Raw genomic sequence first — 50,694 nt, 5'->3', positions numbered from 1 at the left:
TGGGTGGTGCATGGTGCTCGCGCTCCGGGGAACTGTACTTATCGACAGTATATCGCGGGGTCCCGCGCCTGAGCCGCCTTGCGGCGAACTCGAGCGGGAGCGAAGGCTCGAGGCCGGGCTAGTGGAGCTGACAGAGCGACAGGGGGGCTGATCCGCCCCGGCTTCCATTACGCTTCGAGGGACGGGCCCGACGGTGTGTGCCACGCCAGAGCAGAAAGTGATGGGTGGGTGTGCTGGCCTGAATCCCCTTCAGATCGGGTCTAGGTTCGGATGCAAGATCGTCGGCAAATGGGAGACGAGATCGCGGTCTTAATCCCCTTCAGATCGGGTCGAACCGTAGATCAGCGACCTCATGATCCGCATCAATTCTGGCCCATCCTTCTGAACCTGGTCTTGCAAACACTTGATCAGAGACTGACGGCGTTCCAGCATCTGCTCAGGGGCCACATCGATGTGCCCCATGGCCCAGTCCCCGAAGATTCTCTTCTGTAGCGGGTTGATGCCGATCAACAGACAATCTGTATGGCGCGGATCATCGAGAATGCACAAATAGCTTTTCAGCACCTCCTTTTGCGGGCCTTCCAGAACCTGGATGAAGTGGCCACCACCAGAGCAAAGCACACCGGTAATATTGCATCGCTGATTATTGATCCGGGAGACTTGCAATATATTGTTGACGTCATCTTCGGTGAGTGACTCGGAAGCCGAGCTCAGGTACAGCAATGCGATGAGGTCGATCATGCGGGCTCGTTCTTCAGCGTCGAGTGCCTGACAAGATGGTTCGAGTCTAAGCCCTAGTCTTTTAGACGTGCCAGAGTCATGACAACAATCACTGCTTTGGCGCAATCAAATAGTGTTCGGATGCGCGCTCACGAGCCAGGCACAGGAGGTGCCGATTTGGGCAGGGAGCCTGCCGCGAGGAGGTGGCCCGGAGGCGGCGGTTGCGAGCACGGTGGAGCGGAGTCCCGGAGTTTTTTCTGGAGCGGAGGTTTGGCGCCTGTGGAGCGGAAGCGGCCCGATATCTAAACGGTCTGCGCTGGGCGCGGCCCTTGCCCCCGGAGCGCGGTGCGAACCATTGGGATCAACCACCCGCACGGCGCGCAGGGGACCCGAGCAAGGGCCGTGACCGGCGCAGCACAGCCGGGCCGGTGGAGTCGGAGCAGGTGCCGGGCCGGAGCGGAAGAAACAAAAACGGAGGGCGTAGCGGAGCCGCGCGCAGCAGTCGCGGCCGGAGGGTTGCCGACGAGCGGCGTTGCGGCCTCTCAGCTTGCGATGAGGCAACGCAGTGCCGGGGCCGGCGGAGCGTGCGGGGTTGGGCCAACACCGGACGCGGAGCCGAGTCCCCGGCGCGGAGCGGCCAGGATGAACACCGAGCGTGCGTTATGCACCGAGCCGCGACGAAGCCGCCTGGAGCCGATGCCCGGAGCTTGCGGAGGGCATGGACGGAAGGTGGCTGAGGAGTGGCTTCTACTGCCGATCAGGCAACGCTGAGGCGAGCGAAGTGGCGGCGCCGGACCAGTGTGCGGGTTGGGACAACACGCGCGCTGGGCCGAGCGTCCGGCGCGAGCGGCAAGGTCGAAGACGCGCGATCGGACAGCGCCCTGGCGATCAGGCGGCAATGGGCGACCAGAACAAAGACGCGCATCCAGCAGGCGACGCAGCCGGGCAGTCTAAGTTGACGCTAGCGACGTGCTGGGTGCCAGACCGGCGCCGGGACCGGGACGGTTCCCGGGGCCAGGGCTGAGCGCCCGGCGCGAGCGGGACCGAGCGAAGCGCCGTGCTGGAGCCGGCGCTGCTGAGGCGCTGGGCCAGCGACCGAGCCGCGGCGAGCCTCCAGCGCGAGTGAGCGGATCGTGACGAGCGATCAGGCAACGCGGCGACCTCTCAGAATCCATTGCGGTGAGCGATGTGCGTGCCGGCACCGCCATTCAACTCTTCTCGTGCCGCTGGGCCAGCGGCCAACAATAGCGAGGCAGGAGCCGAGCCCGGCGTTGCTTGCCGGGAGCAAGCCGCTCCGTACCCGCGTAGCGGCCCGCTGGCAGGGAGCCTGCGGCTCTTCTGGCTGGGAGCCGCGCTGCCGGGAGCAGCATGCACAGCCGGCAGACGTGCCGAAGGAGCGACCGGAGCCGAGAGTGGAGCTTGCGGAACGAAGGCGGAGCGAGTGACTGAGGTGCGACTGCGGGCGTGCGTTTCGCCAAGGAGGGCAGGCTCGCCAGTGTCGCGCGCGATGCCGGTGCCAGAAGCCGACAGGCTTTTGGCATCCGGCGAGGATGCGCGATCAAGCTGGGCAAGGATGCCGGGCGATCTTCGGCAGGGAGCCGCGAGGCAGGAGCCGAGCTCGCGGAGCGCCGCCGAGCGTCAGCGATGGTCGGGGCGGAGCCTCCAGGGATGGGCTCTTCTACGGCCTAGTGCGCGCCTGGAGCGCGCCGATTGCCAGGACGGCACAGCGTTTCAGGAACAAGACGAGCGGGAATCAAGGGCGCGGCAGCGGGTTGGCGCTCCCCTACTGTTTAATGCAGGTGACGGGATGGACGGTCAACAGCCGCGATCCTGTCTCCGTCATCCTCTGCTTTGTGATGACCTTCGAGGGTTCGGTGAAGCTCAAATTCGAGCAGTGCGTCGTCGAGATCGGTGGTCGGGAGCCGGCTGTAGTAGTGGCGCCAGGCACGTCGGAAGCCGTCGCACCAGGCATCGCGCGCTTCGGGATCATCCGGCGGTGGTAGACAGCCGCGCTCGGGGCCGGAATAGAAGGCGATGCGACCGAGGCGGCGCCAGGTGGCGAGGGAATGCCGGGGGTAGGTGTCCATCAAGCGTCCTTGCACAATCGGAATGAGAAGGAGCATAGCGCGACAGTCAACTTGGTGTCGAGGTTGACCGACGGTAGTTACGGCCGAGCGAAGGCGCGGCCCTTGCACGAGCCGTGAGCCCGATGCAAGGGCCGTGACTGAGCGGACAACGAGAGCTGATGGGTGGTGGCTGGCGACGAGGTTGGGGCTAGGACCACTCAGCGTGCGGACGGGAACTCAGGTTTTGGTGGGTACGGTGTAGCGCTGCGCGCACCTTGCTACTGCCGGGAGCAGCACGCAAGGGGCGTGACGGGCGGTCGGTCGAGTGCCGACGACGCTAGCCGGGATGGCAAGTACCTAGCGATCCTTTGGAGCTCGCGAGGAGTCCTTGAGCGGCTGATCAGCAGATGCAGATCCGACGCCCAAGTGAACCATGATGATCAGGACTATACCGATCAGCATGACGAAACCGCCGCCATAGATATCGATCAGCATCAACGGCGGGGCCAGAAGGCAGAGGATAACGCCAACGGACGCTTCGCTCTGCAACAAGGTCGCCAGGCGTTTGGTGAATCGGTGTGTCACGGTTGGTGGTCAATAGCAGCGGGTTCAGCAAGGTTGATGATGCCGCCTGTTGGTAATGATGAACGCTAGACCTGTATCCGATCAATGGCTACACCTGCCCAACAGCACATTCAACCACCGCTCATCATCGCGCCCAGGGCGCCGATCAGCCGTGGTCCAGGTCTCGATCAGCGCCAGTTCCGGAACCTCCACCAGCAGATCCTGCAGCCCCGCCTCATTTATATCGGTGAAGCGACGCCCTCCCCGCTCGCGCTCCCCCTGACCGTACTTGAACGAGGCGTACAAGAGACCACCCGGCCGCAGTGCTCGAGCCAAGCGCCCCATTACCTCCGGCAACTCAGCCAGCGACACATGCAGCAGACTCGCGCAGGCCCAGATGCCATCGAAGCGCTCAGACCAGTCGAGATCCTGGAAGCGCAGAATCTCAACGGGCTGACCGCAGTGCGCCTCGGCCAACGCCGCCAAGGCCGGTGATGGTTCCATCGCGGTGATCGCATAACCGAACTCTCGGAACGCCCGTGCATCGCGCCCGGACCCACAGCCGGCATCGAGGATGGCTGCCCCAGGCTCCAGCCTACTCAGGAATGGCATGTAAAGTGGGGTCATATCGACCGCCACCGTGGCGGCGAAAAAAGCCTGTGCTTCACTCTCGTAGAATGCCAAGGTTGGATCGGGACAGCGACGGGGTTTAGACAAACAGGGCTCCCTTTGGCGGCGGCCTCAAGTGTGGGGATGGGTGATCGGCGAAAGGCCTTTATACTGACAAGATGCGCGACTTTGGGTGAGCCGTGTTTGGGGCAAGCAACAGGGGAACAACAGCATGACGCACGAGCAGGCCGGGAGCCAACGCGACTGGCGCGCCACGCTACGCCTGGCGGTGAGCATGGGAGATGAGATCGGTGTGGCGAGCGTGTTCAGCGCGCTAGTCTGGAAAGATGGGCAGCAGATCGCGCAGCGAGCCCGAGCGTTCCTGGAAGAATTCGCGCCATTCTACTTTGCCGAGGAAGGCCCGGGCACGGCGACGCTCGAGCACCGGTTGCGCATGGATCTATTCCGCGAGAGCGTGCTCGCGTACCTGGAGGGCAAAGAGGCGGATGTCGAGCAGGCGATCGAGCACGACATCGAGAACTGGATCGAGGCGAATGCGCCGGCGATGGCCAGCGCCAACTTGAGCCTCATGGAGCGCGAACTCGGCGAGCCGGGCGCGGAGACGCACCGCGATGTGGTCAAGCTGCACCAACTGGTCGAGCTCGAGACGTATGAACGGATACAGCAACGCGCGATCGAGCGGCTCTGGGCGGACATCGAGGCGACCCTGGCCGAACTGCTTGCGGCGGCGGAACGGTGAAGGTGCGCACCAGCGGATGCGCTGATCCTGACCGAGCATGATGGACGCCGATACCCCTGCGCTACCCGAGTCCGATGGTCTGAACATCGCCGCGCTGAGCGGCCTGTTCCGCAACACCACCAACTCCTACAAGTTCGTCTTCTTCCTCGCGCTGCTGGAACTGCTCAAGCGCCACGGCTTCGATGCTGAGCGGCCCTACTCTTACACCGAGATCACCATCGAGATGCTGAGCGCGGTCTGGTTCGCGCACACCTTCTTCAAGCTTTCGTTCGGCACTCAGGACACCATCACCCAGAAGCTCGATGCGCTCGGGCTCGATTTTAAAGCCTCCGAAAGCCTCCACGCCCGCGAGCAGTCAGCGCTGAGGCGCACGCTCGCGCACTGCGAGCTAAAGGATGCACTCAGGCTGATGGACTTCGTGCCCTACCGGCTGCAGATTCCGTTCCTCGAGCCGCAACTGCGCGAGATCGACAAGGGCGCCTGGATGGTCTTCGAGCGCGCCATGCCGGCGATCGTGAACCGCCATTTCGAGAGCGCCAGGCCGCTGTTTCACTACGACAGCGACGATTGGAAACACTGCTCGGCCATCCACTGGCATCCGGATTGGGTCCGCTACCTGGAGCGCCATTACACGATCATCCACGGCTGGGCCTCCTGGCATTGGCTGGCCTACATGCAGCGGCGCAACCCCAATACGCCGGGCCTGCCGAACAAGCTGTTCCCACCGACCAAGCGCGCGTCGCTGAGCAAGCAAAGCCAATACTGGCGTCAGATCCTGACCGGCGCCGGCGACAAGCCGCTAACTTGTATCTACACCGGCGCGCCATTGAGCGCTGACAACTTTGCGCTCGATCACTACCTGCCCTGGTCGTTCGTCGTCCATGATCAGCTCTGGAACCTGATACCGGCACCGCCGGCGGTGAATGCTTCCAAGTCCAACCATCTGCCAAGCGGAGACCATCTGCGTGACCTCGTGGATCTTCAGTATGATGGTCTGCGAATCGCCCAACGCATCTTCAGCACACGGACGTTCGAGCGCTTCACCGAGGATTACATCACCGATCTGCATCTGCCCTCGACCGATGCGCTGTTGAACTATGGCGAGCTGTTCAACGCCTATGCACGCACCGTCGAGCCTCTGGTGACGCTCGCCGTCAACCAGGGTTTTACGCCGGGCTGGGCCTATGGCTCAGACAGCCAGCGACTGTCATGGCACTGAACGACGCCCCTCAAGAACCGCATCAGCGATGTGCTCGAAAACGTCATCAGCGATAGCGCCTAAGCCAAGCTCCAACTCTTTTATACTCATGCGCTGGCTGCCCGCTTGGGGCGTCCAGCCGCATCCAGCGAGACTGGATCAATTTGGCCGCGCAGAGCAGACCTGAACCTGGGAGGGAACGACGATGCCGACTCCGCACACAACCGCCGAACAACCGTGGACCAAAGCGCTCCGCACGGCGCTCGCCACGAGTAATCAGGAACGCCTGCAAAACGTCCTCGGTCTGGTGGTCTGGGCTGACGTCGAGCAGATCACGGTGAGGGCGAAGGCGTTTCTCGCCGAGTTCGCGCCCAACTACCTGGCCGATGAGACACTGCATCCTGACAACCTCCTCGATCAGTTGCGCATGGATCTGTTCAACGCCAGCGTGATCGACTACCTGGAAGGCCGCGGCGTCGATGTGGAGCTCTCGGTCGAGCACGACATCGCCACCTGGATCGAGGCCAACACCCCAGCCATGGTCAGCGCCAACCTGCGGCTGATGGAACAACAGCTCGGCGCGCCTGGGGTCGAGACGCACCTCGAGGTGGTCAAGCTGCACCAGTTGCTCAAGATGAATGTCTTTGAAGGCGTGCAGCAGCGCGCGATTGAGGAGTGCTGGGCGACGCTCGAGGCCCTGCTGGTGACACTGACCCAGGAAGCGACGGACTGACGACCAAGTGGAGTCTGTGGATGGCTTTGAACGACGACCCCGAGATTTGGAAACTGCCGCATCCGGTGCGTGTCGATGCCGCTGCTGGTGAGTCCGTGGACCGGCTCATGTTCGATTCCCTGGGTGTCTTGCCCCGGCTGGAGCCCTTTCTGACCGATGCCGAGGCGACCACCGAATGGATCATCAACAACGTGCCGGGGATGTTCGAGATCGGCCAGGCGCATTTCGGGCTGCTCGGTGGGCAGAACATGGGCAGCTTCATCCTGACCCTGGTGCGCACCCGTCTTCGTGCTCACGGCGACAAGATCCTGCAGCTCACCGCGCCATTGCAGGCGATGCTGGCCGAAACGGACTTGGTGACCGGGCTACCGGCGGGGTTCTTTCGCTGCCCCTATCCGCTGGCCTACATCGCCTTCAGTCGTCCGAATCCGCTGCGGGTGAGTAATCACATCAGCGGCCTGCATGAGTGCGAGGGGGCATATTTGGGGATCTACCAACTGCCCGCGGGACATGAGGTGTTTCATGCCGAGGCGCGCAATCGGGCGCTCAAACTTGATCCGAGCAAGCCGGTTCGCGCGGTGGAGGTGGTGATCACCGGGTCACCGATCGGCAAGAGCAGCGTGGTCGATGATGCGTCCCGGGATCTGCTGCTGCTGATCCAGGACGAGGACGAATGCCTGCAGGCGCTGCTGGATCGGCACATCGCTTGGTTCAACGACCCCACTGCCTATTCCAACCCCGGCATGTCTTCGGTGAAACCCGATGAGGTCGCGCTGACGCGCCCGGTGGTGAACCTGCTGGCCAAGGCATTGCTGTATCTGAACCTGGGCGATGCGGAGAAGCGCAAGGTCAGCGAGCGCAGTGACCTCGAGCGCAAGACCAAGGGGCTCGGCTACAAGAAGAAGGTCCGGCTACAGCGGAAACTGGCGACTGCCTACGATCGCATCCTGATCGGGCCGGAGACCTTCCCCGAAGCCGAGGAGCCTGCTGAACGCGATACGGGCGAGGCCCAGCGTGGTGTCAGGACGCATTGGCGTCGTGGTCATTTCCGCACCATCCTCTACGGCGAGCAGCGAAGCAAGCAGCGCCTGGGCTGGATCAAGCCGGTATTGGTCAATGCCGGTCAGGCGTTCGATGTGGTGAAGACCAAGCCGTATGTGGTGCGCTGAAAAGCTGACCCTATAACCTCAGGTCTCGGTACTTGCTGCGGCGCGCTCTTCGCGCGCTGCCGCTCTTCCCAGGGCCTTAACGTCTCAGATCTGGCTGGATAGCCACAGGGCGCGTTGTGACAACGCGCCCTGTGGCGTCTGCCTCGGACGATCGGTGGGCGACCGGTCGATGCGCACAGCAGGGGCTGCGGGCGACACACTGGAACAAGCGCCCTTCCCTGGGCGGCGGCGCCTAATACCCCAGCGCCGTGATGAGCTGCTCTATGACCGGATCTGTAACGAACACCCACCGCTCATCACCCGCGCCATGAACGACCAAGCAAAGCCAGACGACGTATTGACCAGACATGACCAAGCCTCCGATGCACCAGGACGGCCCACCCGCCCCGTGTGTCTCTCGCCCCGAACAGGTGTAGCGGGCCGGCTCAAGGGAGGGGACCCGGCCACCTGGCTGCCTGATGTCGCTGGCACAGTGATGGTCTTGATGGGACGGACGTGGTTTAAAACGGCACTAGGCTTGAGCAGCCAGGTGGTTGGGGAGGTGCCCTTGAACCGGCCCGCTGCCTGTTAGACTTTGGAGACACGCGGGGAGGTGGGCCAACTAACCAGGCACAGGGACCGTGCCGATTTGGGCAGGGAGCCCAGCGACGATTCAGCATCCAACTCTTTAAGTCGTGGCATCGCCTGCCGGGAGCAGGCGCGGCGCCTGATGACGGGATCATGCGGCGCCGTCTTCATGCGATGGGCGATCAGTGACTGCTGCCAAAAAAGGGGCCGAAGCCCCCAAGACTAATAATAAGAGCGCCAATTCTGCTCACGCTCTATCCAAGCGCGCCATTCCTCATGCTGTTCCAACACGTCCTGCATGATGTCCTGGGCACGATCAAGACCAACGATGTTGTCATCAACGCAGAGTTCTTCACCCGTTTCTTGCATAACCATGACGCGATAAGTGATGAGCTGGTTGCGATTGCTTTTCATGTTGCCTCCCGGGCATTGAGACAGAACGGACCGCCCGCCCTGCTGATCCTTTTTCAACGCCGGGAGCCCCGCGCCTGTCACCCGAAGGGCCGCAACGCAGTGGAGGAGTCGGCACGCTGTTTGTGCCGACTTGACAGGTGTGGGGTGGCGTTATGCTGGAAGGAACACAGGGCGGCGGTCCGACTAATCAGGCACAGGGACCGTGCCGATTTGGGCAGGGAGCCCAGCGACGAATTAGCATCTAAATCTTCAGCCCTGGCATCGCCTGCCGGGAGCAGGCGCGGCGTCCTAATGTCTGGAACATTCGGCGCCGTCTTCGTGCGTCGAGTAGGCAGTCAACCTCGGTATCGCAGCTAAAAAAGGGGCCGAAGCCCCCGCGACTAAGCGCAGACAAGACAGCCTTCATGGACGTCTTCAACCAGCGCGCCACAGTCATCACAGAACCATTCCGTGGCCCCGAACTGATCGCCTTGATCCGCCTCCGCGATCTGATACCGGCTCAACCCGCGCGACGATTCCAGATGCTCCGGATCTTCACTGAGCGATTCAATATTGGGCACGGATAGATCAATGGTGACGCTGGACAACTTGGACATGATGCACCTCCCGATGCGTGACACAGAACGGACCGCCCGTCCTGCTGATCCTTGTTCAACGCCGGGAGCCCCGCGCCTGTCACCCGAAGGGCCGCAACGCAGTGGAGGAGTCGGCGCGTCGTTTGCGCCGACTTGACAGGTGTGGGGTGGCGTTATGCTGGAAGGAACACAGGGCGGCGGTCCCACTAGCCAGGCACAGGGATCGTGCCGATTCGGGCAGGGAGCCCGTGGACGACTCGGCATCCAATTCTTCAGCCCCGGCAACGCCTGTCTGGAACAGGCGCGGCGCCCTAATGTCTGGAACATTCGGCGCCGTCTTCGGCAGAGCGGCGCTGCGACGAAAAAAAGTGTGCCGCTGCTTAGGAACTGACCGTTCTGAACGGGTGGTCACATAACCTTAACAAAACGAGGGCACCGCGATCTGTTGGCGGTGCGCTATGCACAGGGTTATCCACAGGGTCGGTGGATAACCGGGGCTTGACAGGTGGCGCTCGAGCGTTGCTGATCAGGCGGCGAGCTTGATCAGGTGCTGGTCCTTGAACTGTTGGCGTTGCTCGGCATCGTCCGGGTCGAAGCCGTTGGCGGCCATCTTCTCGGTGAGCCAATTCGGCATGCGGCCACGGATGTAGACGTTCTCCGGGTTGTCCGGATCGGCGTAGCGAATGTAGTTGGCGGTGCTGTCATTGGCGGCTCGCTGACGGCGGCGCTTGCGCCCGGTTGAGCGTCCAACAATGAGTTCGATGATCTGTTCAAGCTCATGCCCGCGTTCGCTGATCAGCGCTTTGATCTCGGCGGCGAGTTCGGCCTTTTCCGCCTCGCGGCGGTGGATCAATGCGGCATGCAGGGCTTCGCGCTCGGCGGTGAGGGCCTCGAGCTGGGCGTTCAATTCATCGGCGCTGAGGTGGTGCATGTCGTCCATCAGTGGCTCCATGACTATGCTTGGATTTGAATGGGCGCCAGCCGCGCACGCATTGGCGCGGCTGGATGGTGCCAATGATTTGGCTTTCGTGATGAAAATGCAAGCGCTATGAGAATCGAAAGGCTGAGTCCTTGGCGCAAGGCCACAGGAATTGACCATTCTTCTTCAAAACGCCATCAGGAGCGCAGTGATGACGCCCTGCAGGCTCGATTGAGCGCTGGCTTTTCAGTCATGTTTGGCGTGGATCAGGATGAGTGGCTCGGTTTGCCTTGGGCAGCGCCATTGATGATCAGGCGCTCATTGCCTTCTTGATTGCCCTAGCGCACGGGCACCTGTCCCCAGTCGGGATCTTCGATGGCGTCGAGCCGGGTGGCGCGGCAGTGCGGGATCAGCAGGGCCGGTCCCTCAAGCCCTGAGGCTGAATCGGTCATCCAGGGGCGCCTGATGGTGGCTCGCCCGAAAACACCGATTCGAGCAGCTGCGCGACCTCCTCAGCAATGCGTTGGTTCATCGACTCCGGCAGCCCGAGGCGCTCATAGAGTGCGTTCTGGCGCAGAAACAGGAGCAGCAACTGCTTGCGCACCTCCTCCAGATCCTCGAAGGCCCAGCCGACCAGGCCCGGGGCGATGGTCTCGCGATGGCCCAGGCAGAGCAGCCCGAGCACCCGTGGTAGGGTACCGCCGACCTTCTCGATGAAGTGCAGCCAATAGGGCCAGGCCTCGGTGAGGTTGGTGAAGTAGCGCCGAACCGCGGGGATCTCGACGACCTCGCGCGGATCATCGTCCCAGCCCTCGAAGACGAAGCCGAGCCGGCCCTCCCAGCGCTCGGCCAGTTCGCGGGTCTCGGTCATGAACTCGAGCTGCTGCAGCACCGGGGCGATGTCGCCGGCCTCGACCTCGTCGCGGTGGATGACGAGGATCATCAGCTCGTCCTTGGCCGGTGAGAGACGGGCGCGCGGATAGCGGATCGGTCGGCCGGGTCGAGAAGCGTCGGAGTGGCTCATCGGGATCAGCATAACAGCCGACGGACGCTTGGACCGGCGCAGGGTTCTCAATCGGCGCGCAGCATTCGTGTCGAACAACCGCCAGGCACCATCCGCACTCGATAGAACGCGGCTGCGCGTCAGCGTGCTGAGCCGGGTGACTCAGCCGAGCACATGCTCATAGGCCAAGCGCAGCAGCTTCAGTTCGATCGGCGGCTGACCGCGGGCCTGCACCAGATCAACGAACCGGGCGCCGCAGGCAGTGACCTGATCGATGGGCGGATCGATGCCGGCGAACTGACCCAGATGCACCTGCTCTTCGTGCGAGCCGATCCGCAGGCCGCAGCGAAAGCTCGCATTCGGCATCAGTCCATCATCCGGTAGCCCCAGGTTCATCGCGGCCGCGCGCAAGACCAGCAGCGGATGCGTGCAGAGTGTTGGGGGCGGTGTCAGGTCGGCCTCCGGGGGCAGCGGACCGCAGTCGCAGATGCCACCATGGGCGAAGCGCAGGAACCGCGTGCGGGCGCTGGTGGGATGCTTGTGATAGAGGATGAGCATGGTGAGTCGATGGCGCTTGGCGCGGTGCGGTGACGTCGATCGCGTCAAGGCGTGATCAGGGCTGCTGGAGCAAGCGCAGCTCGGCCTGGATCGCGGCGCGGTTTGCCGTCTGGGTCAGGGGCGGGTCTTCGGGGCTGCCGATCGCAGACAGGCCCCAGGCTTCGACGGCCTCCACGAACCAGCGTGGATCATGCGGATGTGCGCGCAGGATGTCGTGCTCGGCAAAGCAGTGTCCGCTGGCGTGCCAGACCAGCATGCCCAGGCGATGACCCTGGTCGTTGAACCATTCACCGGTGAGGCTTTCGGTGCCATCGGCACGGTCGTGCTGGAGGCGATACAGGGCCGCCGTGGGCGCGCTGATCATCACTGGCTCGCGCGGGAACAGGGTCGCCGCTTCGCGCCTCATCGCCTGGCAAAGCGCGTCCAACACCGGGCGTGCGCGAAGTATGCGTTGTTCGAGTGTGTTCATTGCAGGAGGAACGAAGCAAGGCATAGGCCAACCGGCGAAACCCTGCCGTGCAAGCCGCGACGCGGCGCGATCAGCGCTCCCCATGGCGGCAGGGGGTGAACCTGTCATAGGGATAACGATTCCTGTGGATGGTTTGCGACAAGCCGATGCTTGCGTTGCCGCCGGCCAAGCGGCTGAGGCAGAGGCGCGATCAAGCCGGGCAAGGATGCCGGGCGCTCTTCGGCAGGAGCCAGGGCGGAAGCTGAGCGCGCTGTGTGCGCTGAGCGAGCCCAGCCGCCACGAAGCCACCTGGAGCCGATGCCCGGAGCCTGCGGAGGGCATGGGCGGAGGGTGGCTGAGGAGTGGCTTCGACGGCCGATCAGCCTGTGATGCGGCGAGCGAAGTGCCAGGGCCGGACCGGCGGGCGGGTTGGGACAACAGGCGCGACGGGCCGAGCACTGGCGCGAGCGGGGTTGTCTGGCGTCGACATGTCAGCTCACGCCGCGGCCTGTCGGGCAGCGATGAGTGTAGCTATGTGCTGGCCCCGGCGCCGCTGCCTGAGCCGGGACGGCGATGGGTGCGGAGCCGAGGGCCAGCGCGAGCGGGATTAAGCGCGCGCAGTGCCGGGGCCGGCTGGGCTGGCGGGCTGGGCCAGCACGCGAGCCCAAGCCAGGCGCCCGGCGCGGAGCAAGCGTTTGCGATCTGCGTGCCGACACCGCCATCCAACTCTTCTCGTGCCGCTGGGCCAGCGGCCAACCGCAGCGAGGCAAGGAGCCGAGCCCGGCGTTGCTTGCCGGGAGCAAGCCGCGCCGGCCCCGCGTAGCGGCCCGCTGGCAGGGAGCCGGCGGCTCTTCTGGCCGGGAGCCGCGAGGCAGGAGCCGAGCTTGCGGAGCGCTGGCGAGCGTCAGCGAGGCCAGGGCGGAGCCTCCAGGGATGGGCTCTTTGACGGCCGAGTGCGTGCCGGGAGCACGCTGATTGCCAGGACGGCACACCGCATCAGGAACACGACGAGCGTGAATCTAGCACGCGGCAGCATCGTGCAGCAGGCTCAAGTGCTGATTGGCTGGCGACGAGCGTGCCGCCAAGCTGAGCGGATCGACCATAAATCTGTAGCAGATGGATCAATGCCTGGGGTGGCGATAGCGGTTGCGTTCGAGGTGCCGGAGTCAGCGCAGCAGCAGGAAGCAGAGCAGCAGCAGGACGGTGAAAGAGCGCTGGATACAGAACAGCAGCAGGAGCAGCAGGACGGGGATCGAGATCAGGAGGTACCAAGTCCAGGGGAGGCGTTAGAGCAGGAGCAGCAAGCCAGACATCGAGAGTCAGTGCCAGTGCAGGAGGCGGGGGATGAGCAGCAGCGGTGAGGGCGAGCGCGGACGGCGATGGTCTGCGGCAGAGCGACGGCGCGGCTCTTGCTGCCGCCGGGAGCGGCAAGCAAGAGCCGTGACGGAGCGGGAGGCTGGCGATGACGGTTGTTGGCTGGCGTCGAGGGTGAGGGCTGGGACCACTCAGCGTACGGACGGGAACGCTGGTGTTGGTGGGCACGGCGTAGCCCGGCGCGACCCTTGCTGCTGCCGGGAGCAGCGGGCAAGGGGCGTGACGGGCGGGAAGACATGTCGGCAACGGTCCCGAGTGGAGCAATGATTGCAGCGACCACAGTATCCTTGTCCCTTCCACAGCCTGAGCATCCCCAGGCTTGGGGATGGCTGAAACGGCAATACACTCTGAGAGCTGATCTTCCTATGGGAGTCTCTAGCATGCGGATCGCGTTCTTCGCGAGTGTGACAGCCCTGTCTGCACTCTTGATGTGCACCGCAGGGCTTGCGCAAGCGTCTTGTCGCCAGATTACCGATCATCAAGCGGATATTGACGTCGCCGCGCAGCAGCAAATTCATGCTGCCATGCCAGGCCTGCTTGACCACTACCAGGTTCCGGGTGCGGCAGTGGCTTTGGTTCACAACGGTGTTCCAGACTGGAGCCAAGGCTATGGCTTGGAGATTCCGGACCAGAGGATAGCAGTCGACCCCTCACGCACCCTGTTTCAGGCCGCCTCCATCTCAAAGACGGTGACCGCCTTGACGGTGCTGACGTTGGTGCAGCAGGGGCGCGTCACGCTTGATCAAGCCATCATGCCGCAATTGCAGGATGGCGCTGGATCTTGGCAGCTTCCCGCCACGCCCTACGACCGCACCGCCGTGACGGTGGCGCGGGTGTTGAGCCATACGGCCGGGCTTTCCGTGCCCGGCTATGGCGGTTTCCCACCTGGAACGCCCGCGCAATCGTTGCTCGCATCGCTCAAGGGAGCGGCAGATGCAGACGACACACCGCTCAAGGTGATAAAACCGCCAGGTCAGGGATTTGACTACTCTGGTGGTGGCTACAGCCTGCTGCAACTGCTGATTCGCACGCAGGCGAACGAGCCCTTTGCCAACGCCGCGGCGCAGCGCATCCTGCAACCGTTGTCGATGACGAACAGTCGTTTTCCGACCATGCCGGCGGCTTCACCGCCTCTGGCCGAGACCTTCGACGATCAGGGGAAGCGCGCACCCGCCCGGCATTTCACGGCCTTGGCCGCTGCCGGTCTGCAAACCACCGCAACCGATCTGGCGAAGCTGCTCACCCTACTGATGCCTGGTCCCTGCGGGGAGGAACCCGGTCGAGGGGTGCTGGAGCCAGCACTCATTGAGCGCATGCTCACCGCCATGCCAAACTCTGACAACGACTTGGTCCTCAAGGGTTCGCGGTATGGTCTGGGCATGGCGCTCTACCCACTCGCCAGCGGTCGGCAGTTGGCCTATCACCCTGGCGACAACCTGCCCAACTGGCACAATCTGATTGCGACCATTCCGGAGCGTGGTGTCGGGCTTGTGGTGATGACCAATGCCGCCGGTGGTCGGGCGCTGCGCAAGGATCTGCTGTGCCTGTGGCTGGATGCACTCGGTGAATCTCACCACGGGGACAGCATGGGTGGCGATTGCGCTCTGGATGCTGACATCTATCACACATCGCCATGATGGCTATCCATCTGGGTGATAGATTCCCAAATCTATGATGTACGCAGTGGGAAGCTGAACGAGGTGCCAGAGGCAACCGCGGTCGGTACGGTCTCGGTCTGATCGGGCCTTCCTCGGGCAGGGATGCCCGTGGCTCAGTGCAGGCGCTGGCTGCTGGTGGTCAACGATCCGTGTGCGCGTAGTTGATGCAGCAGATCCACCCTACCCTGCAAGGCCTCATTCAGGGCCTTATCCACATCGCCGAGATTCAACAGATCGCCATTAACCAGTCTGTCTTGGGGCATCTCGAATGGTGCAGCTTCCCAAGCCGCACCGAATCCCCCGAGCCACCAACGCTGCGCCTCCATGTCGTTCAGCGGCGGGTAGTCGCCATCCTGGCGTGCTCCTTTGTAGACATCCCAGCCTCGATCGAACCAAACATCGAGTGCTGCGTCTTCATCCATCTGGATCAGCTCTCGTAGAGTTCTTTTGCCCTCTTCTCGATCATGGGGATCAGCAGGCGCATCAGCACCTTGTGCTGGCTGATGTCCTCCTTTTCCGCGATGTAGCGCAGCATGGCAAAGTATCGATCGTTGAGACGCAGTGTGGTGTTGGTCTTGGCCTTCCCATCCTTGGGGTAGGCATCCCAGGGTGGTGGCTCTTTGGATGTGCGGTGATCTTTGGCTCCCTCGGCGAATTGACGGAGTGCGTCGGGATCGACATCTGGCACCAGTTCGACGGGTGTGGGCTTTGCAGCGCCAGACAGATTGAAGCGGCTCATCGGTTACCTCCATAAATTTCTGCGGCTAATGCTTCGATTTCCGCCTTGGCTTTGTCATTGTTCATCTCAACGACCCCCCTGCCCTCGATCATCGAGTCTCGGTACACCTTACGGTCGCCGATCGTCACCGGAGAGAGCTCGAATTCGGGCAGGTCGACCAGGATCTCGCGGGCCTCGGCAGCTTCATGGATGACGGGGTTGGTTGGCCCCATCGAGATCAGCAGCTTCGCTTCGAGCGAAGGGTTCAATCCTCTGGCGAGCTTGACCAGTTCGTTCATGTGCATCGATGTCTCGATGTCTGGCTGGCTGGCCTTGAGCGGGCAGTAGATCATCTGCGCGGCCACCATGGCGGTACGTAGCTCTTCCGAGTCACGGCCGCCGGCATCGACGATGACTTGCTCGTAGCGCTTGGCCAAGTCACGCACGGTGTCGAAGACGCTGCCGTGCTTCTCTGAACAGTGGACTTTGGGCAGATCGGCGATCTGGTTGCGCCGATCGATGAAATGGCTTGCGGTCCGCTGCAGGTCGGTGTCGACCAAGACGACATCCGCGCCCTCTTTCGCGAGCCAGACGGCCAGGTTGACGGCGACGGTGGATTTTCCAGTGCCGCCCTTCTCGCCTCCCAGTAGCAGGATCATCAATATCTCGGGTATCGCGTGGGATGCGCCCGATTATAGCGTCAGTGACTTGAATCAGGTCAACTCAGAACGACGCAAAACAACTCGTTCCGAAACGGAACAGAACATATCAGATCGACTTGAGTCAAGTTGACTCAGAACGACTCAAGTTGGTTTTCGTCCGTTCAGCGCGGGTCAGGTTAAAGTTGTCTCACGGTGCCTTGGTGCGCTTGGGGGCGCCATCGGCAGGCTGAGCGTTTCCAAGGCGCAGGAGAACGAAGCGGATTACCTCGCCGCTTACTTCCTCGCCCAGGGCGGCTACGATCTCGCGAAGGCTCGTGGGATTTGGAGCACTCTCGCCCGTGCTGGCAAAACCGAACGTGGCGAGCGTCATTCGGTGAATACGCATCCCGTTCCAGCGGAAGGTCTCGCGCGTTGGGATGTGACGACACGGGAGGTACGGGAAAATGGGGAGAGCCTGCCGATACCGGGGGCGGGCTAACGGATGCGCGTTCCCGGGCTGACGGATGCTCACTACGCACAGACCGACACAGGATGCCGACTGTGATCGATATGTGATCGAGTCGAGTCAGATTAGAACGAGTCGTTTCGAGTCATTCTAAGTCGACCTAGAACGGTCCAGGTCGACTGAACTTGACCCAGAACGCCTCGGTTCATCTAGGGGCGTCATCCTCGATGAAGGGGCTGCGGCGGCTTCTGAAGACTCAGTATGTCGGTCGGGGATGGTGGCTGGCAGCACCCTGATGTTACGGGAGCCGAGTGTCAGGGATCGATCCATGTAACGGAAAATCTTGCACGCTGGACAGACTGTGTCTTAACAATCCAGAACGAGTCATTTCGTTTCGGTGCGTTCTGACTTGTTCTGAGTCGTTCTGAGTCGTTCTGACTTGGGTCGGGAAAATTTCGTATCGCGTGTCCGTCAGTCGTCCTGTGCGGTGGGTCGTCCGTCCTCTGTTGGTTGCCGGTTCCTGGTCGACGGTCCTGTGCGTCGTGGTCGGGGGTCGGTGTTAAATTTTGTGTGCGTTTGAATCGTTCCTTAATACCCATGCACGAAGGATCATGTCATTTCAGAACGACTTGACTTGACTCAGACTGCTACAGGCCCGCCATTCAACCCCCCAGCATGCCTCTCTGAGTCCATCATGATCGTGACCGCCCGTCTCAAATCGTTGAGCTTCGTGCTGCTCGGCCTCCTCGCGCTACTCGCTGGCTTCTGGTGGAGCGCGTCCAATCCGCAGCAAGAAGCCGGGGCAAGCCTGCCGCTGACCGATGGTGTTGGTCTGATCGGACCACCGCGCAGCTTCTCGCCGACCGAAGCCGCGACGATGTTCGCCGACAGCCGCAAGGCTTGTGAGGGTCCCTGTGTCACGCCCTTTGGTACGGTGCTGGGTGTCGCTGATGGAGCCGAGGCTCGATCGAATTGCACCTCGCGCTGTGTACTGCCCAAGCGTGGCTTCCTGGATCTGGAGAGCGGGGCTTATTCGGTGTTGGAGGAGGCGCCGGAGGATACGGGCCTCGTCTACGTCGGCATCACCTATCAGTGCGTGGGTTATGCGCGCTACTGGTGGATGATGAATCTGTCGCTGACCTTCGGCGATGTCGATGACGCGCACCAGATCCTCTATCTGACCGAGGCGACTAATCCCCGCACTGGCGAGACCGTCGCGCTCGGGCGCTCAGTGAACGGCTCAGCCGAGCGTCCACCACAGCGGGGGGATCTTCTGGTGTATGCCGCCGATCGGGATGATCCCGAGTGGCGCTTTGGCCATGTGGCGGTGATCGTCGGGGTGGACCCAGAGCGGGGCCTGGTCTCGGTGGCGGAGGAAAACTACGACAACCGGCCCTGGTGGAACCCGGAGGCCTTTGCTAGGCAGATTCGCCTCTTTGAGATCAACGGCCGCTACACACTGCTCGATTTGAGCGAGGGCGAGACCCGCAATCCCGATGGTGGCCAGATCGCCGGCTGGATCTATCCGGTGCGCTGATCAGCAGCGTCCGGTTCAGGTTTCCTGTGCCACGATGCCGCTTCGAACAAGCCTCTGAGCGACATGACTCAAAGTGACTCATTCTGACTTACTTTGAGTCGTTCTGACTTGACTCGTTTTGTGTCGGTCTAGATCGTTCTGAGTTGCTCCCAGTTGTCTTAGCGATTCGCCTGCCGATAGTTCCAAGGTGTTTGATGCAGACCTGGCTGTGCCCAGATCCCAAGCCCCTGCGCCTTCGCCTGGCTCTGCAAGTTGAAGTATGTATTGTCGGAACAGTAGCGTGGATAGACCGCCGCCTGACCATCCGCAACCATCTGCTGGTTCAGGTTCGCCCCCTCAGCGGTCAGCACTTCACCGACCTTGCGGCCATAGCGGTCGGTATCGCGGATACGTAGGCCGATCAGCTGGGGAGTGATACGCCGTAGATGGTCACGACTTTCGTGACCCCAGGGGCGTTGCGCATTCTCGGGAGCGTCGATGCAGTACAAGCGGACTTTGAGGCGCTCGCCCTCGCAGAATGCACGCAACGTATCGCCATCATGGATGGATGAAACGCTGCAGGAACGTGAGACACCATTACCAACAAACGACGGGCGCCACTCGAGACCAGCAACCAGCCAGGGCACCACCAAGCCAACACCGCAGAGTATCCAGAACAGCAGCAGCCGCCGATGCGCGAGATCCACCATGCTTGGAGCATTCATTGCAGCCACCGCTGCAGCCGAGCATCGATCCGAGCGGAGGAAACACCGATGAGTCCAGCACGCCCAGGATCAACATCGGGATCATGCCGCGCCTGAACGGTCAGGTTGACGTCGGCGAGCACGCGCCCCTGCCAAGCTTCGAGCAATTCAGGCTCGGCATAGAACAGGGTCACTTGGTCCCCGGAGACCATCACGGTAGGCGGTACCGCCTTCGACTCAGGCGCCGTGAAGCTGCCAAGCAGGTAGATCTCCTCGGCAACGATTGGCTTGATCGCCGCCTTCAGCGTCTCGGCTGTTGCCGTTGCCACTGTCAGCGGAAACGAGGTTGTCTGCTGTTCTGCTCCGCGCGAGAGATCCGCATGATCTGCGTACCAGTCACAGGCGGTACTCCGACAGGTCGAGCGCGGACCTGCGTCGGTCGCGATCAGAAAGCCAGAGTCTTTCCAGGGACCAATCACCGGGTAGGTCCCCGAGATGTCGGCGTAGGTGGTGTTGTCCCTACCTCTGAGCTTCAGATCAAAAGCCAGTCGTCCTTTGTCTGCATCAAAATCCTGTCGGGCAGTGGCTGCGTCCCCGATCGCTGAGCGGATCAGTCCGGTGGTGCCCTCCGCACGCTGGGCCAGTGGCATCATCACCAGTCCAACCGCGGCGAGCGTGACCAGAAACCACAGTTCACCACGCCCTGACACCTCCATCCGGTAGCTCGGATTGCCCGGTAGCACACATCGCGAGAGCGAGGGCCAGAACCAGCAGACTCCGGATTTGGTCATCATGTCGCCAAAGACATGCGAGACCCATCCGGCCACCAGTGCGATGAAGAAACCGGCAGGCAGCAGGAACCAGGCGACGACGAAGACAGTCACCTGTGCAACCAGCGAGTGCGTCAGGGTGCGATGTCCAAAGCGGTTGCCGATCCAGGTCGAAAGAGGAGGGACCAACCGACCGACATAGGATTGGCGCGAATCGATATCCGGGATCAGCGCCCCCAAGAGGGCAACAGCAGCCTGCGCCGGATAAGGGGGATTACCGGTGACCACACAGGCGATCAGATAGGTACTCTGCGCTGCGACGAGATGTGTAGGAGTCAACATGCATACGTCCTGTCATCGACCTTGAGCGGACATCCGCCGCGCAAAGAACAGCATGAGTGAGAACATTGAGGTACCAACGCCGGCGAGTACCATCAATTCCTGAACCCCAACCCCACGCGAGATATAGCGCAGCGCCATCAACGACACGGCCGCGATCAGCAGCATGGGCGTCATGTCGATGTAGCTGATTGCCGAGTCATGATGAAACCCATGCAGGGAGCGACGCGTGACCTCGCGCTCGTTCGCTGCCGTGGCCAGCATGCCGGTGATCGCCTCGGGGATACCCCGCGACTCACGCACGATGCGGGTGATGAAGGCATCGCGAACTTTCTCGGTCTCGAACTCGATCGAACTCCTTTCAAGATGACGGAGGACCATCTCCCGACTCTCGGAGCCGATGAGAGGCTTCAGGTCGATCGTGACCTGGAAACGCCAGAGCAGCCGCATGACCTTGTTGCGGCGATTACTCTCCTCGATCCCCGCAGCGACTTGGCAATGTTCGGCGAGCTGATGGAGCATGTCCGCCTGACTCGGCGGTACATCCAACGACTCGACGAACAGCACCACATCGCTTCGGCCCTCCAGGGAATTCATCACCAGATGGATGATCTCCTGTGCCGGCTGCCGCACCAGAGTCCGGTGGATATGTTTCCACTGGATACGCCCGGTGCGCTCCGCCACGGCACGAAAGCGCGGGGGCACCAGCCGCTCCGGGACCGATAACCCAATGCTGTGATGCACCTGCTCGGCAAGCTCGGCGACAAACTGCTTGGGGGTCGCCAGTGTTGGCCACAGGCAAATCCGATTCTGCGAGAGCTGTCGATGGACCTCGCGCAACAGCGAGCGTTTACCGATCCCGGGCTGCCCCTTGATCAGGATGCTGTGGCCGATGCGCAATGCTGGAAGCGCTTGGTTGATCTCATCGGCACGGCCGACGAAGATCGGTGACGATGAGCCTGTGCTCAGTTCGTCATCGCGATCAGCAGTGCTTGAAGTCGTTGCCATTCGCTACCTCCATAACGACGTGCCAGCGTCAAACGCAGGGCCTGGAGCTTGCCGGATTCACGCTGCCAGTCGTGCTGAGCGCGTTGCATCGATTCGGCTTCGCGCCAAAGGCTTTCAGCAGACTCGAGTCCCTGGTTGACCCGCTCTTGCCGGTACTCGAGCCGGTCACGGGTGAAAGCGCGCAATGTATTCAGCGCGCTGACCTGACTGGAGAGCTCGCACAGGCTTTGAATATCGTTGAGCAGGGCAGTGCGAGTGCTGTCTTGCTGGCTTACCAGCGCCGCTTCGGCTTCGGCCTTCGCTAGATCAGTGCGGCGGTCCCAGAGCGGGATCTCGACACGCAACGCGGCACGCGCACCCGCATCGCCAGTCTCGAACGTGGTGTTGGTGTCGTAGCCAAGATTCAGCACCGCTTTCCAATCGCGCTGTCGTTGGGCTTCCGTGTGCGCTCGATTGACCGCCCGCAGCACCGGGTTGGCGAGTGAAACGACAGTCAGCGCTTCCTCCAGCCGCCCATTGCCCGGACACTCAGCCAGCGCCAGCACTGGCAGGGCAAAGAGCAAGAGTCCGCAGATCCGGCGGCTCACCAGGTACGCTCCAGCCCAAGGGCAAGGATGTTGCTTCGTGCACTGTAGTTGACCGGTGGATGTTCTCCTTGGCTATTGGCAAACCAGAGATGGGCATAGCTTGTTGAGAAAATCCAGGGGCCGGTCGCGTAACTCAGTCCAGCGGCGAGCCAGGTGCGGTCACTGTCTGGCAGCCGCGGTGTGCGATAGGAATCATCACGGATCGGCGCCTGATCCCAGGCGGTACCAAGCCGGAAGGTCCAGGGTCCGCGCTCATATTCACCGCCAAGATCGAGTCGCCAGGTATCGCGCCAGCGGTGCTGCTCGCTAAGCATCAGACCGTTGCCAAGTTGGATATCCAGCGATTGAAGACGGCTCCAACGTGTCCAACTAGCCCCGGCGAGCAAGGAGAGCGCCGGGCGCGCCCTCCAGCGCAGCCCGGCGCGGATGACCTCGGGCGTTGTCAGCGGGACCGATGCGTCCTGCTTGCCAAGCGGTGAGGTAGCGGTACCGCTCAAGCGGTGATCAACTTTTGAGGCGAATGACAGCCCCAGATCAAGTTGCTCGGATGGTGACCAGAGTGCGCCCAGCGACCAGCCAAAGCCAGTGTCATCACCCTCGACCTTGAAGCGACCGTCACCGAAGGGTGTGGGCACCGCATTGGTCAGCTCGGCCTCGAAGTACTGCAAAAAAACGCCTGCGCCGAGACGCAGGGAATCGGTGACGGACCAAGAACTCGTCAACTGTACACGAGCGGCGTTGATGCCGCTGTACAGGGCTTGGTAGCGACCTTCCCAATCCTCCGGGTAATCTGTCGCGAGCCCGAAGGCGCCATAGACCCCAAGGCCGATGTTGCGATGAGTGCCATAGAGCGAAGGCACCGTCGCCTGAGTACCCGCATCCTCGGGATTGACCTGGTTCCAGAGTTGCGCAAGATTGCCACTGAGCGCCGTTGTTTCAGGAATTGCAGCGGGATTGAAAGCGACTGCCGCCGGGCTGACCACCGCGGCCTGTCCGGCATAGGCGCGGCCGAGTCCAGCAGCATCACGCTCCAGCAACGAAAACCCAGAGGCAGCCGCATTCCCACTCATGATCAGCATGGCCAAATAGGGACAGGAGCCAAAACGTGACACCACACCACCCCCTGCATTCAAGATGGAATTGCTGACTGAGCGATGCTGATCAGGCGGCCTCTTCCTCAGCGTGGCCTTCCCACCAACGCCGATCGATTGGCTTGCCCTGCAAGCGCCGGGCGAGCTGACAAAGACGCTGATCAGCGCCATCAGCGAGGTGAGCAAGCGCCACGGCCTGTAGCTCGTCGATGTTCTCGCAGTCATCCAAGGGTGCCAGCCGTCCAGCGATACTGGTCTGGAATCGCCAATAGTTATGCGCTGGCAACATGGTGCGCGCAGTGACGTGATCGGTACCGGTCGCACCTGACATCAGTGCCTGCATGATCAAAGAGCTGTGACCAAAGATCGTCTTCGGCGCCTGCCGATGTCCCTCGGGCGGTGCTCCCGTGCCAAAGCTGGCAACAACCACATTGTCGAGGGGTATCGCCTTACCGGTTCCCTTGGCATGGCTGACAGATTCCGAGATCGCCAGAATCACCGGATTGTTCGCCGTGATCCCGCCATCGACCATGGGATGCTTGGAGCCGCTTTCATCAAGCGCCATCAGGTAGGGGTCCCAGAACAGCGGGGCGGCAGTGGATGCTCGGCAGACTTCCCACACTGGCAATCGCTTGTGTTCCTCTTTCGCGGAGCTGAACACATGCACTTGCAGACTTTGCAGATCATAGGAAAGTGCCAGCGTCGGCGGGGTCAGGTCGCCCATGCGGCAATCATGGAAGATCGACCGTAAGAGTTCCTCGAGACCCGCGCTCTCGTATTTGGACATCAGTCCCGCGCGCGCCGCAAGCCGACGTCCACGCTCTTTGAAGGTTCGCGGTTTCGAGAACGCGACATGCGCGCCGTTGATCCACATCTCCCGAGCCTGGGCCGCGTTCATGCCCATCGCCCAACCGCAGCCGAGGATGGCGCCAACCGAGGTGCCGGCAATGAGATCGAAATGGGTGTGGACCGAACTACCGAGATACTTTTCCAAGCGCTCGATCCACATGACGGGGATGATGCCACGCACGCCACCCCCATCAATGGTCAAGATTCGATAAGGACGAGGGCGCAGACCCAGTGATTCAGCGAGCGACATAGTCACCTCCCGCCGGCCGTAGCCGGCCGGGATGGGTTCGAGGGGGATGGTTAATCGGCCGGTGAATTACTGAAGCTGATCAGCTGAGCAAGCCGTGCCTTCGATGGTCAGCATGACTTCGCCCTGCTGAATGGTGATCAAATCACGCACCCGCTCGAGGGCCTCGTTGTCGGTCGCCGTGGCATCAATGGCCATGGTCAATTTGCCTTCGTCCGTGCAGGTGATCTTCTTCACGCGGCACAGCAGCCCGGCAACCTGCATCGTGGACATGAAAGCCGTGTTGGCCTCGGTACCACCATCAGTACGGAATGTGCGTTCTTCGAGCATGAGGTGTCTCCTGGTGGGTTGTGATAGGCAGCGGGTGGCCGCCTCTTCGGCGCTCTCTGTCGAGCCGACACCTCAGAAATAGCACAATAAGTATTATTTAGAACCTTTTTGTTTTGATAAAAGTCAATTGGATTGCCTTTTGGCGAGCAAATACCTGCAACTCACTCTTAACTGTTAGGCAGCCCCTAGCAATCCGCGCCAGTGAGCTCCTGATGCGTTGCTTGCTTGTCCAAGAGCAGGTCTGAAACAGGAATTGACATCACTTCTGCCAGTGTTTGCAAGGTCTCTATGGTTGGGTTGGCGTTACCGGATTCGAGGCGGCTGATCCAGGTCTGGGATAAGCCAGTGCGGGCGGCAAGGCAAGCTTGAGACAGGCCAGCCGCATTACGACGCAGACGGATGTTCTGAGCGAGCAACTGTTTCATGGCAACTCCAGAAGATACAGGGAGTTCTGAATAACACATTTTGTACTACCTTGAGTCAAGGCGTGTTTAACACTGCTGGTACTAAACTAGGGGACCAAGAACCATGAAGAGTATCCATGAACGGCGACAGATTGCGCGAGGCACGGCAGCGAGCCGGGCTTACCCAGACCGATCTCGGCGAGCGTGTTGGTGTGAGTCAGAGCATGATCGGTGCCCTCGAGCACGGTCGTCGTTCGGCAAGCCGCGAGCTCGAGCAAGCGTTGGCCGAAGAGCTAGGAGTCGCGGCGGACAGCCTGACCGACAGCGCCAGCACCATCCCGGATACACCCGAGAGCTTACTCAAGAACCCGCGCACCGCAGAGGGATTATGCGCGTTGGCAAGGGACCGGGTATTGGCTGCCAGTCTCGATATTCAACCCGAGGAGTGGCGGGCACTCCGCTCACTCATGCTGCCAGCGCCAGCCACCAAGGATGGCTATGTCGCGCTGCTGATGACGATTCGACTGGTCACCGGGGGTCGGGGAACACCCACGGCGGGAGCAGGGCAGGGTGCCGCAACAGCATCCGAAACGAGCGATTCATCAGGGACCGTCCATCCTTCCTGAAATTACTATTTCAGGCAGAGAGGCTGAAAAACAGAGACTTAAAAGTCAATCCAGGTCAAGTTGAGTCAGACTAAGTCAAGTCGTTCTGAGTCGTTCTGAGTCAACTCAGGTTAGAACACCCTAACCCGTCCAACAGGTGGATGCCGTGAACGAACATGCCGATTTCTGGATCGCCCGGAAGGATTTTCTCGACAACCTGCGCTACATCCGGGGTGCAGCGATTGGTACCTGTGTCGGCTACCGATCAGATCTCGGACTCTGGGGGCACTGGCTCACCGAGGCCGAGCGCGACTGGCGCGACTGTTCCCACAGACAGGTCGAGCAGTGGATCAGCTGGCAGATGCGCGAGCGGGGCGTCAGTCCGGCGATGATCGCCCGGCGTGTCTCCTGTCTGTCCTCATTCTACAAGTGGGCCAAGAAGCACGGGCTGAGTGATTCCGATCCGGTCTATCTGGCGGACAAGCCGAAACGCTCGCAGCGCATGCCGATCTGGCTCGAACGCGATGAGCAGGCACGTCTGCAGCGCGCGTCTGAGGACATCGAGGATATGGCCGAATCCATCACCGGGCGCAAACGCGAGCAGGTGCTCCAGGCCCGGCGGCGCTATGACTGTCTGTTTGGATTGATCCAGAACTCGGGATTGAGGATCTCGGAAGCGCTGGCCGTGCAGGTGCAGGATGTGAAGATGGTCAATGGCGTTGCCCGCTCGGTGCGCGTCATCGGCAAGGGCAACAAGGAGCGTTGTGTACCGCTGCCCCAGAGCTTCGGCCCCTCGCTCGCCACCTGGATCAGCGAACAGCCCACCGACGATGGCTATATCTTCGCCAAGGCACCCGGCGATCGACCACCGAGCGCCCGCGCGGCCCGACTCTACCTGCGCCAGCTGGTCGAGCGCGCCGAGATCAGCAAGCCGGTCACGCCGCACAAACTGCGCCACACCTATGCAACCCGGTTGCTCGAGTCCGGCGCCCAGTTGGTCGACATTCAGGCGCTGCTCGGCCATAGCAATATCGCCACCACCCAGATCTATACCCACGTCGCTGATAGCCGGATGGCTGATGTCGTTTCAAGACTTTGAAGAACCCCTGACGCATCGCTGGATCAACCGGGAGAATCAACGCTACTACAGCGTCCGCCTCGTCCAAGACCTTTTCGGCGACTGGACCCTGGTCATCTGCTGGGGTGGAGCGAACTCCAAACGCGGCGGGATGCGGGTGACCCCCGTCGAGAGCCAAGAGGAAGGGGAGGAAGAGATCCGCAAGATGTCCAAGCGCCGACGCCAACACGGTTATGCAGTGCTTGTAGAATCCGCTTCACCCAACGAGCTTCCAGCCGATGATGATTAACGGAGCCCACCGATGCGGAAGATCCTCTTAGCCAGTTTGCTCATCGTCAGCCTGAACACCCAGGCCGACGAACAGTTCTACACCCAGCGGTACTCAACCTGCCTGGATCAAGCAGGCGGCGTGACCTACTCGATGTTGGACTGTATCTCGGAAGAACTCACGACTCAGGATGCCCGGCTCAACGGGGCCTATCAGAAGCTGCAAAAGTCACTCTCGGCGGAACGTAAGCAAGCGCTGCTCACCGCGCAACGCCTCTGGATCAAGTACCGTGACGCCAACTGTGCGTTCTATAACGATCCTGAGGGCGGCAGCTACCAGCGGGTGATGGCGAATGAGTGCATGCTCCGTGAAACCGCCGAGCGCGCCAAGGAACTCGAGACGCTGAGCGAGCCATAGGCCTAGCGCTCAGCGGGCCAGAAGCAGGGTGGCCTTCTCAAAGCTGCCGATACTCAGATACATAGCGGTTTTCGATTTTCTGCAGCTTCGCAATCCGTTTGTTGCGTTCGATCTCCCAGTCATCCGGTGGATCGAGATTATTCCAAGCCCGATACAGTTGCTGATCCTGGCGGCTCAACCTGAAGCCGTAGGTATCGGCCATGTAGAGCATGGTGCGGGCGATGTCCCCTCGTAGATGATCCGGCGGTTGCACCCGGCGGATGCTTGAGTCGATCCGGATGTCGCAGTCGCCATACACATCCCCGCCCGGAACCATGCCCCAGTTGTAGTCTGATCTTCGCCCATTGACCAGACCAACCGCAGGGATCAGGTTGTGCAGATCGTTGTGCGCTGCCGTGAAAGTCATATCGACCCGCTGACAGCAGTCACGCCCCGAGAGCGCCTTGCCGCTTGAGGTGAAGCAATCATCGAAGGATTCCGGCTCGCGCCAGCACTTGCGGAAGTTGCCGAACTGGGAGGCCGGAAACACATGCTCAGCTTCCACCCTGTCAGCCCGCGTATCCCCAGCATACTGGGACATCCCACAGCTCCCGAGATCCGTTCGTCGACGACTGTCATAGCGGCAGCCGCAATAGGCCGTCACGCGCTGGCCACGATAGATGTTGTCGTACAGCAGATCCTTTGCTCGCGAGAAGCTCCCAGCCACCTGCGGCAGTTCACCCCGCTCGGCTGGTGTTGGCGGTTCCGGGTGGGGCAGGGCATTCGGGTCAGAACGCAGATCCCCGAGATCAGGCAGCCACTGATCGAGGTTTCCAGTCCAGGAGGCCAGATCTGGCCATTGAAATTCGGTGCTGACATCGGTGAACAGGTTGTTGCCGATCGCCAGCAACTGGTTTCCGACATCAAGCACGACATCGACGACGAGCGTGCGTATATCGCCAGCGACCGCAACCGCCTTCTGCCCGTTCTGACCCCAGTTGTCAGTCACCGAGGGTGGAACGAACGACAGCGCCGAGATCAAAGCGAAGCCAATCGCGAGATCACGCAGCTTGGAACGGAAGAGACGTAGCCAGGAGCGGACGTCTGAGGGAAGCTGAGGAAGGAACGACTTTCTGGAGGAACTGGAGCGTTTAGAACGTGTTTTGGAAGATGTACGGCGAGGCATCAGAACTCAAGGCAGAGGACAACAAAGCGGAGCAAGCCTACCACGACAGCCGTGCTAGGCTTGGCTTGATGCCACACCAAGACGATGAGCAGCGAGATGCAACCTGATACTGCCCGGTTCATGAGCGAGCGAGAAAGGCGCAGGCAAGAACGGGTTCGCTATGCCGATCCCGTGCAGGTAAAACTGATCGAAGATGGGCATCAACGGCCGCATGCACTCCTTGCGGAAGACGTCAGCGAAAGTGGTCTGGCGTTGACTGCGCCAGACATGGTTGGCGTCGGCTCCACGATACTGATGGACTTTGAAGTTGCCACGGCAACGATCATCCGGCTGATCGGCAGGGTGGTCTGGGTCGCACGCGCTGGCTACCAGGAACGCTACCGACTCGGAGTGGAGTTCGAGGCGCTGAGCGCCGAAGCTCGAGCGGAATTGCGTCGGTTGGTCCGTCGACGGCGTTTGGTCTGATGGCTTGGCCCGTCACGCTGTTGCTGGGTCTTTGCATTTTGATGTCGGCACTCTCCGCTCAGGCCGATCCTGATGCAATCCGTTCATCGGCCATGTCAGAAACCAGGCCAAGCTACCAGGTCCAACCCATCGGCTGGATACGCAAACGCGATGGGCGCACCTTCATCGAGTTCTATGAGGACTATCGGCCGGCGCTGCTTGGGGTCGATCAGCTCGACAGTCTCTGGGTGCTCTACTGGTTCGATCGCAACGATACGCCGGAGCAGCGCTCGATCCTCCAGGTCCATCCGCGCGGCAATCCCGCGAATCCGCTGCGTGGGGTCTTCGCGACCCGTGCCCCGATGCGCCCGAACTTGATCGCGATGAGCCGCTGTCGTGTGCTTGGGGTTGAGGGTACGGTGATCGAGATCGATGACATTGATGCGTTTGCCGAGACACCGGTGTTGGATCTGAAGCCTTGACCCAGCTATTCGTATCAGGCTCTGTTTGCATAGTCGAGCAGTGCCAGCGACCTCTGATCAGGACGGCCAGCGAAATAACGCTCGAGCAAGCGCTGGAACACTGATCCAGCAGGCGAGACCTCCGCAAAGAGCGTGGCACAAGAGCGCAGCTTCAGATCATCCGGGGTACCGAACACCTCACGGGCGGTGCGCTGCGGGATCGCCAGTGCTGCCTCGGCACAGGCGATCAGGCGAGGCCCGAGCACTGGATGCGCCAAATAGGCCTCGGCTTCAGCGCGAGAGCGGATCGCATAGTCTCGAGCGGTCGCGCTCAGCCCGAGTCCCACGAACTGCGGAAAGATGAACCACATCCAGTGAGTACGCTTTTGGCCGGCTTGGATCTCAGCGAGAGCTTGTTGGTAGCTGGATTCTTGGGCTTGGATGAAGCGGGTGAGTTCGTGCGGATCAGAGTGGCTGGTCATGATGCCCCCAACGGTCGTGATGGATCAGAGTCTTGAGATCCGAGCGCTCCAGCCAGCCCGCTTCCTCGAGCTCCGGGCGCTCGTGAAAGAAGGCCACGGTTCCGATGCAGAGATAGGCCACCGGCTGCACGGTATCCGGCAAGCCGAGGAGATCAGCCAAGGCGGCATGGTCGATGATGCTGACCCAGCCGACGCCCAAACCTTCGGCCCGCGCGGCCAGCCACAGGTTCTGCACCGCGCAGACGCTGCTGTAGAGGTCCATTTCCGGGTTCTAAGCCAACAACAACGCTGAAAGCAGTGTAATATCAAACTGCAGTACAGATGTTTAGATTAAGAACCAAACGCCGGACAAAAAATGCTAGACGCCAAGACCGAAACCCTGACGCTTCGCATCACACCCGCGGTTAAGGAGGCTTTACGAACAGCGGCAAGTCGGAACCACCGCAGCTTGACAAATATGGTCGAGGTCATGATCCAGGACTATTGCAAGCGTGACGGCATTGGGATCACGAAGACAGGTCTAGAAGTCGCTGATTCTCCTAATAATGAAAAGCTAGGCTTGAACTCAGATCTGGGTTAATACTCTTAGGTGTGCACTGACAGTAATATATTCAGGAATTTGCATTAGAATAATAATGTATAACACCAAGGAAAAAAGGTCAAAAAAAATGACAATCCTAATGCGTCTTGCTGTTAATGAAAACATCCCTGAGGTCATTCGGGTACGGCTGGCTAAAGGGGATGACATTGACGCCGTGGAATCTCAAGGTCGCACGGCGCTCATGCTCGCTGCGCAAAAAGGTTATCTGAATATCTGTGAAACTCTTCTGGAGGATGGCGCAGATCTCTCAACAGTTGATAATTGTGGTGAGACAGCAATCTCGCTCGCCATTTTAGCCGGACATGACAATATCGTGGAATTGTTTAGGAGAAAAAGCCAACATCTAACAGAATCTGTAAAACCGGAAGACGCCGAGATGATGGACGAGCAAAGCGATGGATGCACCGGAATCGAGGCCGATGGTATTAGTGACTGGGAGGCCTATGACGACAGTCTTCCACCAGAGGAAGACGCAAGCTGCGTGGAAACAGCCGCAGGACTCAGGATAGCGGTATCGGTTCATGAGCCGATTGACCGCGATGAGAGTTGGTCCGAGGCTGACCTACAGTTACCCGCGCTTCTCCGCCTCAATCAAAGTCGGCTAAGCGCTAATGAACGGAAAAATATTTGCTTGCTGCTTGAGCAGGGTCTTTCGGTTGGTTTCCTTCCGGCACTAACAATAGATGATTTGAAATCGGATGAGATGCTTTGCGGGCAAGTCGATTCCGATCTGGAGAATGCGCAAGAGCGTATCCGGCATCTGCGCATCATCCTAGGCGAACTCGGCGTCCTGATCGATGACGATATGCCAAAACGGCACTTTACGACAACTGCTGAGCCTGAAGAAGAGCCCCGCCAAATAGTGACCGATGCCTTAGATTTTCTCGAAAATCTCTCCTCGCGTCACAATGATCCCAGCGCACGCTACGGCATGGATGTTTATCGGGGACCACCGCTGCTTAACAAAGAGACTGAAATCCATCTGGGCCGAGCGCTGGCCGAAGCACGTGAGGACATCGTAGCGCTAATCGGGGGGTCAATCGAAGCACTTTCGATTTTTCTAGACATTTTTACACCTGCCTCGCTGAATGATGAAGAGGAAACGGAAGACACTGAGGCAGCAGCTAATCTCAATGAGGAAGAGGCACTTGCCCTGCGCCGTCTTAAGGAGATGAGGGTTTCAGTAAACAGGTCACGACACACGGAGATCTCTTGTCTGCTGCGCACATTAAACCCTAGGCGGGAGGAAATCCTAGAACTATGCAGACAGTTGAGCGCTAAGTCCCCGGATTCAAAATTGCCAAGTCAGATCCTGTCCTCACTCGGAAAAGCTGAAACAGCGCGTGAGCAAATGACGCTGAGTAACCTCCGACTGGTGATCTCGATTGCACGCAAGTATTCGAAAACAGGCATGCCGATCGCTGATCTAATTCAAGAAGGAAATATCGGCCTGATGCGGGCCGTTGAGAAATTCGACCACACGCGCGGCAACCGTTTCTCGACCTATGCAACTTGGTGGATACGCCAGAACATAACCCGGGCGATCGGTGATCAATCACGTATGATCAGAGCGCCGTTTCACGTACATAGCAGACTCGAGCACGTGAGGCGTCTCCGAGAGGAACTAGAGGAGCAGGGCCAATGGGAAAACATCGACGAGAAACTTGAAACTCGTTACGACGGCGGAAGGGAAGAACTCTCAAAACTACTTAAGCACGAACGAACGCTCAAGGTCTTAGAGGCTGATGATCCGGGTTTAGGGATTCAGACTGACAGGGCCGTTGACCCTTCGCCAAACCCCGAAAAACGGGCATTTGATTCGGAGCTTTCAGTCTGTATAGAAGTTGCCATGAGGTGCCTGAATTCCCGACAAAAAAAAATTATCCGCTATCGCTTTGGCTTTGTCGATGACCGGAAGTACACCTTAGAGGAACTGGCAAGCATGGTTGACTTAACCAGAGAACGCATCCGTCAAATTGAGCAAGAGGCATTGAAGCGCCTCGCCTGCGAGAACAAGGATCTGTCACTGCCGGATTTCCTATATCACAAATAGGACTCGTGCAACCACAAAATAATTGCTTCAGCGCCCAAACAGAGACGCTGCAGGCTAGTGAGTCTGGAATTGGTGCAACATGGAACTCGAAGAATTCGCGCAACAGCTGCGTTGCGATCTAGCAAGTGAACTCGCCGATCGCAGCGGCGAGGGGGGAGACTTAGATGGAGGCTTGGTATTTGCTGAGCTAGTCATGCATCATATGGCCGAGTTTGGTATGACGTTTGAGCACCAAATCTGTCACTACACCACACAGATAAGAAACGCCAAGCTTCGAATTAGTGGCTTTGCTTTTTCCGAGGACAATGAACAGATGGATCTGTTTGTGGTCCTCTATGATGGAGCGGAATCTATCCAGCCGATCCCCAAGACAGAGACACTAAAAGCAGCTGAACAGTGTGTTCGTTTTCTAAGCATGTGCGCTGACGGTACGATGCTAGGTCGCATCGATGAACGGGAAGATGCATATGCACTGGCTCTGATCATCAAAGCGCATTACCAAAGTTTGGATCAAGTGCGCATATTCGTACTCACGGATCGGCAGGCAAATATCACAAACTTCAAACCAAGGGAGGTTATGGGCAAGACCGTCAAGCTTGAGGTCATGGACATTGCTCGCCTGCACCGTCATTGGTCCGCCGGCAAACCGCGTGACGAGTTGGTGGTGGACTTTAAGGATGTTTCAGGTAGCGCTTTGCCATGCGTATGGGTACCCAATCAGATTGGGGAATACGATTACGCACTTACCGTAATACCGGGCGAAGCACTGCGCTTTCTTTACGAAAAATACGGCGCTCGCCTGTTAGAGGCCAATGTCCGCTCTTTCCTTAGCGGACGCGGCAAAGTCAACATGGGTATCCGCGACACCCTTCGCGACGAGCCGGAACGCTTCATGGCTTACAACAACGGCATCGTGCTGGTGGCTGACGAGGCACGCATTGGCCGCTCAGAGGACGGCAGCCCCGCCATCCTTTGGCTGCGCGGAATGCAGATCGTCAATGGAGGCCAGACCACTGCCTCAATCTACTTCACGAAGCGAAAAGATCCCGGGGTTGACCTCAGCAATGTGCAGGTCCCTGCCAAGGTCATCGTGCTGCGCACCGATAATCCTGCTGCCGAAGAGGCCATGATCACCGATGTCTCCAGGTACGCCAACAGCCAAAACGCCGTGCGCCAGTCAGACCTGTCGGCCAACAAGCCTTTCCATGTGCGGCTGGAGACCTTGGCCAACTCAACAATTCTGTCTGATGGTGTTGGCCGCTGGTTTTATGAACGTACAGCTGGGAGCTACAACACACTCTTGGCCCGTGAAGGAGGCACACCGGCGAAGCTCCGCAATCTCAAGCGGGACGTTATCCCGCCGGCGCGCAAGATCACCAAGACAGATCTTGCGAAATACCTGAATACGTGGGACCAGCAGCCCGATATCGTCAGTCTCGGCGCACAGAAGAATTTCGCCCGCTTCATGGACCGAATCACTGAATCCGATGCGCCTTTGCCCGAAGTTGATGACTACAAGCGAATGATCGCAAAAGCAATCCTCTTCAAGAAGATTCACAGTCAGGTGCGCGGAATGTTTCCTGCCTTTCAGGGAAATGTCGCCGTGTATCTCGTTGCGGTCATCGCCAATCGGATCGGCGAACGTATCGATCTGGAACGAATCTGGACCCGGCAGGATGTCTCCGACAAGCTACTGGAACAAGCACAAGTCTGGGCGACTGAAGTCAATCGCGTGCTTCATCAATCCGCCAATGGCCGGATGATTTCAGAGTGGGCCAAGAAGGCTGACTGCTGGGAAAAAGTGCGCGCAGCGAGTTATTCCAAACCGATAGATGGAATTCCTGAACTGCGGTGAGCTGGACTGCTACGCCTAGTTCATTCCTAACAGATTAGATTGATTCTTCCGGTTCCACGGACTCGTTAACCCAAGGAGCAATTAGAGCTTGCTATCTTCTCTGAAATCGATACCGGTCGTGGACGTCTTCGCCGGTGCTGGTGGCCTCGGCGAAGGCTTCGCAGCCTGCCCTAAGCGTTCCGCACCCGCTTTCCGAGTCGCTCTCTCCATTGAAAAAGATTACGCCGCCGTACGCACTCTGCGGCTGCGCGCATTTTATCATGCGTTTTCACCGGAACATGTCCCGGAGGACTACTACCGGCTTTTGCAGGGTAAAACCGTTCCGGAACGGATGACAGCTTACCTAAGCGGTACCATCCCGCTGAGTCAGTTACTTGAAGGCTATACGAATACCCTAACCGACGAGGTTGGAGTTGTCTGGCACAAAGAGCTGTCAGACAACCCCAATCTTGAGCAGGAGCTGGATGAGCGGATTAAGGCCGTAATAAGCGGCCGTAACGACTGGGTGCTTGTCGGCGGACCGCCCTGCCAGCCGTTTTCCACCGTCGGGCGCTCAAAGCAAAAATCCTTGGCCGGCTATCAATTGGAAACCGATGCCCGCCATGAACTTTACCGCGAGTATCTGCGAGTCATCGTTCGCCACTGGCCGGCTGTATTCATTATGGAGAACGTCAGTGGGATCTTGTCCGCAAAAGTGAATGGTCACAATATCTTCCCGCGGATTCTGGAGGACCTCGGGGACCCAGAGCATGCCTTCGGTAACACTACCAAGCCTTCACAGAACAGACATACATATAACCTATTTCCGCTGGAAGAAACAGCCGTCACAAAAAACGACCTATTTGGAGTGCGCGCTGACCCCAAAGCTTATCTCATCCAGTGCGAGAAACATGGCATTCCGCAGATGCGCCATCGGGTAATCCTTCTTGGTATCCGTAGCGACATCGACATTCGCCCACGCACCCTGAACGCTTGCCTTAGTGATGCACCGACTGTGATATCCGTCATTGACGGCCTTCCCCGCCTGCGCAGCGGCATCGCGCGCACACCCGAGTCACGCGATCAATGGAGACAGATTGCGGAGGCCGTTTATGTGGAGAATGTGACTGCATGCCTTACACTGCAGGAAATGGATGACGTTCTCGACACTGATCATCAGTGGCTAGCCACTTTGAAGTCGGCGACTCAGCAAACTTGGTACGACGAGCTTGAGAATGATGGACAGCACGATATCACCACCAAAATCCGCAACGTATTGGCAAATATTAAGTCACCAAAGGCTGGGCGCGGCAGCGACTGTATACCAGTGAAGTCCTGCTGGTCATCGAAGCATCACGACCCGGATCTTAAGGCTTGGATAGACGACCCACGTATGAACTTTATCTGCCAACACGCGGCCCGGGAACACATGCCCAGGGACCTCCACCGCTATCTCTTTGTCGCTGCGTTCGCTGCAGTCAGACTGGCATCACCGCGTTTGCGGGACTTCCCGAAAAGCCTGCTTCCGGAGCACAAGAACGTCGGCAGGGCAATGAGCAATGGAAACTTCGCCGATCGCTTCCGCTCACAGATGGAAAACCAGCCTGCAACCACCGTGCTGAGTCACATTGCCAAGGATGGACATTACTTCATCCACCATGATCCATCGCAAGTACGCAGCCTAAGCGTAAGAGAGGTTGCGCGTCTGCAGACATTTCCAGACAACTACTGGTTCTCCGGTAGCCGCTCTGAGCAATACACACAGATCGGCAATGCCGTGCCGCCCCTCTTGTCTTTTCAGATTGCAGAGATTGTTGCTGACGTAATAAGCCGTTGGAAGCAACAAAGTGAGGATAAGGCAATGCACCTCCAACAATCAGCTTTACACATCAAGCAAAAAGAAGCCGCAGGAACACCAACACTGTGAAAGCCGCCATCGAGACCTATGCGTTCATGCCTGTCCATAAATCCGAGACCGTTATACCGGACCCGGGTCGTCTGATCTTCGCACTGCGCCAAATCGGCTATAGCTTGGAGCAGGCACTCTCGGATCTCATCGACAATGCAATTGCTGCCGGCGCTAGCAATATACTCATACGTTTTCTCTGGTCGGGGGAGCGTATACTATCATTGGCAGTCGCTGATGACGGTCATGGCATGAGCGATGCGGAACTTCGCAATGCAATGCGTTTCGGCTCAATGGAGCGTCTTGATGCTGTCTCACTCGGCAAATTCGGACTCGGCCTCAAGCTCTCATCCTTCAGCCATGCCCGACAGTTGACGGTGGTGTCAGTGGCGAACAGAATCGCCGGAGGTCGTCGTTGGACCCTTGACGGCATCCGACGCAACTGGGACTGCGCAATACTAAGCGACGATCAAGCAGCCGAAATTGCAGGTTCGCCTTTCTCTCCCATCGACCTGTCAAGCTCCGGAACCATCGTGCTCTGGGAAGACCTTGACAAACTCCCGGTATCCAAACGTGGACTGCGCTACACCCTGCGCGCCTTGCACAGGCGCCTCGAGTTGCACTTGGGTTTGCATTTTCACCGATTCCTCCAAAGCGGAAACCTGAACATCTACGTCGACCAACAGGAGTTGGGACGCAGAGAGCAGGGCATCCGCGCAGAAATCGCTCCGCTTGACCCTTTTGGCTACCCAGAATCACCCAGCCCTGACTTCCCGACTACTTTCCGCATTGACTTACCGGAAATTGGCACTTTAGACGCTTTAGCGCACATTTGGCCACCGAACTCTATCTTGCCAGAGTACAAACTCGGGAACAGGGCCGCCGCTCGGCAGGGATTCTGGTTTTACCGCAACAATCGACTGATACAAGCCGGCGGCTGGAATGGCTTTGTCCAGCACGATTCCGAGCCACACAGCTCGCTGGCTCGCGTTTGCATTGATCTGCCGTCTGATTTCGATGCCAGCTTCAGCCTGAACGTACAGAAATCCTCAGTCATCGTACCACCCGGGTTTATCGAAGCCGTCCAAGCCGCAATCACTTCTGATGGCGCTACCTTCGACATCTACCGCCAGCAGGCCCAGTCAATTTATCGCGACAAGGACCGAAAGGCCCTGTCAGCCCGGCCAGTTATGCCCGGACTTGGACTGCCTACCGCTATCGCTCAGGCTTTCAAGCCTGGCCAGAATCAGTCCACCAGCCCGACAGATGATAGTGACGTCGATACCTGCCAACGTATCGACTTTAAATGGACGGCCCTTTCTGACGACGAGTTCTTTCGTGTCGACAGCGACAAAGGCTGCCTTCTGCTTAATCGCACTTACAGAGACAAGGTGCTGGCAGGCCTGCGACCAACGACTGATGACGTTCCGCTGATCAAGACCCTGCTGCTTTGTCTTGTCAGTGATGACCTGCGTACTCCGACCCTCACGGACAAACGTCGCCGCGAGCATGCCCGTCTCAACCGCATTCTTGTCGCAGCCGCCAGCTTGGGTATGGGCTGATGGCTGAATGAGTGCGGACAAACAATGCAAAAGACCCGCACCACCGATGTACTCAACAAGGTCCAACGCAGCTACTGCATGTCCCGTATCCGCAGCCGCGATACAACGCCGGAGGTTCTGCTCCGCAAAGCTCTCTGGAAGCGTGGTCTGCGTTACCGAATTCATCACAGTCTACCCGGCCGTCCTGACATCGTTTTCCCATCACGAAGGATCGCCATCTTTGTCGATGGCTGCTTCTGGCACCGCTGCCCCAAGCATTGGCAGGCACCAAAAAACAATGCCGAATTCTGGGAACAGAAGATTGGCCTTAATGAAGCCCGCGATGCTCAGGTGAACCGGCAGCTTGAGGCGAAAGGCTGGAAGGTCATACGTGTTTGGGAACACGAAATCAAGGAAGCGTTGACGACAACAATCGACAGCCTTGTCGCGACCATCCAGCGCGCTGAAACATAGACGGTTGGATGTGGAAGACAACGATGCAGCAAGACCCACGACAACAGCAGGTTGCCACCATGGATGCCAGCGCCCGTCAACTCGTGCTGGCGGGTCCCGGGACGGGCAAGACCGAGACAGTCGCGCTGCGTTTAAGCCACCTTTTGGATGCAGGCCTCAGTCCAGCCCAGATCCTAGTTTTGTCCTTCTCGCGCAGCGCAGTGCGCACTGTAGCCGATCGGCTTGAGCGATTTGCGGATAACACCGGAGGCGCATTGGAAGATCTGCGCCACATCGCAATCCGCACCTTCGATTCTTGGAGCTTTCGTCTGCTACGCCAGCTCGGTGATCAGCCAAAAGACCTGTTGGCGCTTGGGTACGAGGGCACTATTGATCGCCTGACGGCGCTTATTGCCAGCGAGCGCCGAACTGAGATTCATGAGCGTCTCGGTGCAATCCGGCACATCATCGTTGACGAATTTCAGGACCTCTCCGGCGTGCGGGGGCGCTTGGTGCTAACGCTGCTCGATATGTTGGCCCCGCCTCTGGATGAGCGGGTTGGCTTCACAATTCTCGGGGATGAGGCTCAATCAATCTACGGCTTTGCGCTGCGAATCCAAACCGATCAAGGTCTGGAAAGCTTGACGACAGCCGGACTGTTAAATGCACTCAGAAGACAACACGGCGACGAGCTGATCGAAACGGAGCTTGAAACAAATCACCGTGCAGTGCCGGGACTCGCACGCGCATCAGTGCTGCTGCGCGCTATTCTTCGCCAACGGACACCGAACATCGTCAAGTTGGAAAAAATGCAGGAGATCCTGAAGGCGCTTCCTGCGTGGGACATTCAACTGAATCCGGAGTTGCTCCAAACCCTTGACGGGCATTCCACGGCAATCCTGACGCGGACGAATGGCGAAGCCATCCGCGTCTGGCAACGGATCATGGGTACTCAGAGCAACGGCCCGTCAATACCTGTGATGTTGTATGGAGCGAACCCAAACAACACGGTGCCGGCTTGGGTGGGGGCAACACTCGGACCTGTGCAGGGAAGTTCCATTTCTCGACAGCGTTTCGGCAAGGTTTATCAATATCTATACACTGGAGATGGCGTTCCCCGTGCAGAGGCGCTGGTGATTCCGGATGAAGAAACCGCATGGAAAAGGCTTCTCCTCGCTGCGCAGCTACCGGATACAAGTCTATCGCTGGATCTTGACGAGCTGCGTACCAGGATTGGTTGGCCTGACATGTTCCCGGACGATCAGGCTGAGCTGACTTGTCCGCTCAGCATCATGAACGTTCATCAGTCCAAGGGACGTGAGTTTAATCATGTTTCGCTACTGGAAACGAGTCGCTGGAACCGAGTACCAAACGCACAAGAAGAAATCCTTGAAGAAGCGAGCGTGATCTTTGTAGCCTTCTCACGTGCTGAAAAGACGCTGAGACGAATCGCTTCCACAGAACTGAAACCGATGAGGAGCTGGACCTTTCAGAACGGAACGCGCAAGCGATGGGGCTCACTTGTTAAACATTCCTACCACGAAGTTGAATTTCAGCTGGAGATGGGCCTTTCCGGAGATGTCGCAGCCACCAGTTTCATCGATACCCGGCTGCATGAAACGGAATCAGCAGTTGCGGATGTTCAAACCCTGCTTGCGGAAAACCCAGCATACCTGATCGGTCGTAAGGTTCTTTTGTGCAGAATACAGGAACCGGGTTGTGATAAGAACCGACATATCTACGTCATTCACTTGGATGAAAACGGTCAACCCGGAGAGATTTTGGGAGCGATGTCACGAATGCTTACTTTTGATCTGCTCGACAAGCTCAAGCGTCAGTTTGAGCTGCCCGTAAAAGTCAGAAATCTCCGCATTACGGAAGTGGTGACCTTCAGCTCGCGGGACGACATTACGACATGCCTGGCGACACCTTGGGGGACAAGCGGTTTCTGGCTGGGTGTGAATATCTACGGCGTTGGCGAATTCGTTCCCAGGCGCAAGCTGACTCGACAGTGATGGAAAAATGGGAGGAGCCTGAAATGAACAGCGCTGATGTACGCGAGCATATCATGCAGCAGGCTGCGTCCTTGTTGCTCGGCCCAATGCAACAGGATGAAGCGCTCACATCGAACCCGTCAGATACATATCTGACGGGCATCCTTTGGCCCAAGGGCACGAATGCAGATGCCGCCAGCGACGAACCTGCGGCCACTGAAGTCGATTCCGGGGACGCAACCGTGGATGCCCCTGTACCCGGTTACCGGGCAATCCGGCCCTGCTCCTTTGGACTAACCTGCACAGTGGCCGCTGGCGCACTTGTTGCTGTTGATCTCGGTGGTACAGCTCGTTATGAGCCCCAAGAGTTGCCGGAATCTGGCGGTGAAGAAGAATTGGCAGCAGATGACGCCAACGGTGATGTGCCGACAGATGGCCGGCCCCCAATCCGGTGGCAGCGCCAGCCTCTTGGTTACGCTTTCGCTATTGACCCAGGGGAACGCCGAACACACTGGGTGCAGAACCGTTTTCTTCTCGCCGATGGCAGTGAGCGCGAGGACCCCGATTTAGGGGTCGATATCAGGCGACGTCCCGATGGCGAACGGATTGTGCTCACAGCAACCCTGATCAATCAGGCGCCAGAAACCGAACAGGGCGACCGCTTGCTTGATCGTTTGCTGTTGTTCCAGACATGTCTGCGCATTTCCGCTCGCCATGCCGATAACAGCGGAGCCATCCTCCCGCGCGTTTCCGTCCCTTTGGCAGACGATGAGGACGCGCTGACCAACCTGCTGCTCTACCGCGACGTACAAGAGTTTGCCATCGGTCATGGAATCGGGGCTGAGTGGCCAGCTCCAAGTGAGGGACGAATTACCTGTGCTTCAACCAGTTGGATGCCGCGTGCTGTTGTAGTCGGAACCAGCCCCCGTGGTCACACGAGCCTTGCAACACTGGGATCGCTGATCACTGACCCTTTTTCCGCTGAATGCCTGGGTGATGAATATGCACGAGATCCCATCTGCGAGACACTCACATCATTCTGTAACGCTTATGGCAGGTGGATCGACAACTCACTGGTGGAGCGGCTGGAGGACTTCGACGACGAGATGCACCGCGCCGCTGTGGTCAACCTGACACGCTGTCGCAGCACTCTGGCGCGCATGAAGCGCGGGGTGGCGACGCTTGAACAGTCCGACAGCGCTTGGGCCGCTTTCGCTCTGGCCAATCAAGCCATGGATGCCCAGTCACGTCTGCCGTCGAAAGGCGAGCAGGCACGTCCTCTGATTTGGCGGCCTTTCCAGCTGGCCTTCTTTCTTCTTGTGCTGCCTTCAGTCGTGGACGGCGAAGACCCCGATCGCCGCACCATGGATCTACTCTGGTTTCCTACCGGAGGCGGTAAGACCGAGGCTTACCTGGGTCTGACAGCGTTCCAAATCTTTCTGCGACGGCTGCAACATGCGGAACGCCGGAAGGCTGGGGGGGTAGACGTACTGATGCGTTACACGCTTCGCCTCCTGACGGTACAGCAATTCCAGCGTGCCGCAGCCCTCATATGTGCCTGCGATGCGTTGCGGAAGACGAATAAAGCGCGTCTTGGAGCAGCGCCGATATCACTTGGCCTCTATGTAGGTGACAAGTCCACACCAAACCGGCTGGAAACCGCAGAAAGCCGCCTCGGGGAGGAACTGAAGGGCGAAAAGCCGCCTTCAACGCCCCGTCAGCTGCTGATATGCCCGGTTTGCGGTGGCAAGCTGCCTGCAGCAGCCTATTCCATGTCACCAGCCAAGGATCGCGTCGAGATTCGTTGCCCGGCGACCGGTTGCACAACGAAAGGAAAACCGCTGCCAGTCATGACAGTGGACGAGGAACTTTACCGACATCCACCATCATTACTGATCGGCACGATCGACAAGTTCGCCCAGCTGCCGCGACGCACCGATATCCGGACCCTGTTCGGCCTGGATGAAGATCTCAGGCCGGGCCTGATCATTCAGGACGAGCTGCACCTTATCTCCGGACCATTGGGCTCCATGACCGGACTCTACGAGGCAGCTGTCGATCTGCTTTGCACGCAGGATCGAATACCACCAAAGATTATTGGCTCAACAGCCACTATCGGACGTGCCCGCCGGCAGGTCCGGGCGCTGTATGACCGCGATGTCCTGCAGTTTCCACCACCCGGCTTTGATGCCGCGGACTCTTTCTTTGCCGTCCGCGACGACGTTGGCCCCGACCGCACCTACCTCGGTATCAGCACAGCCGGGCGAAGCCCCAAGTTCGCTTTGCAGGCACTAATGGCCGCATTGTTACAGGCGGTGGATGCGCTGCGTCAGTCAGGAGCTGCTGATGACAGTGCGCTCGATGCCTACTGGACCTGTGTCGGCTATTTCAACAGCCTGCGTGAGCTGGGTGGCGCCCATGTGCTGATGCAGGATGACGTACCTCGCCAAATGCAATTCCTGGCACACCGCCTTGGAGTGGACGTCGCCCGCATCACGGCACCTCCACAGGAACTCAGCAGCCGGGTCGCTTCCCGGGAGATTCCTCAGGCTCTGGCGCGGCTGGATCAGGCTCTGGACAGCAAAGACCCCTTCGCGGCAGAGCCCGTTGACTCGGTTCTTGCCAGCAACATGATCTCTGTCGGCGTCGATATCCCTCGCCTAGGGCTCATGGTGGTCAATGGCCAGCCCAAATCCACAGCGGAGTACATCCAGGCTACCAGCCGCGTTGGTCGTCGCCAACCCGGCTTGGTCATCACGCTTTACAATTTCGGCAGGCCGAGGGATCTCTCGCATTTTGAGCATTTTCTGGACTATCACGGAGCGCTCTACCGTGGGGTCGAAGCCACCAGTGTGACCCCTTGGGCGCCGCGTGCACGGGACAAGGCTCTGCATGCGGTCCTTATCGCTTTGATTCGACACTTGGTTGACGGTCTGCTTGATGATGAAGCAGCGCTGGATTTCTCAGAGGGGCAGGAGGAGACGGATGCGATCGTCGATTTTCTGGTGGCGCGTGCTAAAGCCGCAAGCTGCGGCCTGGAAAGCGAAGACACCGAACAGGACCTGCGCAATGTAATCCGTACTTGGACGCTACGTGCGCAAGAGTACGGCATTGCGAAGGGGGGGAGGCTGCGCTACTGGGAGAAAAAAGCACCGTTTGGTAACACAGCTCCGCACCTGATGCGAGCATCGGAGCAGCTGCGCAGTCAGAATAACCCGGCGTGGGCCACGCCCAACTCGATGCGCGATGTGGAGCCATCCACCGCATTCGTACTCAAATGTGTCCGATTGACGGGAGGAGGCAACCATGGCACGACGTCCTGATCGCGGTTCCGCCCCAATGGGACACCATGTCACGCCTGCGAGACCGGTCGGCAGCGTGCGCCGTTCCCAGTTGATTTCCACCTACAGCATCGGTGCTATTATTGATCTTGAGGGCGGCTCCTTTATGCCAATGGGACTTGAGGATTGGGAGTCACAGGTGCGCGGCGGCCGAATAGGCGCCATGAGCATCAATGAATCGCGACTCCAGCGGCAACTAGGTGTGACGCACTTTCGGTTGCCCCCAACCGAGACGCCGATCGAGAACCAACCAAGCCGCGTCGACTCCCGCTATACCATCCCTGTTGTGCGTTTCCCCGCATGGCATGAGTGCCCCTCCTGCCATCGGCTTGGGACTGAAGATCACCCCTTCCTGTTACACAGCGACGGCAATCGGCTGACCTGCAGCAATCAGAAATGTCAGTCACGAATTGTCACGCCAGTGCGCTTCGTAGTTGCATGCGACCACGGCCATATTGAAGATTTTCCCTGGGTTTGGTGGGCTCACCGAAAGAGCGCCGAAGGGATCTGTAGCCAACCCCGGGTCTACCTTCGATCCCATGCTAAAAGCGCGTCACTGGCAGATCTCTATGTACGCTGCGACGGTTGCGGCGCCAGCAGCACCATGGGGGACGCTTTCCGGCCCGGTAGCGTTCGCGGACGACAATGCGGCGGCGTACGTCCGTGGCTGGTTGACCGTCAGATCTGTGATCAGACTCCACGGGTGTTACAGCGCGGTGCGTCCAATATACATTTCTCGACTGTGGTATCGGCCATTTCAATTCCTCCGATATCCGAGCCATTGCTCCAGATTCTGGATGATTACTGGACCGTGCTCAAAACGATTCCACAGTCTGCACTTCCCGATGCCTTGGCAGGTGTCGCCGAACAATATGGAGTGCCGGTCGAGAGCCTGATCGATGCACATGGACAAAAGACCGGGGTCGAGACCGGCGGCACCTATACCGATGCCATGGCCCGACTTGACGAGTACGTGGCGCTCGGCAGTACCCGCGATGACGAAGATCCAATCGGTGGTTACGCACCCCAGTTTCTCAACCGTGTCTATGACGCCCCGCCGGGGCTGTCAGCTTGGTTCGACCTCATTGGTGCCGTATCAAGATTGCGGGAGGTGCGCGCACTTGCAGCCTTCTCACGTATTGAGCCTTGGCCGTCAGGTGCGGATCGCATTCAAGATGAAATTGAGAAGGGCAATCTATCGCCGCTGTCGAAAAATCCGATGAATTGGCTGCCAGCAGCGGAGATCCTTGGTGAAGGTATCTTTCTGCGTTTTCGTGTGGACGCGGTTGAAGCCTGGATCAGCGACAATCCTGGTATCAAGGATCGCGCTGCGGCACTCGATGCGCACGCCGCAGCTGTGGCAGAGCGCCGGAACTACCAGCCGGAATATCAAATCACCCCGCGCCTGCTCTTGGTGCATTCTTTTGCACACGCCATGATTCGCCAGCTTTCTATTGACTGCGGTTATTCCTCCTCAGCTCTCCGGGAGCGACTCTATCTGTCTGAACCTGCCGACAGTAGCGTTATGAATGGTGTCCTCATCTATACAGGATCGCCTGATTCAGAAGGCAGTTTGGGTGGACTGGTGCGCCTTGCACATCCTGATCGAATTGTCGACGCTGTAAACCGGGCGGTGCACACCGCACGTTGGTGTGGCAGCGATCCGGTCTGCCTAGAGACCGACCCGCACCAATCCGGGGAGCGGATCAGCGGTGCAGCCTGCCACTGCTGCCTGCTGGTGCCTGAAACCGCCTGCGAAAAATTCAACCGCGAACTTGACCGCAGTATGCTGATAGGAGCCGCTGATCGGTCTTACCGTGGCTTTTTCGAGACTCTGAGCACCAGAGAAGAGGCATGATTTATGGCGGTGTTGATACCCGACACGCCTAAGTCATGTCCCCACGGGGAGCGGATCGTTTACGAGAAATTCGGGCGCGATTTGGATGATAACTGGATTGTGCTCCATTCCCTTGGTCTGACCAGACATCCGACCAAGCTTTGGGGCGAGATCGACTTGGTGATTCTCTCGACCGAGGGAGTTTTTGCCATCGAAATCAAAGGCGGCCATGTCTCATGCCAAGACGGCATCTGGACCTATGGCTACCCCGGGAATGAGAGCTACACTAGGCGGGAAGATCCCTGGACACAAGCCAAAAGCGCCATGTTTGCGCTGAAGCGGCGCCTAGTTGAGGTCGATCCGTTATGCACAGATCTTCTCTACGGTTACGGCGTTATCATGCCTCACGTGCACTTCGCCGCCACCGGCCCCGAACTCGAATCCGCTGTCTTGCTGGACAAACGCGAGTTCGGCCTTGATCTGAACCGATACATCGGAACGCTCAAGAGCTACTGGTCGACAGTCTATCGCGAGCGCCATGGCAGCCAACCCCGCCGGCCTTCGCAGGAGGATATCCGTCACATCCGGGCCATCCTGCGACCCAATGTTGAATCAACCCTGAGCCTTGGCAGTTGGTTTACGGGTCTGGAGCAAGAACTGCTGCAACTCACCAATGGACAGATCAAGGCCGCAAGAGGGCTGGACAATAACCCCCGCACGATTATCCGCGGGCGCGCGGGTACCGGAAAAACCATCATCGCCATCGACCGCGCCCGAAGGCTGGCTGCGGCAGGGCACGACGTACTCTACCTGTGCTTCAATCGCATGCTCGCGGATCACGTCCGAATTAGCCTGTCCGGTGACGAATGCTCCTCTCACATTCGTGTACGCAACATTCACTCACTATTTCGCGAGGCGATCGCGGAGGCAGGACTCAATGACTATCTCAACCGCCAAAAGGTGGAGCCGCTGGAACTCTTCGGCCGGGTGTTCCCGGAATTGTTCGTGGAAGCCGCGTTTGATTACCCCAGCCGTGCTGCGGACGTGCTCATCGTCGATGAGGCGCAGGATCTAATGACAGGAAAGTATCTGGAGGCATTGGACCTCCTAGTCCGCGATGGACTGCGCCACGGACGCTGGCACATGTTTCTTGATCCTATGCAGAACATTTATGGCACGGAGGCCACTGTAGCCGAGGCCCGCCTGCGGGACGCAGGCTTTGCCGAATACGAACTCCGCGAAAACTGCCGAAATACCCGCCAAGTGGCCACGCAGTGTTCTATCATCTCTGGCATAGATATAGATTTGAACGGAACGCTTGAGGGTCCCGAATGCGATTGTCTGTATTTCACCGGACCCGAAGCTCTCCTGCCAATACTGGAGGAGGAAGTCACCAGACTGCTCGCATCGGATGTCGCACCCCATGACATCGTCATCCTTTCCACCCATCCCCTTAGTCGCTCCAGTCTTGCCGGTGTTGAGAAAATCGCCAGCCTTCCGCTTCTGGACATGACCTTTGAGCAAAATCGCGAAGGTCTGCAGTTTTCCAGCATGCACGCTTTCAAGGGTCTGGAACGAAACGTTGTGCTAGCGATCGATCTTGATTACATCGGCGAAGATCATGTAGCCATGCTTCACTATGCCGGACTCTCACGGGCGCGGCTGATGCTGCGGGTGTTTGTAGATTCAGGTAAGCAGCAAGTCTATGCCGCACAAGCAAAATCCTTTGGGCGGCGATTGGTTGGCAGTGGCTCGAGAACAATCAGTTAGGTGCTCTTGAACTCAACGGCACGGTGGTACTCCATGTAGCGCTTGCACTTTGGCGAAAGGCTTAGCTTGCTCCATTTTTCGATCCCACACTTGTTTTGGTCGGTCACTAAAAGGCTAGGAGAGATTAAAACCTCCCCGTTTTCGTTGAACGTCACCAACCCATTATCAAATAGCCGATCCGCCAGCGCAGATAGCAATAGACCGTTGTGATCATCTAGGCGCTCAGCGTTGGTGCTTACAGCCCATGGCTTGATGTGGGAAGCAACCAAAAGGCGTTCGTCTCCAATTCCTGTGACCGGGCAGGTGCTACGGAACCTTTTGATCAAGTCCTTTCGAAACTGTCCTTGGCCGAGTCTTGAGTTTCGTATGTAACTTCGCTCGGTTTCGCTTAGGCCTGGCGCATGGAAATCAGCTTCCTTGGCTGCGTTTACTCCTCCTTCACCCGCAGTTATCTTCGACTGATCGATACGTTTGTCCGTGAGGATACGGATTCTCTTCTGAGCATTTCCGCCTTTTCTTGCGCTTGGATCGCGATGCATAAGTGAAACTTCGAGCTGAAGCGCCTTGCGAAATTCTTCAACATCGACGGTTCTGAGATCAACGGGGTAGTTGACGGGCAACTGTGCAGTCCGTTGCTCTACCGGCAGATTTGCGACACGATTTGAATCCAATATCACCCGAACAATTTTAGTGCCACTGCCTTTAAGCCGATTGAGCAGCATAGACAGAAGCTTGTTGTACTCAGGGTTTCTACGCTTTACTCCGCGCGTAACGTTTGCACCGCCGCTGCTTTCAACCCGCAACGACGACGCAGGAAAGGCCCTCGAACTGGTCGAAGCTACACTCCGCATCGATTAGCTGGCCTTCGTCGTCAAGCAGGTACATGGGTAGGGGTTCACCTAACGTTGTGAATACCGCGACCCAAACCGCGCTGCCACTGCTTTTCCCGTCTTGCTACGAGCTTATCGCACGGTTTGGGGTCGCAGGTGATTTTTTTGTTAAGCGCGTTTCATTTCTTAGTGTACGCGCGTGCGGCACACCTGCAATGTTCACTTTTTTGCATACCAACGGAGCAATTCTGCCAGCGCGTCAAGGTTGCTTACGTAAAAGGAACTTTGATTTCCGTTGCGAAAGGGATTGGCGTGTCCCAAGCTTGTTTTTTGTTGATTGACGCGAGCGCTGCGCGCTGGCTCCATGGAAAATCTCGTGCCTGCAATGGCGGGCGGTGATAACATTTTTTCGACAATTATTCTCGTTTGCTGCGCCCCTCCTTTGGCTTCGTTACCCATAATCAACAAGAACTGCCGTCCACTCTCTCCGCCGATGGCGAATGCTTGACCTTTCGTTCGGGTGGAAGAGTCAAGAGAAACAAGACCCAATTCGGGCATCAATTTGCTCCTGATGAAGCGCAACGCCTCGTTTGCAGACAATTTTTCTTTCATAGATAAAAATGCCAGTGTTGCCGGTGCCTAACGGTTGATTAGACAGAATTTAGATCGGGTGTGCTAGGCAGATTCTTCCAGACCTAAAGTGCATAAAAGAAAATTTGAAATCGAAGACTTACGATTCCAGTTGAATCTGGCTGTCACCGGACCTCGCGATCCGCGGCAAGTACCTTGACAAAAAATCAGTGGCTTGCGGTCGGGCGAATTTCGTCACCTTAAAAGAGCTGCTGTCTGGAACGTATAAAGGTCGAACCGATTAATCTCCATCCCATTATTGCGCACAAGCAATCCTCATCTCTTTTCTGTTAAAGCCAGGCTTTTCTGTAATAGTTTCATAACCTTGTGGACAAATTTCGTTAGCTCTCCTATAACAGATATCCCAGCCTGTCGATGCGCCACAAGCGACCAAATATTCTTTCTTGCCATCTGGCCTGCTAATCTCTTGTGCCGATGAACATCCTGCTGCTGTTGCAAAAATAGCGATAAAGATAAACCCAAAGATAAAAAGGAACCTTATATTCATTGATAACTCCAGTATCACTGCCAGTGTTAGCAACTAGGGGCCAAACAGACTGACGACTCAGCTGAACCGTGAACCCGGTCACAGTTTTGCACTTGCTTTACGCATTTATCCGGCCTCAGCCAAACTCACCGCACCCCCAACCGCACCGCCACATCCTCAAACCCCGGATCTTCCGCATAGATCGCCGACAACTCCCGCCGGCTGTCCCCGCGCCGCCCCACCGCCGCATAGGCCAGCGCCCGCTCATAGCGGATCTGGCGCAGCAGCGCCTCGGGCCGATCCTTCTTGCGCCGATAGGCCTGGGTCAGGGTACTCACCGCCACCTCATCCAGACCCAGTGCGCGCAACGCCCGCGCCTTATAGAGCAGCAGAGCCGCATGCACCGGCGTCTCGTTCTCCAGTCCGGCGCTCAGCTGCACCACCTGATCGGCGTTCGCGCGCGGAATCGGCTCGGCCTCGAGCAGTAGCTCGGCCAGCGCTGCCTTGACCACCACGTCCTCCGAGGTCTCGGCGAGGATCAGGCGCAGATGCTCGGCCGCCAGGTCATGCTCATCGCGCAACTGATGCAGCTCGGCCAGGGCAAGCCGGGTGCCGCGCTCACGCGGGCCGATGTGGGCGGTGACCTCGTGGGTGACCGAGAAGCTGGTGGTGGCGTTGATCTGATACTTGGCGTAGAGCTGTCCCAACGCCGATTGGCGCTGCAGGGCGTTGTGCAGCAGCGCATACGCGGCCTCGAGCTCGTGGCGCTTGAGCCGCAGCAGGCCGGCGGTCCAGGCGGCATCGGCCTGCTCGGGGGCCGACTCCAGCTGCGCCAGGGCCTCGGTCTCGTTGTCTTCATGCAAGGCGCGCAGTCCGTCGACGAAGGCGCGTTCATCGGCCGGCGTGACCAGCCGTTGGAAGAAGCCGAGCGAGAGCCGGTCCTTGACCGGGATCGGCAAAGGCGCGGGAGGCTCGGTTTGGGTGCGGTTGCCGCGGCGGCTCTGGCTGGCCCGACCGGGGTTCTGCACGCTGTAGAAGAGTCCGCTGCCCGGCAGTCCGACGGTGGCGCGCGTGCCCCTGGGGCCGATGGTGTACTTGGCGCCGCGCGGTCCCACGGAGAGCGAGGCGCCGGATTTGCTCAGGTTCAGGCTCACGCCCGGGAACAGCTGCACACGGCGCCAGAAGCGAAAACTCATGATGGCCTCCTTGTCGATGGGGTGGCTAGCCGGCTCGGTCAACGCGCCGAACGAGGCTGCGATGATGACACACCGGCCAGCTCGAACGGGGCGCTCATCAACACGCGAGGACTCAGGCTAGCCGCCATGGTAGGGAGACTGTCAACGCGGCAAGCTGCAGCGTGCTCGGCTATACTGTCTTTTTAAACAGTCGCCGTGCCTGAGCCACCCGATGCCTGAGAGTGCCATCCGCTCCAATCCCGCACGCCCCGAGCCAGGCTTCGGTGTCGGGGGCGTTCATAGTGGCGCGCTCTATG

Annotated in this window: 51 protein-coding genes; 24 read left to right on the top strand and 27 right to left on the bottom strand. The window is 59.1% G+C overall.

Going from position 1 to position 50,694, the window contains the following annotated elements; genetic code table 11:
* Positions 1-309: 309 nt before the first annotated feature.
* The gene (locus VBE63_RS10025; protein WP_323682883.1) at positions 310-741 is read right to left on the bottom strand and encodes a BLUF domain-containing protein; all 432 of its coding nucleotides are present in this window, start codon (positions 739-741) and stop codon (positions 310-312) included.
* A gap of 1,769 nt (positions 742-2,510) precedes the next feature.
* Positions 2,511-2,807, bottom strand: coding sequence for a hypothetical protein (locus VBE63_RS10020; RefSeq protein ID WP_323682882.1), 297 nt, complete (start codon positions 2,805-2,807; stop codon positions 2,511-2,513).
* A 405-nt stretch (positions 2,808-3,212) separates the two neighbouring features.
* Here VBE63_RS10020 and VBE63_RS10015 point away from each other — a divergent pair, with 405 nt between their 5' ends.
* Positions 3,213-3,440, top strand: a complete 228-nt coding sequence (locus VBE63_RS10015; RefSeq protein ID WP_323682881.1) for a hypothetical protein — start codon at positions 3,213-3,215, stop codon at positions 3,438-3,440.
* Positions 3,441-3,452: 12 nt separating this feature from the next.
* Here VBE63_RS10015 and VBE63_RS10010 read toward each other — a convergent pair whose 3' ends face one another.
* Complete coding sequence (locus VBE63_RS10010) at positions 3,453-4,034, bottom strand: class I SAM-dependent methyltransferase (protein WP_323682880.1); 582 nt, start codon at positions 4,032-4,034, stop codon at positions 3,453-3,455.
* A 157-nt stretch (positions 4,035-4,191) separates the two neighbouring features.
* On the opposite strand from VBE63_RS10010, the gene VBE63_RS10005 reads away from it, so the two are divergent.
* The 4 genes from VBE63_RS10005 (at position 4,192) to VBE63_RS09990 (ending at position 7,819) form a co-directional block, all read left to right on the top strand.
* Entirely contained in the window at positions 4,192-4,719 is a 528-nt protein-coding gene (locus VBE63_RS10005) for a hypothetical protein (RefSeq protein ID WP_323682879.1), read from the top strand.
* 37 nt (positions 4,720-4,756) lie between these two features.
* Positions 4,757-5,938: an HNH endonuclease domain-containing protein gene (locus tag VBE63_RS10000; protein ID WP_323682878.1), complete on the top strand. Its 1,182-nt coding sequence runs from the start codon at positions 4,757-4,759 to the stop codon at positions 5,936-5,938.
* A gap of 184 nt (positions 5,939-6,122) precedes the next feature.
* Complete coding sequence (locus tag VBE63_RS09995) at positions 6,123-6,650, top strand: hypothetical protein (RefSeq protein ID WP_323682877.1); 528 nt, start codon at positions 6,123-6,125, stop codon at positions 6,648-6,650.
* Between the two features lie 20 nt (positions 6,651-6,670).
* Entirely contained in the window at positions 6,671-7,819 is a 1,149-nt protein-coding gene (locus VBE63_RS09990) for a hypothetical protein (protein WP_323682876.1), read from the top strand.
* 789 nt (positions 7,820-8,608) lie between these two features.
* On the opposite strand, the gene VBE63_RS09985 is transcribed toward VBE63_RS09990, so the two are convergent.
* The 6 genes from VBE63_RS09985 to VBE63_RS09960 all read right to left on the bottom strand — a co-directional run bounded on the left by VBE63_RS09985 (position 8,609) and on the right by VBE63_RS09960 (position 12,324).
* The gene (locus VBE63_RS09985) at positions 8,609-8,800 is read right to left on the bottom strand and encodes a hypothetical protein (RefSeq protein ID WP_323682875.1); all 192 of its coding nucleotides are present in this window, start codon (positions 8,798-8,800) and stop codon (positions 8,609-8,611) included.
* A 380-nt stretch (positions 8,801-9,180) separates the two neighbouring features.
* Positions 9,181-9,396 (bottom strand): hypothetical protein, encoded by a 216-nt coding sequence (locus VBE63_RS09980; protein WP_323682874.1) that lies wholly within the window; start codon positions 9,394-9,396, stop codon positions 9,181-9,183.
* A gap of 505 nt (positions 9,397-9,901) precedes the next feature.
* On the bottom strand, positions 9,902-10,315 hold the full coding sequence (locus VBE63_RS09975; protein ID WP_323682873.1) for an H-NS histone family protein: 414 nt from the start codon (positions 10,313-10,315) through the stop codon (positions 9,902-9,904).
* A gap of 427 nt (positions 10,316-10,742) precedes the next feature.
* Positions 10,743-11,318, bottom strand: a complete 576-nt coding sequence (locus tag VBE63_RS09970; RefSeq protein ID WP_323682872.1) for a chlororespiratory reduction 6 domain-containing protein — start codon at positions 11,316-11,318, stop codon at positions 10,743-10,745.
* Between the two features lie 141 nt (positions 11,319-11,459).
* Entirely contained in the window at positions 11,460-11,903 is a 444-nt protein-coding gene (locus tag VBE63_RS09965) for a hypothetical protein (RefSeq protein WP_323682871.1), read from the bottom strand.
* A 7-nt stretch (positions 11,904-11,910) separates the two neighbouring features.
* Entirely contained in the window at positions 11,911-12,324 is a 414-nt protein-coding gene (locus VBE63_RS09960; RefSeq protein ID WP_323682870.1) for a hypothetical protein, read from the bottom strand.
* Between the two features lie 1,112 nt (positions 12,325-13,436).
* Here VBE63_RS09960 and VBE63_RS09955 point away from each other — a divergent pair.
* Positions 13,437-13,664 carry a hypothetical protein gene (locus VBE63_RS09955; protein WP_323682868.1) on the top strand — a complete coding sequence of 76 codons (228 nt, stop codon included), beginning with the start codon at positions 13,437-13,439 and terminating at the stop codon, positions 13,662-13,664.
* 393 nt (positions 13,665-14,057) lie between these two features.
* Entirely contained in the window at positions 14,058-15,314 is a 1,257-nt protein-coding gene (locus tag VBE63_RS09950; RefSeq protein ID WP_323682867.1) for a serine hydrolase domain-containing protein, read from the top strand.
* Between the two features lie 134 nt (positions 15,315-15,448).
* On the opposite strand, the gene VBE63_RS09945 is transcribed toward VBE63_RS09950, so the two are convergent.
* The 3 genes from VBE63_RS09945 to VBE63_RS09935 are packed head-to-tail and all read right to left on the bottom strand — an operon-like array spanning position 15,449 to position 16,712.
* Positions 15,449-15,757, bottom strand: a complete 309-nt coding sequence (locus tag VBE63_RS09945; protein ID WP_323682866.1) for a histidine kinase — start codon at positions 15,755-15,757, stop codon at positions 15,449-15,451.
* A 5-nt stretch (positions 15,758-15,762) separates the two neighbouring features.
* Positions 15,763-16,074 carry a hypothetical protein gene (locus VBE63_RS09940; RefSeq protein WP_323682865.1) on the bottom strand — a complete coding sequence of 104 codons (312 nt, stop codon included), beginning with the start codon at positions 16,072-16,074 and terminating at the stop codon, positions 15,763-15,765.
* Positions 16,071-16,712, bottom strand: a complete 642-nt coding sequence (locus VBE63_RS09935) for a division plane positioning ATPase MipZ (protein WP_323682864.1) — start codon at positions 16,710-16,712, stop codon at positions 16,071-16,073. Before VBE63_RS09935 ends, VBE63_RS09940 begins: the two co-directional genes overlap by 4 nt.
* Before the next feature lie 220 nt (positions 16,713-16,932).
* On the opposite strand from VBE63_RS09935, the gene VBE63_RS31340 reads away from it, so the two are divergent.
* The gene (locus tag VBE63_RS31340) at positions 16,933-17,193 is read left to right on the top strand and encodes a M48 family metalloprotease (RefSeq protein ID WP_416274532.1); all 261 of its coding nucleotides are present in this window, start codon (positions 16,933-16,935) and stop codon (positions 17,191-17,193) included.
* 661 nt (positions 17,194-17,854) lie between these two features.
* Entirely contained in the window at positions 17,855-18,697 is an 843-nt protein-coding gene (locus VBE63_RS09930) for a CHAP domain-containing protein (RefSeq protein WP_323682863.1), read from the top strand.
* A 158-nt stretch (positions 18,698-18,855) separates the two neighbouring features.
* Here VBE63_RS09930 and VBE63_RS09925 read toward each other — a convergent pair whose 3' ends face one another.
* The 8 genes from VBE63_RS09925 to VBE63_RS09890 all read right to left on the bottom strand — a co-directional run bounded on the left by VBE63_RS09925 (position 18,856) and on the right by VBE63_RS09890 (position 25,026).
* Positions 18,856-19,401 carry a thermonuclease family protein gene (locus VBE63_RS09925; RefSeq protein WP_323682862.1) on the bottom strand — a complete coding sequence of 182 codons (546 nt, stop codon included), beginning with the start codon at positions 19,399-19,401 and terminating at the stop codon, positions 18,856-18,858.
* Positions 19,398-20,492, bottom strand: a complete 1,095-nt coding sequence (locus VBE63_RS09920; protein WP_323682861.1) for a metal-dependent hydrolase — start codon at positions 20,490-20,492, stop codon at positions 19,398-19,400. The genes VBE63_RS09925 and VBE63_RS09920 overlap by 4 nt, the downstream gene beginning before the upstream one ends.
* 12 nt (positions 20,493-20,504) lie before the next feature.
* Positions 20,505-21,497 (bottom strand): ATP-binding protein, encoded by a 993-nt coding sequence (locus VBE63_RS09915; RefSeq protein ID WP_323682860.1) that lies wholly within the window; start codon positions 21,495-21,497, stop codon positions 20,505-20,507.
* Positions 21,455-22,084: a hypothetical protein gene (locus tag VBE63_RS09910; RefSeq protein ID WP_323682859.1), complete on the bottom strand. Its 630-nt coding sequence runs from the start codon at positions 22,082-22,084 to the stop codon at positions 21,455-21,457. The genes VBE63_RS09915 and VBE63_RS09910 overlap by 43 nt, the downstream gene beginning before the upstream one ends.
* The gene (locus VBE63_RS09905) at positions 22,081-23,217 is read right to left on the bottom strand and encodes an OmpP1/FadL family transporter (protein WP_323682858.1); all 1,137 of its coding nucleotides are present in this window, start codon (positions 23,215-23,217) and stop codon (positions 22,081-22,083) included. Before VBE63_RS09905 ends, VBE63_RS09910 begins: the two co-directional genes overlap by 4 nt.
* Positions 23,218-23,245: 28 nt before the next feature.
* Positions 23,246-24,274: a patatin-like phospholipase family protein gene (locus VBE63_RS09900; RefSeq protein WP_323682857.1), complete on the bottom strand. Its 1,029-nt coding sequence runs from the start codon at positions 24,272-24,274 to the stop codon at positions 23,246-23,248.
* 66 nt (positions 24,275-24,340) lie between these two features.
* Entirely contained in the window at positions 24,341-24,601 is a 261-nt protein-coding gene (locus tag VBE63_RS09895) for a hypothetical protein (RefSeq protein ID WP_323682856.1), read from the bottom strand.
* A gap of 185 nt (positions 24,602-24,786) precedes the next feature.
* Positions 24,787-25,026: a helix-turn-helix transcriptional regulator gene (locus VBE63_RS09890; protein ID WP_323682855.1), complete on the bottom strand. Its 240-nt coding sequence runs from the start codon at positions 25,024-25,026 to the stop codon at positions 24,787-24,789.
* Between the two features lie 116 nt (positions 25,027-25,142).
* Between VBE63_RS09890 and VBE63_RS09885 the strand changes: the two genes are divergently transcribed.
* The 4 genes from VBE63_RS09885 to VBE63_RS09870 all read left to right on the top strand — a co-directional run bounded on the left by VBE63_RS09885 (position 25,143) and on the right by VBE63_RS09870 (position 27,373).
* Positions 25,143-25,631, top strand: a complete 489-nt coding sequence (locus tag VBE63_RS09885; protein ID WP_323682854.1) for a helix-turn-helix transcriptional regulator — start codon at positions 25,143-25,145, stop codon at positions 25,629-25,631.
* Between the two features lie 145 nt (positions 25,632-25,776).
* Positions 25,777-26,709, top strand: a complete 933-nt coding sequence (locus tag VBE63_RS09880) for a tyrosine-type recombinase/integrase (RefSeq protein WP_323682853.1) — start codon at positions 25,777-25,779, stop codon at positions 26,707-26,709.
* Entirely contained in the window at positions 26,690-26,977 is a 288-nt protein-coding gene (locus tag VBE63_RS09875; RefSeq protein WP_323682852.1) for a WGR domain-containing protein, read from the top strand. The genes VBE63_RS09880 and VBE63_RS09875 overlap by 20 nt, the downstream gene beginning before the upstream one ends.
* A 12-nt stretch (positions 26,978-26,989) precedes the next feature.
* Positions 26,990-27,373, top strand: coding sequence for a lysozyme inhibitor LprI family protein (locus tag VBE63_RS09870; protein ID WP_323682851.1), 384 nt, complete (start codon positions 26,990-26,992; stop codon positions 27,371-27,373).
* A 37-nt stretch (positions 27,374-27,410) separates the two neighbouring features.
* On the opposite strand, the gene VBE63_RS09865 is transcribed toward VBE63_RS09870, so the two are convergent.
* Positions 27,411-28,361 carry an endonuclease I family protein gene (locus VBE63_RS09865; RefSeq protein ID WP_323682850.1) on the bottom strand — a complete coding sequence of 317 codons (951 nt, stop codon included), beginning with the start codon at positions 28,359-28,361 and terminating at the stop codon, positions 27,411-27,413.
* A 273-nt stretch (positions 28,362-28,634) separates the two neighbouring features.
* Between VBE63_RS09865 and VBE63_RS09860 the strand changes: the two genes are divergently transcribed.
* Positions 28,635-29,003 carry a PilZ domain-containing protein gene (locus VBE63_RS09860; protein ID WP_323682849.1) on the top strand — a complete coding sequence of 123 codons (369 nt, stop codon included), beginning with the start codon at positions 28,635-28,637 and terminating at the stop codon, positions 29,001-29,003.
* Positions 29,003-29,464 (top strand): SAM-dependent methyltransferase, encoded by a 462-nt coding sequence (locus VBE63_RS09855; protein WP_323682848.1) that lies wholly within the window; start codon positions 29,003-29,005, stop codon positions 29,462-29,464. Before VBE63_RS09860 ends, VBE63_RS09855 begins: the two co-directional genes overlap by 1 nt.
* A gap of 14 nt (positions 29,465-29,478) precedes the next feature.
* Here VBE63_RS09855 and VBE63_RS09850 read toward each other — a convergent pair whose 3' ends face one another.
* Both VBE63_RS09850 and VBE63_RS09845 read right to left on the bottom strand, forming a co-directional pair.
* Positions 29,479-29,925 carry a DUF1810 domain-containing protein gene (locus VBE63_RS09850; RefSeq protein WP_323682847.1) on the bottom strand — a complete coding sequence of 149 codons (447 nt, stop codon included), beginning with the start codon at positions 29,923-29,925 and terminating at the stop codon, positions 29,479-29,481.
* The gene (locus tag VBE63_RS09845; RefSeq protein WP_323682846.1) at positions 29,909-30,187 is read right to left on the bottom strand and encodes a nitroreductase family protein; all 279 of its coding nucleotides are present in this window, start codon (positions 30,185-30,187) and stop codon (positions 29,909-29,911) included. Before VBE63_RS09845 ends, VBE63_RS09850 begins: the two co-directional genes overlap by 17 nt.
* 373 nt (positions 30,188-30,560) lie before the next feature.
* Between VBE63_RS09845 and VBE63_RS09840 the strand changes: the two genes are divergently transcribed.
* The 9 genes from VBE63_RS09840 to VBE63_RS09800 all read left to right on the top strand — a co-directional run bounded on the left by VBE63_RS09840 (position 30,561) and on the right by VBE63_RS09800 (position 47,255).
* Entirely contained in the window at positions 30,561-32,579 is a 2,019-nt protein-coding gene (locus tag VBE63_RS09840; RefSeq protein WP_323682845.1) for a sigma-70 family RNA polymerase sigma factor, read from the top strand.
* Positions 32,580-32,658: 79 nt separating this feature from the next.
* A complete protein-coding gene (locus tag VBE63_RS09835) occupies positions 32,659-34,434 on the top strand; it encodes an AIPR family protein (RefSeq protein ID WP_323682844.1) in 1,776 nt (591 codons plus the stop codon).
* 118 nt (positions 34,435-34,552) lie between these two features.
* Entirely contained in the window at positions 34,553-36,340 is a 1,788-nt protein-coding gene (locus VBE63_RS09830) for a DNA (cytosine-5-)-methyltransferase (RefSeq protein ID WP_323682843.1), read from the top strand.
* Complete coding sequence (locus VBE63_RS09825) at positions 36,337-37,881, top strand: ATP-binding protein (RefSeq protein ID WP_323682842.1); 1,545 nt, start codon at positions 36,337-36,339, stop codon at positions 37,879-37,881. The genes VBE63_RS09830 and VBE63_RS09825 overlap by 4 nt, the downstream gene beginning before the upstream one ends.
* A 24-nt stretch (positions 37,882-37,905) precedes the next feature.
* Complete coding sequence (locus VBE63_RS09820) at positions 37,906-38,334, top strand: very short patch repair endonuclease (protein WP_323682841.1); 429 nt, start codon at positions 37,906-37,908, stop codon at positions 38,332-38,334.
* Between the two features lie 23 nt (positions 38,335-38,357).
* Complete coding sequence (locus VBE63_RS09815) at positions 38,358-40,328, top strand: UvrD-helicase domain-containing protein (protein WP_323682840.1); 1,971 nt, start codon at positions 38,358-38,360, stop codon at positions 40,326-40,328.
* 23 nt (positions 40,329-40,351) lie between these two features.
* On the top strand, positions 40,352-43,630 hold the full coding sequence (locus VBE63_RS09810) for a helicase-related protein (RefSeq protein WP_323682839.1): 3,279 nt from the start codon (positions 40,352-40,354) through the stop codon (positions 43,628-43,630).
* A gap of 16 nt (positions 43,631-43,646) precedes the next feature.
* A complete protein-coding gene (locus VBE63_RS09805) occupies positions 43,647-45,506 on the top strand; it encodes a DUF1998 domain-containing protein (protein WP_323682838.1) in 1,860 nt (619 codons plus the stop codon).
* A 3-nt stretch (positions 45,507-45,509) separates the two neighbouring features.
* Positions 45,510-47,255, top strand: a complete 1,746-nt coding sequence (locus VBE63_RS09800) for an NERD domain-containing protein/DEAD/DEAH box helicase (protein ID WP_323682837.1) — start codon at positions 45,510-45,512, stop codon at positions 47,253-47,255.
* Here the strand turns inward: VBE63_RS09800 and VBE63_RS09795 are convergent.
* The 4 genes from VBE63_RS09795 to VBE63_RS09780 form a co-directional block, all read right to left on the bottom strand.
* The gene (locus VBE63_RS09795) at positions 47,252-48,058 is read right to left on the bottom strand and encodes an HNH endonuclease signature motif containing protein (protein ID WP_323682836.1); all 807 of its coding nucleotides are present in this window, start codon (positions 48,056-48,058) and stop codon (positions 47,252-47,254) included. The genes VBE63_RS09800 and VBE63_RS09795 overlap by 4 nt on opposite strands.
* Positions 48,059-48,304: 246 nt before the next feature.
* Positions 48,305-48,697: a hypothetical protein gene (locus VBE63_RS09790; RefSeq protein WP_323682835.1), complete on the bottom strand. Its 393-nt coding sequence runs from the start codon at positions 48,695-48,697 to the stop codon at positions 48,305-48,307.
* Between the two features lie 274 nt (positions 48,698-48,971).
* On the bottom strand, positions 48,972-49,223 hold the full coding sequence (locus tag VBE63_RS09785; RefSeq protein ID WP_323682834.1) for a hypothetical protein: 252 nt from the start codon (positions 49,221-49,223) through the stop codon (positions 48,972-48,974).
* 125 nt (positions 49,224-49,348) lie between these two features.
* Positions 49,349-50,398: a DUF4236 domain-containing protein gene (locus VBE63_RS09780; protein ID WP_323682833.1), complete on the bottom strand. Its 1,050-nt coding sequence runs from the start codon at positions 50,396-50,398 to the stop codon at positions 49,349-49,351.
* Between the last annotated feature and the right edge of the window lie 296 nt (positions 50,399-50,694).

It is taken from the genome of Lamprobacter sp. (assembly GCF_034860625.1).
Classification (GTDB): domain Bacteria; phylum Pseudomonadota; class Gammaproteobacteria; order Chromatiales; family Chromatiaceae; genus Lamprobacter.
Note: the sequence above shows the minus strand (reverse complement) of the source record. Positions and strands in the feature narration are given on the sequence as shown.

Bases quoted from the DNA above. Each gene is read 5' to 3' on its own strand.
- VBE63_RS10025 (WP_323682883.1), bottom strand. From the start codon at position 741: ATGATCGACCTCATCGCATTGCTGTACCTGAGCTCGGCTTCCGAGTCA.
- VBE63_RS10020 (WP_323682882.1), bottom strand. From the start codon at position 2,807: ATGGACACCTACCCCCGGCATTCCCTCGCCACCTGGCGCCGCCTCGGT.
- VBE63_RS10005 (WP_323682879.1), top strand. From the start codon at position 4,192: ATGACGCACGAGCAGGCCGGGAGCCAACGCGACTGGCGCGCCACGCTA.
- VBE63_RS10000 (WP_323682878.1), top strand. From the start codon at position 4,757: ATGATGGACGCCGATACCCCTGCGCTACCCGAGTCCGATGGTCTGAAC.
- VBE63_RS09995 (WP_323682877.1), top strand. From the start codon at position 6,123: ATGCCGACTCCGCACACAACCGCCGAACAACCGTGGACCAAAGCGCTC.
- VBE63_RS09990 (WP_323682876.1), top strand. From the start codon at position 6,671: ATGGCTTTGAACGACGACCCCGAGATTTGGAAACTGCCGCATCCGGTG.
- VBE63_RS09985 (WP_323682875.1), bottom strand. From the start codon at position 8,800: ATGAAAAGCAATCGCAACCAGCTCATCACTTATCGCGTCATGGTTATG.
- VBE63_RS09980 (WP_323682874.1), bottom strand. From the start codon at position 9,396: ATGTCCAAGTTGTCCAGCGTCACCATTGATCTATCCGTGCCCAATATT.
- VBE63_RS09975 (WP_323682873.1), bottom strand. From the start codon at position 10,315: ATGGACGACATGCACCACCTCAGCGCCGATGAATTGAACGCCCAGCTC.
- VBE63_RS09970 (WP_323682872.1), bottom strand. From the start codon at position 11,318: ATGAGCCACTCCGACGCTTCTCGACCCGGCCGACCGATCCGCTATCCG.
- VBE63_RS09960 (WP_323682870.1), bottom strand. From the start codon at position 12,324: ATGAACACACTCGAACAACGCATACTTCGCGCACGCCCGGTGTTGGAC.
- VBE63_RS09950 (WP_323682867.1), top strand. From the start codon at position 14,058: ATGCGGATCGCGTTCTTCGCGAGTGTGACAGCCCTGTCTGCACTCTTG.
- VBE63_RS09945 (WP_323682866.1), bottom strand. From the start codon at position 15,757: ATGGATGAAGACGCAGCACTCGATGTTTGGTTCGATCGAGGCTGGGAT.
- VBE63_RS09940 (WP_323682865.1), bottom strand. From the start codon at position 16,074: ATGAGCCGCTTCAATCTGTCTGGCGCTGCAAAGCCCACACCCGTCGAA.
- VBE63_RS09935 (WP_323682864.1), bottom strand. From the start codon at position 16,712: ATGATCCTGCTACTGGGAGGCGAGAAGGGCGGCACTGGAAAATCCACC.
- VBE63_RS09930 (WP_323682863.1), top strand. From the start codon at position 17,855: ATGATCGTGACCGCCCGTCTCAAATCGTTGAGCTTCGTGCTGCTCGGC.
- VBE63_RS09925 (WP_323682862.1), bottom strand. From the start codon at position 19,401: ATGAATGCTCCAAGCATGGTGGATCTCGCGCATCGGCGGCTGCTGCTG.
- VBE63_RS09920 (WP_323682861.1), bottom strand. From the start codon at position 20,492: ATGTTGACTCCTACACATCTCGTCGCAGCGCAGAGTACCTATCTGATC.
- VBE63_RS09915 (WP_323682860.1), bottom strand. From the start codon at position 21,497: ATGGCAACGACTTCAAGCACTGCTGATCGCGATGACGAACTGAGCACA.
- VBE63_RS09900 (WP_323682857.1), bottom strand. From the start codon at position 24,274: ATGTCGCTCGCTGAATCACTGGGTCTGCGCCCTCGTCCTTATCGAATC.
- VBE63_RS09895 (WP_323682856.1), bottom strand. From the start codon at position 24,601: ATGCTCGAAGAACGCACATTCCGTACTGATGGTGGTACCGAGGCCAAC.
- VBE63_RS09890 (WP_323682855.1), bottom strand. From the start codon at position 25,026: ATGAAACAGTTGCTCGCTCAGAACATCCGTCTGCGTCGTAATGCGGCT.
- VBE63_RS09885 (WP_323682854.1), top strand. From the start codon at position 25,143: ATGAACGGCGACAGATTGCGCGAGGCACGGCAGCGAGCCGGGCTTACC.
- VBE63_RS09875 (WP_323682852.1), top strand. From the start codon at position 26,690: ATGTCGTTTCAAGACTTTGAAGAACCCCTGACGCATCGCTGGATCAAC.
- VBE63_RS09870 (WP_323682851.1), top strand. From the start codon at position 26,990: ATGCGGAAGATCCTCTTAGCCAGTTTGCTCATCGTCAGCCTGAACACC.
- VBE63_RS09860 (WP_323682849.1), top strand. From the start codon at position 28,635: ATGCAACCTGATACTGCCCGGTTCATGAGCGAGCGAGAAAGGCGCAGG.
- VBE63_RS09855 (WP_323682848.1), top strand. From the start codon at position 29,003: ATGGCTTGGCCCGTCACGCTGTTGCTGGGTCTTTGCATTTTGATGTCG.
- VBE63_RS09850 (WP_323682847.1), bottom strand. From the start codon at position 29,925: ATGACCAGCCACTCTGATCCGCACGAACTCACCCGCTTCATCCAAGCC.
- VBE63_RS09845 (WP_323682846.1), bottom strand. From the start codon at position 30,187: ATGGACCTCTACAGCAGCGTCTGCGCGGTGCAGAACCTGTGGCTGGCC.
- VBE63_RS09840 (WP_323682845.1), top strand. From the start codon at position 30,561: ATGTATAACACCAAGGAAAAAAGGTCAAAAAAAATGACAATCCTAATG.
- VBE63_RS09835 (WP_323682844.1), top strand. From the start codon at position 32,659: ATGGAACTCGAAGAATTCGCGCAACAGCTGCGTTGCGATCTAGCAAGT.
- VBE63_RS09820 (WP_323682841.1), top strand. From the start codon at position 37,906: ATGCAAAAGACCCGCACCACCGATGTACTCAACAAGGTCCAACGCAGC.
- VBE63_RS09815 (WP_323682840.1), top strand. From the start codon at position 38,358: ATGCAGCAAGACCCACGACAACAGCAGGTTGCCACCATGGATGCCAGC.
- VBE63_RS09810 (WP_323682839.1), top strand. From the start codon at position 40,352: ATGAACAGCGCTGATGTACGCGAGCATATCATGCAGCAGGCTGCGTCC.
- VBE63_RS09805 (WP_323682838.1), top strand. From the start codon at position 43,647: ATGGGACACCATGTCACGCCTGCGAGACCGGTCGGCAGCGTGCGCCGT.
- VBE63_RS09800 (WP_323682837.1), top strand. From the start codon at position 45,510: ATGGCGGTGTTGATACCCGACACGCCTAAGTCATGTCCCCACGGGGAG.
- VBE63_RS09790 (WP_323682835.1), bottom strand. From the start codon at position 48,697: ATGAAAGAAAAATTGTCTGCAAACGAGGCGTTGCGCTTCATCAGGAGC.
- VBE63_RS09785 (WP_323682834.1), bottom strand. From the start codon at position 49,223: ATGAATATAAGGTTCCTTTTTATCTTTGGGTTTATCTTTATCGCTATT.
- VBE63_RS09780 (WP_323682833.1), bottom strand. From the start codon at position 50,398: ATGAGTTTTCGCTTCTGGCGCCGTGTGCAGCTGTTCCCGGGCGTGAGC.